The sequence below is a fragment of the Candidatus Eisenbacteria bacterium genome (assembly GCA_030017955.1).
Lineage (GTDB): Bacteria > Eisenbacteria > RBG-16-71-46 > JASEGR01 > JASEGR01 > JASEGR01.
Window position 1 is genome coordinate 1 of record JASEGR010000018.1, and the last position, 41405, is coordinate 41405.

Sequence of the window (41405 nt, forward strand, 5' to 3'; positions counted from 1 at the left end):
CGCTCAACCGTCCAAGTCCCCGATCCTCCTGTCGTCGCCTTGTAAATCCTCCCCCCATCTCCGTAGGCCCAGAGGTTTGTATCGTGAGGCGTCCCCATGACCATCCATTTGACAAGATCAACCACCACCGTCCCACTCACCTTCGCTGTTGTTGGCTGGATAGTCACCTGGCCAGGATCACCAAAGATATTGAGCTTCTCTAAGAATGAGGAAGCTCCTCTCAAGCCTTCCTTCTCAGCTTCAGAAATGCCCCCGAAAAAGCTACGTTGTCGAAGAATCTTACGCGCCATAGGATCACCGAAGCTTAGGTTGCACTCGTTGGGAAGTACCCTGGGGTTGCTCGCTTGAACCGACTGAATCGGTTGCGTGGTCTGGCCACTGATCCAGAGGTCTTGGTTGCGTGACGAATCTTGCCTAGTTCGAGCTGCTTCATAAAGAGGTCTTCATATTCCTTCTTCGCCCGCTCATCTCGCTTAGAGCTAAAGTAATGCCAGACAGCGTAGTAGACAGGGAGAATCTGGAGATCCTCGGGTAGTCCAAAGGCTTCAGCAATGGTGTAGGCTGCTCCCGTTGCCGTTGCTCCCTCGTAGACGTTCTCAAGCACGACGACAGTTGTTGAAGTGAATGAAGCAATCCGGTACCAAGTTGGCTCGGTGTTGACCTTGAAGTATCGCCCAACCATCGCGGCTGTGAAGGTTGTTCCTGTCCCAGTTACTGTCGCTGATCCATTCGTAACCAATACCGTTCCCGTCGTGTAGGCATCAATCGACATATCCTTGTCGTTGGCGGCATAGGCAATCGTAATTGTGCGATTGTTCGATGTCGGCGTCGGATAGAATCCAATTTCAGCTCCTGAAACGCCGAATCCAGGACGGATGAAGAAGCCATCGGGATACTCAGAGGTTTGACTCGTTGTGCTATTGAGGATGTCCCAGGTCTCTTGATCCTCAATCTCTGGGACAGGGTAGGCAATGCCTCCAACGGTAATCGTGACCGAGCGAAGGTAGAGATAGTCTGGTGGAAGTTGGTAGTACTGCCGAGATGCGACGGTGTTAGCAGTTCGAGTCAGTTCAATAACCGGACGGTCTAACTCGGTTAGAACGTAATGATAGCCGACGTTTCCTAATCTCTTGAAGAACGTTAAGGAACCCGACGAAGCATCATTCGTAAGGTCTTGGCAGGTTGTCTGAAAATCATCAAAGGTTAGCGTATAACCTCCTCAGTTTAGCTGGCCGATGGCAACCCACTGATAAGCATATTGGATACTCGCTTGGAGATTGGTTGCGTCACCTCTCTGAACTGTAGCAACAAATGATGTGGTTCCGATACTACTGGCTGTCGCAAAGACATTCTCAGTATACGCTGTTGCGGGAGTTGCAGTTGAGGATCGTCCACCAGTAGCACTAATAACCACGAATGGTGTGGTTGAGAATGTGATACCAAAGGTAACTGTTTCTGACATGAACACTGCGGGGCTGCCCGGAGTATCGACCCGGCCCCATCCTGTCAGAATGACTGTGTTACTCTGATAGCTCGTTGCGGTGTTCTCATCAATGAGAGCGGCAATCTTCACAAAACTACTCGCCCCTGGTGTCAACGTGATATGGCTAGTGTTTGTAATCGAGGCGATGACGGGAGCAGTGAGCGTTTTGTTCGTGAGTGTCTGTGTAGCAGCAAGGGTTACAACCGTCCCCGTCGTTGATGGGAAGGTGAAAGTTGTCCCATCCGTACCATCAAAAGTCAGAGTATTACTGACTGAGAGTGTCTTCGAGTTCGTGAGCGTGAGTGTCCCCGTTGTCGTTGTAATAGTCAGGCCATCATAGGTTTTCCCACTAATCGCCGTCGGTAGATCGGCATTGGTAATTGCTCCAAAGGCTGAGGCACCGGCACCAGTTCCTCGAAGCACAGTCCCAGAGATTGCCGTGGATGATCCAGTCCCAAGTTTTGTCTCAATCGCCTCAACGGCATCATTGAGATTCGTCATCACCGCAGCCACACCAATCCCACCAGCTGCGGTACCAAGTACGTCAGCAGCAGCTGGATCAGCGAGAGCATCGAGTGCGCCAGGGTAAAGTGTGGACAAGTTGACTCCTTTGAACTTATGATACACTATCTTTCTTTGACGATTGTCGTGACCGCAAACACGCTAGTCGCCTATACCCATCTTTTTGCGGAGATGGGTATTTGGGAGATGGGTATTTGTATGAAGAGAATCCTACTTACCAGAGATCAGTTCTCTCTTGTTGATGGTGAGGATTTTGAGTGGTTAAGCCAATGGAAGTGGCATTACAGCCAATGTGGCTATGCGGTAAGAAGTGTCTATAAGGGGAATCCAGCAACAATTCCCATGCATCGAATGATATTACAGACACCACGAGGTCACGATACTGACCATGTTAATGGCAACAAGCTCGATAATCAACGCAGGAATCTACGGGTTGCTACTCGTTCTCAGAATATGATGAACGCTAAGAAACGAGCTGACAATACCTCTGGCTATAAAGGAGTTTCTTGGTTTAGAGAAACAAGAAAGTGGTGTGCAAAGATACAGATTGATGGACGAAGTTATAATCTTGGATATGCCGATACACGAGAAGAGGCATTTTTGATCTACTCGAGAAGAGCAAAAGAGTTATTTGGAGAATTCTCTAGGCTAAATTAAAGTCCAATCAGTCGCAGATTTTGTGATTAGTGTATAGTCCGTTACATTCTTGCTAGGTACCGAATAGTCCGTTTCGTTCTTCGAATCAAAGAAATGAGTTCCAGCAGCATACCCGATCAATGTTACTGTCGTAGAATTGAGCGCAACTGTCGTCGAATTAAGCCTCGTAGCGGCATCGTAGGTGTCATTCCCAATCCAGTGGGTAGTGCTCTTGGCCACTACTTCTCCTCAGCCTGCGTAATACGAGCAGGCGATCTTACCTTGCTTATCATTCAATGATTGTCGAGCCTTTCCTAAAACCACCCGCATATCGTTGCCGTCATACCGCATTGCATAACCTGGGGTATTGGAAGTACAGAGGAAATCTCCAATCGAGATTGGCCCGCCCTCATTCGTCACAAGCACAATCCCTGAACCAAGTGAGAGCACAAGGATGTCGCCATCACGATCATGTCCGCCAAAAACACCGTAGACCGCTTTATCTTCCTTCTTCGATGAGATGGCACACTTCGGGAGATGATTAGTTACTTCATCTGGCCAGCTTGCCATTTCATCAGTGGAAACAAGAACAGTTCCAGGTTCCAAGGTACTTGTGTAGACCTTAACTGGCGTCTCAACGATGAACTCCCGATCCTCTCGTTCACCTGAGCCGTCTTCTTTGTCTACCCGTCTCGTAACAGTCTTCCGTGAGACAGTCTCAATCTGCGTTTTTTGAATGGCATCGCACTGGCTCCAGTGGGAACCCGTGAAGGTGTTGTAAGCAAGGACTCCCAGAACAGCCGTTCCCGCGATTGATCCTTCCGATCCAGTGGAACTTTGAAAGTCAATAAAGACATCAGCAGCCGTGATATTCGCTTGAGCGGTGTTGATTTTAACAATGCCAACGGTGGCGTTATCACCGGCCTGGAAATGGAATACGTTAGACGGTGAAGCCCCGACGCCGAAGTTCCCATCAAAGAAGACTGTACCGACTGATTCAAGTCGGAGGGTATCTGCTGCACTTCGATAGAGGATGAACTCATCAGCAACACTATTTGGATCAGTTGACCAGCCGATGCCAAATGAATCGTCACAACGTAGGGTCTGAGCTGGACCGAAAGCTGAGTTTGCTGCCGCCGTCCAACGCAATAATCCATCACTGGAGAAAGAACAAGTACCTGCCACAACTTGCCAAAAGCCGGTATTGGTATCACCTGCGAATGTTAGACTGGGTGTCGTCAAAGCTCCGACGGCATGAGCCAGTTGCCCAGTCATCGTGAGGACGCCAGACGAATGAGTCAGGGTGAGATTGCTATTGGCAAAATTGATCACTCCACCAGAAGCGAGGAACAGATCGGACCATTCAGCAGTTGAAGCAACACCGAGAGCAAAGCCATCATTTGTCGAAGGTGAAGCTCGCCCTGCAAAGAACACATCATCGCCAGAAGGGTCTATCGTCAAATCACCAGATGAGGATGTAGTCAAATCGGCATAGTTGACTGCACTTCCGTCACTATCGTTGTAAGTGAGCCGAAGGTTAAGGCCGGTCGCATGATTGATTTCGAGAGCACGGTCAGGGGCAGTAGTCATAATCCCTACGAGACCAGTCCCTATTACTCTCATCTGCTCAGTGATCCCAGCTCCAGAAAAATTACCAAATCTCAATGAGTAATTATTGTCAGTACCGCGAACGTTAGAAACTCTTGCAGTTGGAGTTGCTCCTGAATCGAACGAATTGAAGACGATAGCGGTCCCCGATCCGTTGGTACTACCCCCAACATTGACGAGAGAAATATCATCAATCACTGATCCGGCGGTTGTCGAGGTAATCTCCAATGGGATACTTGCATCAGCAGCCGCTCCTAAACCAAGTCTTCCGAATTGAGGAGTAGCTGCTGTGTGGATGTCCTGTGGCGTTGAGAGCACAACCGTCGAATTGGCCCCGTTGTCGGTGACGGTAACTTGATTCGCAGTACCAGTTAATGCCCGCTCAGCGGAGAGACCAGCTGTATTGCCTATTGTCACGAACGGTTCTGTCGTTGCAACGCCAGTTCCAGTCGCAGCAATGGCAATATCCTGACCGGTTTGGGTCAGAGTTATGTTGGTCCCCTCGGAAATTGTAACGTCACCAGAGAGACCGGTTGAACCGTTCTTGGCAAAAGTCTTAACTCGTTTAGGAAAAACTACACTCATACAAAGCTCCAACTTCGGCCGACCCTAATCTTACTGATCGCCGAAGGTTGAACGCCAAACCTTTTGGCTAATTCTCTTCCGGCAATTCCCGAGAATAATCCCTGACGAATTGATCTTACGTCGGATTCTCGCATTTTCGCATTGGGATGTTTCTCTCCCTTCAATGAATGTCCATGATGAACCATATCAAGGGAATTCTCTTTCGGCATTCCCCAGCGAAGATTCTCTACTCTATTATCGAATGGGTCTCCGTTGATGTGACAGACGTAGGGAAGATTCTGAGGATTCTCTATAAAGGTCATCGCTACTAAGCGATGCACTGGGATATTGTGTCTTTTCCCACTTCTCATCAAAAGGACCCTGTGGTACCTATGAGCACTCGGACGAAGTTGACGTTTCTCACTTACTATGAATGGTGCTCTACCGTTGAGAGAACGTGAAGAAAAAACCTTACCATCGGTAGTAACGAAATATCCTGGGAAATCAATTAGTGGTTTAATCTGATACATAATTGCCTCATTTGAACATGATAACGGTGGACTGTTCTGATGCTGTGGCAGCCGTAAAACTGTCCTTGACGGTTGACACCCCGAAGGCAATACCCGTCGAGAAATTCGCACCAGCTGGGCCAAAGAAGTCAGTCCCGATCACGATCTGATCCCCGCCTGAGATAAGGAAAGTATAAAGAGGCGTCGCTCCGCCTGCCGGCGTAGTTGCCGTATTGTGCAGTTGGATAAACCTGTCAGCGGTGTTTTCATTCTGGCACCACAGGGAAAAAACATTGCCGGCGGAACTTTTCACATTCGCTGTGGCATTGGCTCCGAGATCGGCAAATCTGGTGTAGGCATAGGTTGAAGCAGATGGGACAGTCTGGATCACCTTAATAGCGTCTAAGGTATCGTCCATAACGGAATCGGCATTGGAAGTTTCCAGGGCTGCGAGGATTGCCCGTTTCTCTGTCATGGCAAATGCGCCAGCATCATTATCGTCAACCGCGTCTCGGACAGTTCGATAGGTTCCAGCAGCCGGAGTAATACCGGTCGTTCCGACCGTGAAGCCGGAATCATCGGTCATGGAGGTACCACCACCTCCAACAGCGCCAGCTACTGCTTTCGTCGTTGGGCCACCCGCAATATCAGAGTGAAGACTGATGGTAGCCGTCCCACTGGTGAAAGCACTCGCCCGAACCCGAATCGACTGAATACCGCCGACATGGCCATGAAATTGACCATTTGAAGTAGTCGATTGGACCGATGTAGCGCCATTCGTCGGGAAGACATCGAGCGCCTGATAATTCGTGCCGTCAATGGTACATTCAAAGGCCAATGTTGCGACCCACGTCCCCGTCACCTGAATACCGACTGCACCATATCCACCAGTATTGAGTGTGACCGCACCATCAAGAGCAGTAATCGTGCCGCTACCAGTCAACTCAGTAACCGCTGAAATGGTGCCGGTACTACTTACAAGAAGACGACTTGTCGTCGGATCAACAACAAGATTAGTCGGAGTTAGGTTGGCGTCATTGGTGACTGCCAACAGGGTTGTAACGTAATTGCTATCGCGTCTTGCCTGGGCCACGATCTATCTCCTGTCAAAAAGGCTCACGAATAGTTCGGGAGCCTCTATGGACTTCTTACTAAGAGTATATCACTACAATAGGTTTTTTTGACGAGCCTCAGCGAATGCTTGCTTGAGGGTTTGTTCACGATCAGCGAGACGCTTCTCACGAAGATCGAGTGTGAGTTTCCGAATGTCAGTGGCCCGCCGCCTTGCCTCGACCTCCCTTTCTCGTTGACCAATCTCATGGACCAGAAGACGATGATCCTCAATGACAGAAGCACTCCGAGCTAAGAGCTTGCGACGATCATCCTTGAGCCCTGCATGTTCTTGAGTCATGGCATCAACGAGTGCTTTCCTCGTTTGTTCAAGTTCCTCAACCGATGACTTCTTCGATGAAAGAGCTGCCAACGTCGAATCGACATCCTGGAGGCGGCGGGCAAGAAGCGTTTGTTTGCCCTCAACATCCTTCGATGACTGTTCGTAGAATGCACGTTGATCCTTGAGCAGTATTTGTTCTTCTACCACTATCGTTCTCTCATCATCCACCGCTCTGGCTGCCTGATCGGCATACAGACGCTTCTCGGCTACCTGGATTTCCTGATTCCTCAGCTTCTCCCAGTCAGCCTCGATCTTGCCCCGTTCCTTGATTAGTCGGTCATAAATAACTCCAGAAGCATCTGCTCTCGTCTTTCGAGATGCCTTCTCCTTGATGCGCATCTCACGTTCGAGCTTCTTGGCAGCGACTAATCTCTGTTCTGACTCCAGCAAGAGGACAGCGTATTCCTTGCGAATCTTGAGGAGTTCTTGCGCTATAGCTTGGTCTACCCGATGATTTTTCTCCTGGTACTGCTGTCGTTGTCCGTGCGCTTCCTGCTCAATGATCTTCGCTGAGGCGAAGGCTGCCATTGCTTCTTGGTAGAGTCGTTTCGCATCACCCAAGGAACCTTGCCCACTCTGGCGGATCATCTTCGCCGAAGTCAGCGTATCAGTGACAGAGTTCTTAAGCTTGAGTACCAAAGATTGATACCGATTGTGTGCGGCAACTGCCGCTTGTTCCTTCTGTTGAGATGACGCAAAGAGGCGTTGGGCCTCAATCGAGGATGCTTCGGCTTTCGCAGTCAATTCAGCAATCGTTGATGCTTTCCTTGCCAATTCCTTCTCTATCTCCTGCAAGGACTGTTCCCGTTCCTCAATCTCATGCGACTGCTGCAGTGCATCAATGAAGGATCGTGAGACCTCATCACGCTCTGCTTCCAGGAGAGATAGTTGACTAAAGAGATTCTGGCGCTCTTCCTCCACTGACTGTTCCCGAATCATCAGGGCTTGATCTCTCTTGGATGTCACCTCTTCTGATTGAGATCGTTCTGCCCGTACTTTCTCTAATTCAGCCTGGGCAAACTGACTGAGTGATTGACGAGTCTCCTTGGACAGTTGGTGTGCGGCAGTTGCCTCTTTGAGAGCTTCCCGCTGAATCTCGACGAAGGTTTTGGCTGATCGAGAGGCCTCTCTCGTTGCCCGTTCCTGCTTAGAAAGTAGATACTGCTCATCAACAAGACGCTGATCTAACAGCGTCTTGCGTGATTCAAGGGCAGCAACCTCATCTGTCAGTGACCGCTTCCTCTGACTCAGATCAGCGATCTCCTTGCTCAGATGCTGGCGGCGGGTGAGTAACTCTTGCGTAACCGATCGAAGTGCCGCGAGTGGTATCTCAGTTGGTTTCGGGCTCTCCATCCGTAGCTACCTCTGGAGATTCTGCCGATGGTTCTTCTGTCTTCGTTTCTTCCGCTGGCTTATCGTCTACCGTCAGTTCATTCTTAGCGATGTTGTATGAAAGGTTGCTCTTCTCCATATCAATCCCAAGCCTGGGGATAACTTTTTGCACGATGTAACTTTGGATCACATCATTCAGTGCCTGTGATTGAACCGCCAGCAACTCATTCGCTGCATTGCGAATGCTGAGAAATTCCTGCTCTTCCTTAGAGAATGTAAACTTCGTCATTAGACCTCCTGGATGATGGCAGCAAGCTCTTTCTTCGTCTCGCCGCCGGTTAACTTTAGTCCTTTACCTTTCGCAATCTTGAAGAGTTCATTCCGCTTGTATCGTAACTCAAGTGGCATTGAATTCAAGTCATCTCCGCTCGGAAGCCCTGGGTTGAGCTTATTGACTGTCTGGGATGCCTTATCTGCATCAGAGCGGAGATCTTCCATAAAATGGTCTTCTACTCGTAGAAGAATCTCCCCCATCACTCGATCTCGCTCACGATCATCCCGGATCACAAAGTCATTCTTTTCTTTTATCCCTTTAATGGAAAGGATATGGTCTGTGAGGTGTTTCGCGTAGTGATTGGCAACAAACCGAGGTAGTCGCCGTGTCTCGCCAGGTTTAATCCGGTAAGGATTCTTCTCGTACCGAACCTCGAAGTAATCCTTGTGGTTGTACCCCATCTCTGGGTCTATGATCTCACAGTCCAAGTCAATGTTCGCTACGACAATGGTATCGAGCTGATGGCCATCAGATTGTTCCATTGGGCCTCCTTCGGGCCTCTCAAATACTGGTTATACATTGACCACATTACCATCACCTGAAAGAGCACGCCAGAGGCAAATGTAGTAAATCTGTCCGGCGGTAATATCTGCCGTCCCAACAGTTTCGATAATGTCTGCGCCGTTCACGATGATGAATGACCCCGGAAGGTTGGCGAGCGTATCACCGACACTCGGCGTTGCATCAAACCAGATTTCTCCGGCATCAATATCGGTTGCGGTCGTTAAAGCAATCAAGATAGCGGTGTTATTGGCAATGCCGACTGAGAGCGTCCCGGCGCCAGCCGAGACAAGATCGGTTGTGCACACGCCAAAAATACGGACCAATACCTCGCCTGTGACCGTAAAGAGCGTTAGAGGATCACTCGTTCCACCATCATCACCCCGAGCATTGGCCGTACCCCCATTGAACACAGCGGGAGTTGCCTTGGCAACACTGAAGGAATCAAGAGCGGTGTATGGATGGAAGTTTGGGTCACGAAGCATGATGGTTCCACTGTAGCTTACTCAGGTGGTAAGTGCTAGGCACCCGGTAGAAGCAAAGCTCGTTGCTCTGTGGATGCCTAGCTGCTCACATCCCGAAGTACAGATTTACGCTACAACCAGATACCGCCAGCTTGGTGTCGCCGCATACGTACCACCCCCTGCGACAGTAATAGTAAATGTCGTTGCCGATGTCGCACTGACGTAGAATGCGGTATTTGGCATGGAAGCCGCAGCATTCGTCGGCATCAGAATTACAGCTTTTGGCGCAGTCGTGTATGTCTTATTGAATGTCACATCAAGGACTGTTGCACCCGTCGAAGTACCTGTTGTCGTAATCACCCCACAAGTATCCGATCCACCCGCGGTAATAGCGGCCGCGGTAATACCGTTAGCAGTCGTAACTGCGATCGTCGGAGCAGTTGCTCCGACCGTTGAGTGAATGTGGCCATTCGCGCCGACGCCGAAAACTTCACCGGCTGCGTCATGCGCCGAGTAGTAGCGACCCGTGGTTAGAGTAGCGGCTGTTGCCCGAGCTTCATTAACAACACCGGTCACAGTTGCCAAGCCACTCGCTTGAGAGACAATGCCTGTAATCGCTCCAGAAGCTGTTGCCTTAAAGACAACTGCTCCGTCTGCAGAAGCTGAGGCAACTTCGGCAATAATACCTGTCGGTGAAGTAACACCCGTGTGATCAACCCGTAAGAGCCGACCGGCACCGGTGATAGCGGTTGCAGAAGAAGAAATAACTACCCCGATACCCGAGGTCAAACCGTTGCCATTGACTCTCAGTAACCCAGCCGCTGTTGTTGCGCTATTCGCAGTTAGGGTGAGTAGATTACCAGTCGTGGCCATAACACCAGTTCCAGAAATAAGCATACCGGTACCAGTTGTCAGAATGTTGTCGAGACGAACAAGTGTTCCAGCCGTTGAACCGCTTGATCGAAGGTCAAGGAGGACACCATTTGTGGCTCCACCAGTATCTACCGAAGACGAAGTAACCCGAACTAGAGAGCCACCATCGGCAATAACCGAGGTGGTATGCGCCATATTGAGGCCAATGCCTGTTGTCAGTCCAGCAGTCGTACCAAAGTCCAAAACCGTACCAGTCGAAAGAGCGGCAGCAGTCAGACCAAGAAGTACCGTCTCGTCGTTAGCCGAAGTCGCAAATTCATTAAGTGTCCCCGAGGTAGTAGTTAGACCAGTATGATTGCTGTATAGTAAGCGTCCTGCACCAGTTATCGCGGTTGCAGTGGAGGCAAGATGAACGCCGATACCAGTTGTAAGCGCATTCAGGTCGCTCGCATCAACAGCTTTCCCAGTCGTCAGAGCTGTTCCAACAAGGTCAAGAGCGATTGCGCCAACTGCGTTCTGGGTAATCTCGATGCCATCACCTGTCCCATCCACATCCATGACCACTTCGATACCAATCGCTGTATCGGTAAGCGTACCGGCTGTCTGCGTCGCAACATTCTCAATCCGCAGGACAGAACCCGTCGAGGTTGTTGTACCACCAGCGCCATTCTGGACCGAAGTCCGAATGAGCGAGAGCATATCGTAGTCGTGAGCTGTCGTACCGGCCACTCGAGTATCAGTTAGACTGACAGCTACTGAGGCGGCATTGCCAGTTTTGGCACCAATCGAAGAACCAGAAGCGGTGAAGTCAACGTTGAGCAGCTCACCGGAAGTAAGGGCTGTGCCGGTTCCTGAGATAGCGACCGCATTACCAGTGGTCAAACCATTCTGACCAGTTACGTCGAGCACCGTTCCAGTTGTAAGAGCCGCCGCTGTCAATTTAAGGACGACCGTCTCATCATTGGCCGATGAAGCGAACTCGTTTAGTGTGCCGGAAGTGGTTGTCAGACCCGTGTGATTCGAATAGAGGAGTCTCCCTGCTCCCGTAATAGCAGTTGCCGTCGAAGCCAGATGGACACCGATACCGCTCGTCAAAGCGTTCAGGTCTGAAAGATCAACACCTTTACCTGTGGTCGTCGCCGTTCCAACAATATCAATCGCTGTCGCACCCACAGCATTGTGGGTCAGTTCAATCCCTGCGGCAGTCCCATCAACATCCATGACGATCTCAATACCTTTGACAGTATCGGTCAGCGTCCCAGCCGTCTGGGTGGCAACATTTTCAATCTTCAGGATTGCACCAGCGGCGGTCATCGTGCCACCGGCACCAGTTGTTACATTCGTTCGTTTTAGGGAAAGCACATCGTAGTCATCAGCAGTCGTACCTGCAAGTCGAGATTCAGTCCGTGAAGAAGCGATCTCAACCAATTCTGCGCTGCGATTTCCTAAGATATTCGCACTTTCTGTGGTTGTCACTTCAAGAAGATTAGCAGAAGTAATTGCCGATGAGGTTGAGGCAAGAGAAAGACCCTTCCCGGTTGTTAGAGCATTCAGATCACTCGCATCAATCGCGGTTCCTGTCGTCATTGCCACGCCGGAAACATCGAGGACAACTCCCGCTGCCAATAAACCAGTTCCATTTACACGCAAAACGACCGTTTCATCACTCGCGTTCGAGACAAACTCGCTTAATACGCCCGATGTTGATGTAGAGCCACTATGGTTGACATAGAGCATTCTCCCAGCACCAGTAATCGCTGTTGCACCCGAAGAAAGACTGACACCAACACCGGTTGTTAAGCCATCAAAGCCAGTTGCATCCAGTCCAATCCCAGAGGTGAGAGAGGTCGCGCTCAGCTTCAGCAAAACCGTTTCATCATTCGCAGAAGTTCTAAACTCATTGAGCGTGCCAGAGGTGGTCGTTGCTCCCGTGTGATCCGAGTAGAAGATTCGACCTGCTCCAGTAATGACTGTCCCTGCCGAGTCCAAGTGAACAAGAACACCCGACGTGTGCGTGATGCCTGTGGCATCCACATGGATCGCCTTTCCGGTGGTAATGGCATCCAGATCGGACATATCAATGCCCTTACCCGTTGTCATGGCTACTGCTGAAATGTCAAGAGCAACACCGGAAGCTAACAGATCAGAAGCTGTAACCTTAAAGATCGTTGTTTCATCATTCGCCGCCGAGGCGATCTCAGCAATAATTCCAGAAGTGCTCGTTACACCAGTGTGATCGACTCGGAGTAAACGGCCCGCGCCAGTGATTGCCGTCGCTGAAGAACTAATCACCGCACCGATACCTGAAGTGAGACCATTGGCGTTGACACGAAGTAGACCAGCGGCGGTGGTGGCACTATTTCCCGTCAGAGTCAGAAGATTTCCTGTCGTGGTCATAATGCCAGTACCAATAATGCTCATAGCCGTCCCAGTCGTCAGGATGTTTCCCATCCGTACAACTGTCCCAGCTAACTGACCAGTTGAGCCAATATCCAAGATCGTTCCGTTCGTCGCACCACCCGTGTCAACCGAAGACGAAGAGAGGCGAACAAGCGATCCTGTATCAGCGATCACCGAAGTCGTGTGGGCCATCCTGAGCCCAACACCAGTCGTCAGCCCCTCAACCGCACCAAAGTCCAAAGCCGTTCCCGTCGTGAGTGAAGCCGCTGTCAGGGCGAGAAGAATACTCTCATCGTTGGCAGCTGTCTTAAATTCGTTGAGAGTTCCAGATGTCGTGGTTACGCCCGTGTGATCAGAGAGAAAGACACGACCCGCACCAGTGATGACTGTTCCAGCTGAGTCGAGGTGAACGAGAATACCACTTGTATGGGTTATCCCAGTCGCATCGACGTGAATCGCTTTCCCAGTCGTCACTGCATCAAGGTCAGATAAGTCAATGCCCTTGCCAGTGGTGAGGGCCGTACTGACAATATCGAGAGAATTACCAGTCGTCGCACCTGAAAGAATCCGCAGAGCTCCCGTCCCTTTCGGGTCGAGATCAAGACCAACATTCGTGTCATCGCCTTGAGCCGAAAGAATGACTGGATCGCCAGTCGCCGAGTTAGTCAAGCGAAGATAGTTGACCGCTGAAGCCGTCCCATCCCATTCAATGAGTTCGTTACCATTCTGATCGACCATGTCGGTCAGATCGACCACTATATCAAGACTGGCCCCTTGCTTAACGGCCGGATCGTAGTCAGAGAGTTTTAATACCATAATATCTGCCTTTCATTGATTACGACGGAATTAGGCGATGTCGAGATAGACGGGTCGGTATTCAGTATCCACACCATTGATAAGTGCTCGACCAACCCAATACTGAGTAATCGGAGCAGTTACATCGGTCTGATCCGTCACTGATCCAGCGACTGAACCAGCCATGAGCGGTGCAGCCTGTGAAGTCGTCCCCTGAGAAAGAACCGATGCGATACCTTTTGTCTGAACCCATCCAAAGTCACCAATGGCGATCGCAATGAGTGGAACACCAGCAGGTTTCACTGTAGTGCTAACACCCTCTACAACCCCGTTGTAGCTGTTGTGAACCAGAGTCGCTTCAGAGTTTGCCGTCAGTGCCGTCGCAATCGGATCAAAGAGTGTCACTGTGAAAGCCACTGAAGCGGTAATCGCTGGGTGACTCTTGATCTTGTACGTCTGACCTTCGCCATCAACATCATTGATGCAGAGATACCCTTCCGCATAGATGTTCGCCGCGCCACCAGTTGCACCTGGAGTCACGGTGACTAGAAACGTACCGGCCGTAGCCGCCGCACAGGCCATGTTGACATGGTTAGCAATCGGGACTGGAGCAGTTGACAGTTTGCCCGCTGCAAGAGCAGCTGCACCTGCCTTAACGTACCGAAACTCTCGTCCATCGGCCAGACGGACCGTTTCACCAAAATTGTGCGTCGGTTCGGCCTCAGTCCGAGTGTAGAATGCGTCACCATCCATGATGACTGCAGTTGATTCCAGTTTCATTGAAGCCTCCTAATAGGGCTAGTTAGTAAAGTAAGCAGTAGTTACACAGTGGTTACACCAGTCAACCGGCCATGTCGTCGTGGTTGACCAGAAACGATATTGCCCATGAGAATCAGATCGCCGATTCCACCAAACTGATTGGTCGGGGCTCGGAAACCACTCCATCCAAAGCCACTGAAGTTGTCCATTGGAGCCTTATCATAGACACCATCGATGGTCCCGCTTGAGAGAGAGACTGAGTTGTAGCCAAAGGTTCCCTTCACATCAACACCGTACCAGTGCAGATAGTTCTCATTGAGCATCCAAACTGTCTGAGCCGTTGACTTCTCATCTCGAACCCATGGGATACCCTTGTACGAAAGAGCCACAAAACCATGCTTCCCAACCAGACCTTCTCGGGTCGTGAGGCCACCCTTCATACCGACGAGTGGCATACCAGTCTCCTGGTAGCTGTGTCGGAGGGTTGGAGTCAGAAGCTGCTCATAAAGATCAAAGACCGTCTCATTCGAGATGATAATCGTTGGAGTCGTCCCACTCATGCTCCCGCTGGAAACTGCCGAGTAGAGCGTTGCAAGTCGAGCCAACGTCAATGTTCCACCAGAGGCAGTTCGAGTTGCATTCAGCACGGGAAAGGTTGTTCGTGAGAGACCACCATAGGTAACAACATCCGTGCCATCATCGACAGCCGCTCCAAGACCAAGCAGGTCTTTATTCGTGTTCCCCGTTCCATCGCCGTAGACCTGATCGCCGATTTCATCAATCAGCTCTTGCTGTCCTTCCTCAAAGGCTTCCTTCACCATGTCAATCACCTGAGATTCAGTGATCTTGTTCACCGCGACTTCCATACCAGAGAGAGCGATTGGTTGGCGCACACCACGCACGTCAAACGAGAGCCGCTGCTTGGTATCAAAGACCGCAGCAGTGAACGTATCCAGACCAGCGAATGAACTTGCTGTCCCAGAGTTTGAGACCTTCACCGGGATGCGAAGTGTCTCACCCTTCCATTTCTTCGCATTTCCCATCAACCGAGCCACCAGTACATTCGATCCAAGCACAGAATCCACAACCTTCGGCAAGATCACATCCTGAGTGAGTGCCGTTACCCGAGCACTGAATGTCATACTACCTCCAACTTTATGATGAATGAATAAAAAACACGAGAAGCCACAACGGACTTCTCGTGAGTCTCTGTACACATTGAGTGTAAATCAACTTTTCTGGTTGTCAAATCTACTCAGCGATAGTCTTCGATAAGCTGATCGAGATTCTTTTCATGTAACTCTGTATATGATGGACCGCTTCGACCTCGATTGCCAATCATCCCTTGGTTCACAGGAGCTGAGGCTCCTTCATGCTCGGCATCAGATTTGACCCACTTCCGACCAACGTAGTCCCAGTCGTAGCCAGCTTCTTTTGTTCGGTTGAATGAATCAGCCACAGCCACAAGATTGGATGTTTCAAGTGAGAGTGCATAGGTGAGAAGTTTTCGACGAGTAACCCGACCAGCATCATCAGCAGCATCAGAGACAACCTTGGGAATAATTCCTGATGACTCTAACTGAGAAAGTTGAGAGTCGAGATGGTCATCAACCTGCTTTTGAACCGCCTTCTGTTCTTTCTCGGACTGTTCTTTGACGGTAAACTCTTGATGACGAAGTTCCTCGTACTGCTTAGATGCCAACTTTTTTGTTCGTTCATCTAACTCTTCCCACGTCTTCGGAATATCAGTTGTGTCAACTGGCGTGTCAACTGGCGTGTCAACTGGTAATGTCTCATCCGGCTGAGAGAATTTTTCACTGAAGGTAGAGAACTGTTCGGACTGACTTTTCACTAATTCTTGCAGCTCAGATAGAGTTTTTTCCATCTTGGCATAACGATCGTCAGACTCATCCTTTGGCTGTTCATCAACAGCCGGCTGTGTTTCTGTCTGTTCCTCATCCATTGGTTTTTCCACAACCCCAAAATCTACCACCGATGGATCATCCACTGGTTGAGCACCTTTACCTTTCGCCATAAGAACTCCTCTTTGGGATTACTATTCGTGAGATCGTTCTTCCATCCGTTTTCTCATCATTGACTTCATATCTGGCCGTGGAGGAATCCGGGCTCCAGCCTTCCGAGCTTGTGATAACGAGATGGCCACCTTCTGCTTGCGAGACATTCCCGGCTTCTCTTTCTTCAAAACTCGCATCGTCTTCCCTATATTCTTAGTATACGGCAGTGGCATTCTGACCTCCTTGCTGTGGTGCACCAAGATTGATTCTCGAAGCAACATCTCTCAATCCGGCAATATACGATTGAACAGCCTGCTTCATTTCCGGCGGTTGCTGGTCAAAGGCCGGTGAATTAACGAATCGGAAGAAAGTCTGGAGATACTCTTCATCGACTCTTTTCGGTGTCGGAATCTGACCAGTCACCGTAATCGTTTGAATATCTTTCTCAGCTGTCTGTGTCCCATCAGTATCAGTCAGCTCCAATGAGGCTTCGTAAGACTGGAATTGATCGAGTTCACCCCTTTTGAAGGCAAGGAGACGACGAGCGCGTTCTTTAGGGTTATCCACACCCATTTCTTCGTAGAGAGTAAATGGATCAATGATCTGTGCATTGGCCATCTGAAGTGCGTCAGAACGTCGGGTCTGCTTGTCAGTCGAAGAAGCATCTACCGTCACTATGAGTCCATCTTCTATCATGTCTCGCTGCATCTCCACGTCAATAATTTCACCTTCTTTGCCCAGTTCACGAACGTAGTGAGCCTTCTTATAGTTGAGTTTCATCAACTGGGTCGCCCAGTTTGCCATCTCTCTGACAACTCGATCAACAACCGTGGCAGAAATATCGTCAGCCATCGTCAGATCGCCTTCACGAGTGACTTGTTTGCTAACACCACTACTCTCAGCTCGAACCTCACCACGAGTTGTCCCATGAGTCGCAAACTTTGAGTCAATTTGGCCTCGATTTCCAATTAAATCTTGAAAAAGAATCGGGTTTGGTGGTTGCCCAACAATTTGCGTGACAGCATCACCAACTTTTTCAGCAGTTTTAAGCCAAATATACTCTTTTGGATCACTAGAAAGACGAGTCACTTCAGATTTTTCAATGTAACGACCAGAGAAGATCAACCTCGGTACAGCATAGTCGGCAATTTCAGTAATCTGCATCCCACGACGATTCACAGCCTTCTGGAGTGGGATTGACTGCTCAACAGGGCTTGTGGCGTCGATTGGTCCATTCCCAAGCGTGACATGAGAGAAGAAAATGTATGGTTTTCGCGGTCTCTCAAAGTGATTTCGATAAAAAGGTTCAATGGCAGTTTGCTCTCCCATTTCATTGACCGTTGGGACATCCAGAACGCGGGTTGCCCCTTCCCAATCATAATAAGGGTTCTTCATCTTATCTAAGATGATATTTTGGTACTTCCAGGACACCCCTTCAATCAATTTCCCATCGCGGCCGTAGAAACTGAACCAAACTTCCTGGTAGCGAATCTTCGAGGCCAAATCAGTCGGATTTTGACCATTCTTCTTTGCTTGACCGAGGATTTCATTCCGTTTCCCAGGAAACTTCTTCAAAACGACTGCTAACGGTTCATCGCACCACTCAATGATGAACTCCATCTCATCGGCAGTGAAACCAGTTTCAGGAATGACGGCGGTTGGATCAACCAACATCCGGTAGGGATGAACGATCTTGAAGCCAAAGTCTCCATGCTCTCCCCGATTCTTGTCCCAGAAGGCTTTGACCGCTCCCTGGAAGTACAGATGGTTGTGGCGGAGTCCATGCTTCACCAAACGACGAATTTCATCGTTTTTGAGCTTGGTATTGAGGACTTTCTGGACTTTCCGAGCATTTTCTCGACTTTTTAATGATTCTGAGGTCGTTCCAGTCAAAATATCCGGGACTCTGCCCGATGCAATCGAAATTCTGGTCTCAGTATCCTGAAAAATAATGTTATCCACATAGGCTAATTCATGATCCTCAAGATCGCCTTCGTTGATTTGATCGCCACGCCAAAATTCTTCATTGATCTTGCGTCTCTCAACCAATTTGAGCTTCTTAATGTGACGATCGGCCTCAGCAGTCTTCCCATTAATAAGTCGAACGAGATCATCGTCCTCGATGGGAATAGCAAATGATCCCGCATCGGAGACAAGCTGCTCCTTCTGCTCTTCTTCTGCATCCATGGGCTGAGGAATGATACCAAGCGTGTCTTCCATACCGTCCTTCTATAGAGAGAGAGCTTACCTCACGTAGTAACGAGCCTGACAAATACCAATCTTGTCAATGATAGGTCGCCCAAAGTGATCCATCCCCCGTTTCTGGGTAATCACTCCCTTGCATTGGATGACAATCGGGAGTTCTGCTGAAGCTGAAATGGTGGTGTTTTCTCCAGGTAACATAACCCGGATGTCATCGTAGTATTCAAACACAGTCTTTCCACATAAGGAACAGTGGAACCGCTTCAACTGAGGCTCCTCAATTCGAGTGAGCCATATAGAGATTGGCGGTTTATGAACAGGAATTGAGGTTGTCATCATGCTCATAGCATATCACTTATTTTGAATATCACGTCTATTCCGAATAGCACGTCGGACCGAAGCATCAACAAACTGAGCAATGCTGGGAAAGAGCGGATCACCATCCTCATTGATTGACCAAGTTGGATTGAGTGGAACTCCTTGATGACGAATTGAAATACCAGTTGATCCAGACGGATCTTGCTGACCAAAGGAAACGAGGGCAAGGGTTAAAGCATCGTAGAAGTGATCTTCTCCAGAGGAATCCAAATCTTCGAGATCAGTCTCACTATATATTAAGGAAGGGATGGTACGAGCACCATTACGAATCTCTTTACTGAAGAGAAGGTACGGACTCTCGTCAGCATGATTGGCTAGGTACCGATGGAGAATGGCTTTACGCTGGTGGCGCATTCCCCGAGAGAGCGTATTACCACGGACTAAGGGCCGAATGTTAAAACGTTGGAATGTTTCAGCCACAGAATCCCAGCCTCCCTGCTTTGAGTAACAGTCATGAGGGAGAACGAAACCTTGAACGGATTCATGTTCTAAGATCCGAGCTAACTCTCTTGCCCACTCTTCAGGATCTTTCTTGGATTGGTAAAGTTCCCGGTAGACGAAAGCATGGCCGGTTGGAGCGAAAGCAACCCAAACGGCACAACCAGGATCGTTGTATCCCCAGTCGAAACCAACGACTCGACGACATTGGTCAATGGGGTAGTCGAAGCTATCAACAATGTAGCGTTCCCCCATGCCCCACTCGGGGAATGCCTGACCTTCAAAGATATTCCAGTCACCGTCAAGGAAGGCCTTGCGTTGCTGTTCGGGGAGATCCTCAAGGATTTTTACATATTCTGGGTTCGCCTGCATGATGACCGGGTTGTCGTAGACCTTGGCTGGGACAAATCGGTGGTCCTCCTTGGCTTGGTCAATGAACTCCCCCTTCACCCACATATGACCAACACCCCCAGGGTTTGCCCCTAAGAACATCTGGGTTTTCACCTTGGGGTTGATAGTTCGGATACAAGAGCGAAGAATGTCAAACTGAAACCGAGTATTTCCTGTAACGAATACGCGACCCTTGTACCGAGCGAAGAATGCGTGGTGAGGCTCAACGACAATACACCAAACCGATCCTCGGTATGGAACGTGGCGAATATCAGAACGTCGTACTTCAACAGATAGACGACTTCGGCGGCTCACGCTCAGTCGATATACTGGGTACTTACCATTGGCGAGGGCATAACCAGCAGTTGCTACGTATCCAAGATGAATGGCAATGATTTGTAGATCATCACGCAGTCCCTCATTTGCAAGACCAATAGACCAACCACCACTCCTCGTCCGATACCCATCTCCGGCCATGAACGCATCCCAGAATATCTTGAGCTGACGACGGCTGAGGCCAAATATCCATCGAGGAATACGTTTCTGGTACGTATCACCCATAGGTTTCAGTTCTTCGTAGAGTTGACGACTGTAAATAAGATACGAGCCTTCAGTTCGGTACGACCATCGCCAAGGCAATCGCTCAAAGAGCGATCTCAATGAGGGCTGATCCTTTGTTTGTCGAATCGAAATACGCCCTGACGATCCATTCGTTCGAGTAAATGCACAGCCCTCCGATAGATACCATCCCAAGAACTCAAGCCAATCATCGACTGGGATTGACTGAATGCTATTCTGATTTTCCCCGATCCCTCTCCCTGATACTGGAGAAAAATCATACGAATCGTGCTCTACCCCCTCCCAGACTCCGCTTCGGACGTGCCACGAAAACGAGGAAAGTGAATCAGCCCGACAGAACGACCACTCACCACCTTTCTGTTTTTCAATCACCATCCGGTGATTTGGTGTGACAGAAAAGGCAATCCCTTTGCGTTGGTACAGCTCAAAGAGACCACTTCGAGAAGGAAAGTCGTGAACCTCAGAGATCGGATGGTACTCAATTTGGTATGACGGTGAGAGCGTTGCAGTCTTTATACCTGATTTAAGCGTACTAATTTTCTGCCATCCGTGTTCAGTGAGAACTTCAGTATTAGGGTGAAGACAAAACTGCGTTGCTTCGTCAATGGCAATATCATCGTACTCAGTTCCAGCGTACGAGTAAGCATCAGATTCGTACTGACAGGCGCCAAGTTCTAAGACAGATCCATTCGGAAAGTTGAAGGTATTTTCCTGACGAGCAAATCGGACACCCCAAGATTTCGGGATTTCCTGAAGAAGTTTATCGATATGCGTTCTTCGTAACTCTGGGTGAGTTCGACGAAGGAGAAGTCCTCGGGACTTTGCGTGTTTCAAGCGGCGGAGAATCTGCTTCCAACGTAAGCTCCATGACTTCCCACCCCCCTTGGCCTAAGCGCCCCCGTAGAGTACGAATCTTTCCGTTGCACCGAAAAACTCAAGTTGACGTTCACTCGGCTTCAACTCAAACTTCGGGGTTTTCTTATGTATTCGATCGAGAGGACTCTGCGAGGGCATTGGGCAATCACCTACTTTCGAGGGATATGTACGAAGTTCACTTGAACATACAACACAGAATTTCGTCATGTCCACGATTCCCAAGACTTAGAATCAACACCGGCAATGTTAATCTGGATCGCATTGATGGTCTTCTCCTCATCACCCTCAACGAGTTTCCCAAGCCGGTCGATGTACTTGACGGTCTCTAAGCGAATCTTGTGGTCGGGAACGTAGTCCTCCCCCTCTAGTTTCGTTGCCGCCACCGCTTCGGCCAATACCTTCGCTCGGTGACGCAAGTCAACTCCCTCAGACTGCTCGATTTGAGCCAAGTAGGCCGTCCGTCGCTCCTGGACTTCATGGAAGTAGTCTCTCACCCATCGAGAAGCCGTTCCACGATCCTTCACGGTCGTTCCCTTGATTGCTTCCTTGAGAGACTTCCCTTCAGCGACTCGTTGCAGCACGGTCGCTCGTGTCCGAGTGTATCGCTTGGCTACTGCGCCCATGGGCCTCCTAATCCGTAGAGAATCTCGGGTTTGGCTGTAAACATCGTGAAGAGACGGTGGAACTCAGACAAGGAGTGGAACTCAAACTCATTCTTCACATCATGCTGGAACTCGATCGTACAGAGACCGCTACATCGTGGTTTCTCCTTAAGAAACCCCCTCACCTTCTTGAGAAAGGTCGTCTTCTTCATTCTCCCACCAAAGCGAACTCCCTCGATCCTGGCCTGGAAGTTCAGCGAGTAGATCTTACTTCCCCGTATCTTACCCAGTTTGGTCATGCGTCCTCGCTGCGGCTACCCGACACTTTGAAGAACAGAATCGAGCCGTCTTCCGTTGAGCAATGAAGGAAGCACTACACTCTAAGCAGGTACTCATTGGCTCCTGATCCTTAAGCTGTTCCTTCAGCTTCTCGTGTTCGACCCATACCACCCCTTTCTCCTCATCTGGCCAGAGTACCCAGGTTTCTTCCGTCTCTTTCGGAATCGTTCCAAACGTATGGTAACAGTCATTGCACTTAAAGGTACTCTTCCGAAAGTCCTCCTCATTCTGCCATAAACGAGGATGCTTACAGGACGCACACCGACTACAGATTCCCTTCTCTGCTACTACGTTCTTTGGATGGATGTAACAGACCATTGCCACAGGGACTCCTCCCACTATTGAATAGTTACTTAGCGTAACAAACTCTATCCACTACGTCCAGTGACTACGTCCAGTGACCTTAGCTTCAGCTGACGTTTAGCGTAACAACAGTGCTAAAATTAGCGTAACAGTGCCCTATAACCCCCGCCTAGTCCCCTTAGCGTAACACGATAAAATTATAGGAGAATGAACCGAGAATCGCAGTAGCTAACTTCTTCTTGGTACCCCCATCCCCACCCTTTGACTATCCCCCGTGTTACGCTAAGGATTTTACAGGTTCAAACACGCTACAATGCGTCAGGATGCATTCTACTGTTACGCTAAGGACTTTGGTACCAATTGGATATATATTCACTCCTGTTAGAAGACGTGGGACTGCCCCAAGAGCCTCCCTGGTTGCGTCTCTGACGCTTTCGACTGATGGTGTGTTTTGTTCTCTTTTGTCTTCTTTCCCTCCTTGCCTCCAAGAGGTGCACAACCGTCTACCTCTGCGGAGCTATCGGCTACGAGAAAAACAAGCTCGGAGGCGGGGGGGAATCGTCGTCTTCCAACCACTTCCGCGCCGCTCTTGCCTCAGGTGTCAGCCATTGTCGCTCGGTTCGGCTCAGTCGTCGGCGACCGACAGACTCAAGAGGCTCGGGCTTCTGTTCTGGTTCCTCTTTTTTCGTCTCTTGCGGCGGGATCGTCTGAGGTTGAGGGATGGGCGAGGTGTCCGGCCGCAAGCGGTGGAGCGCGTAGAGATAGCCCAGAGTTGTCCCCAGAAGGAATGAGAGCAAGGCAATCATGCTTCCATTCTACAGGTTGGGAGTGGGTATTGACAAGCTGTATCCCATCTGCTACAATGTATTTACCACTGAGGACGTCGTCTACGATTCGCTCGGTGGGTAATACAAATAGGAGGCTTGGCGGGAACTGTTACGGGGTGGCTCATGTACCACCGCCGGCACGCTTCACCGCCAAGCTCTCCGCCTCAAAAGGAAGGACACCATGGAATACCAAGGACTAGCGCGTATAGCCTTCGCAAATCTCACAGATTCAACACCACGACAGGTAGACTTGGAACTGATGAGAATGTGGGGAAGCTATACCGACGACAACGGCCATAACTTCGAGATATGGCAAACAGACCAATCATTCATGTTCAACCTAGGCGATAGGATCATGCCAACGAGCAATATCCGCATCGAGAGGCGGGCACAATGACCAACGACACGGCCAAAGAACAGGCACAAGTACAACTCGAAGCAATCCAGGGATTACTAGCAGCCTACGATCAGGCCAAGGAATCAGGAACGGTTGACCATGACGGGGAAACCTTGACCGTCGACCAATTCGAGGAGCGAGTCCACGAAACACCCCTATGCGTCGAAGTCCGCGGCGGGTGGCATATTCCAGGAGCAGAAAACAAGGACAGTGAGTACACGATTCTACTCTGTACCGGCGGACCGGCGGTTCGGATCATCGGAGACTTGAGCGACGAACCGGAAACTGCGAGGCTTGAGTATCAGGACTGGGGCACGGAGTGGACTGACTACCACCTGACCAAAGAGCAAGAGGAGCAGGTGATAGACTACGCTCGCTTTTTCAATTACGAGGACACGCAATGATCAAAGAGGTACAGAACGAACTCGACGACAGCGCACACGTCCAGTGTGGCACCTGTGGCAAACTCGGTCTACGCTTGGAGTGGGCAAGTATAGACGGCGTGTACTATTGCTCCGAGGATATAGTGGGAAAAATACCAGTCTAGCAAACCTGGGAGCCGTCACTATTTGACGGCTACAGAAGGAGTCACTCATGGAACAGAGAGTCATGGAGGAGGCGGAAGCGCTACGGGTACGGTTGGGGTTCGAAAATGTCGAAGTGTCGGAAAACGTAGGGACGATCACAACACCACTACAATCGACCTATGGAATGAGGACAATTCGGGTGCGTAGCACGGCTCGGCTCCTACGGGATAGCCGGCACCCCTACGCAGCAGATACCCTGGGGCGGCGAGGCAATGAACCAGCCGCCCCTTTACCAAGTCAAAATTAGGAGGTCTATGAAAAAAAAGAAACCAGCCCGCACCATGAGCCGACGGGTCCGCGTGGTCTTACGAGATGAAGTCGTGAGCGCGAGGGAATACGCAGCCATGCACGGAGTCCATAAAATCACGGTCAGAAAGTGGATCGAACGGGGCAAGCTCGAAGCGATCAAACGTGATTCGATGCTCCTACTGCAACGGAATACGCCGCCGCCGCGCAGTAGCAGCCCGATCAGCAGTCATCAGGCGTGACTGTTTGGTGAGGAGTTTTTCGACGTGCTCAGCCAAGTCACGCTTACCCGCTTTTCGTAGTTGCTCACCATTATAGTGGAGGTGTACCTTTTCAGGATACGCACTCACAAAGTCGTCATTGACTGTCAAGTGTCCGCGCCGATCCGCGACGTATGGCTGGATCAGGTCTTGGGCGTGTGTCCGGCGATCCTTGCGCCTGGCGTTGTCGAACGCCGGATACCGACCGATCGGGTGTGCGTCCAACCAGGCACGATCAGCTGCCAGACAGTCCGCGCCGCGCATCACGCCATATACTCGATCGAGCGTGGCCGGCTCCTTACGACAATTTGGACACACCACCACGCCGGCGACGATCAGGTCAGGGGATGGTGAACCCCAGGGGAACTTTTGAATTGGCATAGTATCGAAACCATGAATGTCGATCAGATATTCTCAAGGTACAGTTCAAGGGCTGCATAGTCTATTGGTGACTTGTCGATATACTGTGCTTGTAGTCGTAGCTTATCCAGACGTTCCTTTGGAACGACAGTCTGCAACCACTCGTGCGCTTCTATGGGATTCTTGTGCCACCAGAAAATATGGCAACCAGCACAGAGCAGCTTCACATTGTCCAACTCAAACTCCATACGTCGGTATTTGCCCTTTGGATAGATATGTGAGAGGTGAAGTATCTGTGTTTTGCCACATTTCTGGCATATCTCACCATCACGCCGAATCACTGCTTTTCGTAGCAGTGTGTAGAGTCTCGCCTTTTGTGTCTTTGTTGGCTTCATAGTGTCAACTTATGGTGTCAACTTACATAAAATGAAGGGGAGATGATGAGTCTCCCCCGAGATAGAGGGGTAGTCAGTGATCCAAGTCGGTCCCTTGGTAGGAATCGACGAGGATAGTTCCTCACCGGAGGAACCTTACTTTTTCTTCCGCTTGATGGGTGCTCGCTTGATCGGAGTCGGAGCGAGCCTTCGTACTCTCGCCTTACTATTCTTACGAGGCATATCACTCTCCTGCATCCTGTTGTCCTTTGAAATACAGATCGATACCGTTGATCCGCTTCTCTAGGATGGCTCTCAGGTACCCGACCACGACCTTCGCCGTCATCAGGAAGTGACAGGCATGAGCGCTGAACTGTTCAGCACGGAGCTGGCGGTCAATGTTCTCCTGGATATGATCGAGAAGCTCGATCCATCCGACGTACATCGACCGATCCCGCAGTTTGAGTTCAGCGATCTGAGGTTTCTGCTTGGGCGTTGGAGCTCGGAAGCTCATGCGTCCACGTTTGACTTCACACCCGATGACAGTCTCCTCGAACACGAGGCCACAAGCCAGACAAGCATCGTGATCGTAGATGATACCACCACTGACTACCGTATCGCCAGCGATGAGGTCGTGTGAACTGTTGCATTGAAGACAGACCTTTACGTTCCACATCGCTTCCGATGCTTTCTCCGCTTGTTATAGCGCATCAGGTGCCACCTCCTTCCGGCCGTTCGATGATTACCCTGCCATCTTTCTTGCAGAACCACGCGAAGTAGCGAAAGGTAGTGTTGACCCCGTCCACCAGCAGCTCGCTCCGTTGCATGACTCTGCCACACTGACAGTTCATACTCCGGTGAAGCCGTCTGGGGCGGATGGAGACGATGATCTTCCGTTCCTTTGCCAAGTGAGCACTCTCCTTACTCCATGGTGCTCGAATCGTACCTCGTCGCAGAGAAGCACCATCATCAGATGGCCCCTGCCCCGTTCAGCGAGCGATCCAAGAAGTTGTTGCATCCGCTCAGCGGCGTCAGGGATTTCGAGAATCCCGTCAGACCGCCAGGGCGGACCGGAGTCGTGGACGATGATCTGAACGAAGTCAGGTGTCACCGTCGCCTGTAGAAAGATCGAGCGTCGCAAGTCCATACCCAACTGAAACTCTCGAATGTTCGAAAGCGTCTCCTTCAGGACCAAGGCGATGCGTTCTGCAAGCTCATTCTCGATCTGGGCTTCCACGATGGAAAACCACTGATCAAACGACCGATAGTCATAGGCTGGCCTAGAGATGCTGAACTGCGTTGGACTCACTCCCTTCGATACCGCCAACGAATGTCGTCAAATTACTACCCCTGTTGTAAAGTAGTGCCTAGAGTACCTGTCGCTCTAAGCACGTGTCCCACCAGAGATGGGGAAAGCTCTGGGGGGACACCTACCGACGACGTTTGGATAGTTTTCTCAATGTTGTATATATTTGTCTGCACCAACTGTTTAGAAACTGTACAGTACTACCAAGGAGCATCGACAAGAATATCACTACTGGTAGGCCGCAAACCACGAATAAGATTCCCAGCCATATCTCTACCCACATCTGTCCTCCCAAAAAAATATAGCAACCCCAGAGCCATAAGGCCCAGCGGGATTGCTACTGCGATTCGTTCCATAGTGTTCCCCTACAGACACAGTATACCACGTCACTTGCACTCCCAAGCACCGTATCCGTGATTCTGTATGTACTTCATTCCAACGATGATCTGTGCAGATGGGTCCCCACGGAACGAGTCGGGGTCAATCCCGACCTCTCTGGCGGCGACTGCCCACGTACTCGAAAGGAACTGAAAGATTCCTCGGGCCGAACTGTGTTTGTTCTGTGCTCGATAGTTATAGCCGCTCTCGCAGGCAGCAATACGAAGCATTCGTGCTTCTTCGAGACCAAGTGTACGGGCTGCAAGAGAGAGGGTAACCTTGATTTCTTCTCGACTCGGGTCATCTGACAAACTGAAGAGAAGCTCAGAGTCTGGTTGAGGTTCAGTGACGGTGTGTATCGGAGGATCGTCAGAACCTGGTTGTGCGCCACCCTCTCCTCCCGCTGGACTGGGTGCGAAGAGAGTTACCGCGAGGGCTGCTACCATAGCGATGCGCCCTACCTGACGTAGCGTCATGTACTTTGATTATACTACAAATCTCCATTTCCATAGCTCAAAGTAAGTGGCGACCAGTTCCCGTGAGTCGATCCAAATGAATGGGTTCTGCCCCCACACCTATAATCCAATCATAGTTGTGTTTTACGCCTCGCTCACGGCCGTAAAGGGTGGGTCTTCAGTCGAGTCACACACCTACTGTGAACTGAGGATTGTAAACCTATTGTAAACTATCCTTCTCAATTCTCTCCCGCTCAGCAGCAATCTTTCTCTTAGCCCAATGCAATTCCTTGATTCTTGCTCCAATAGTCTTGCCATTTTCATGCTGGTTACCAGATGCCATAACTAACTTATGCTCCTTTTCTGAAATCAAACCTTCTAATCGGTCTAGCAGCTCTACCTGAGCGACTTTGACCTTGGATTCAATAAACTTCCGAATTGCTCGAAGCACCTCAGGGTTATGATCCACATTCACCGTGATGAAGTCCCAGTCTTCCTCGATCTCTTGATCTTCAAGTCGCAACGTCTCTGTCTGTGGGTTAGGTTTACTCATCCTGCTCCTTCCCCACCTTGATGGAACTAAGCAACAAACTATCAGGAGTCTTCTGAACATTCGATTGGAACGGTGACTCAATGTAGATGTCTAGACTTTCATTGTTTGGGACGTTGAGTACCTTACGAATAAGTTGATCCAACTCATACTTGGTGAACGAAACCTTCATTTGTCCTCACTTTCCTTGTTCGCTAACTGTCTAGCTAGTGCTTCAAAGCCATTCTCTTTGAGCCACTGGAGTTTCTTCTGCTCCTCACTTTGCTTGATGCCAAGGATACCCATGAGGTCGTCTACACTAGTCATACTTGTCCTTTCTCCAGCTCGGCCTCGATCAATACCCGCCAGTCATTACTGTAGGCTAGTTCGTCGGCGAATTGTTTGCGGGATCGCTCCTCTGCCTCTTTGATCCGCTCCTCTTCTCCGTGAAGCATGTAGGTGTTGGCTGCTCTCGCGTACCCTCGCTGCTCGGCGGCTTGGATCAGCTCTACAACGTCATCAACCCGTGTTCTCCAAGCTCTGCACCCACAACACTGAGCTGTTATTCTCAACACTTTACTGACTTGTTCCCGCAGCTCTTCATCGGTCATAGCTCATCCTTTGAGTGCAATCATAACTTCAAGAACTGTCCCGATTTTTCTTACCTCTTCGAGCGACAAGTCAGTTGGATAGTCCAAGACTATTGCCCTCCCATTTGCAAGTGGGATTCTCTGTCTCTCCGTGATCGGTTCTTCATAGACATCAGTCATTTGGCCTCCAAGAGGTCTGGGTTCTCGTAGATGTTCCCGATGACTTCTACTCCCATATCAACTAAATCATTAAAACAGCCACATCGGCATTCTTGATCCAAGAGACAATACCGTGCCAGCTCCTGACCCCAGATGACTTCGCTACTGTACTCTTGGTTATCCTGCCCAGCATTGTGGTTGTCTGCTCGAACTATGTCCCCTTCATAAATCTCTTTCCCGTGACGATCAACTAAACCTGTAAACTGCATTAGTTCCAATAGTTCGGGATGTCGTCCTGGAACCTCGACCTGACTCGGATAAAGCATTTCCTTTCGATCAAAAGACCAGACTCTAAACCTCAATGGTCGCATAGTGTTTCTCAATATTCTCGTAGAATAGACTTGGCAAACGTTATCTTGTCTTCTACTCGCTGAGCCGCTGGCTGAATTGTTGTCCAAAGTTCAAGGTTCTCTAACCGATTATCCTGACGATCCCCGTTCTTGGCGAGAATCTGGAAACTTTTTCGTCCAAGCAGGACGAGAGCCACAATCGCATTCGCACTCCTCCTCTTTCTGAGATGTTTCGTCGGGAACACGCTCTACTGGTTGCGTTGTTGAGGCGGTAGTAATCTGGCAGCCCACACAAGGCACTTGGCGGCCAGTTCCAATCTCGGTGTGAAAATGAACTGATCTTGTTTGTTTATTTGTAATCTGTCCGAAAAATCCTGACAGATCATTCATCGCATCGACCAACGTATTGATCTTCTGCACGATAGTCTTCTGAGAGTGACCGCACTCATCGCCTTGCAGTCTCTTGATTACTTTCATTCTTCCTCCAATATCTGGTACAACGTATTTCTTTCATCATTCCTCCTATGAAACGATTCCATGCGTTCATACCTTCAATCTCAAATCCAGTGTCCCATGAAGTGACTTCGCTAGTTCCTCAAGTATCCCTATCGAGGGATTTCGTTTTCCCCGTTCAAGATCAGATAGATAGCTTCGGCTAATCCTAGAAAGTAGCGCGAGTTCTGCCTGACTCAGACCACGAGCTTCCCGCGATGCCCTCAATTCTTGTGCAATATGTAGTGTCATCGTTCCTTCTTTAGTCGTCGTCGTACTTCTCTCTCTATCCTTCGTTCCTTGTTTTTCTTCCACCGTTCCTCCTCAAAGTACCGCTGCATCGCTGGGGAACGACTACCCTTGCCTTTGCCTGGTATCGCTGATTGCCACTTCATCGCAACCCTTTCTCTCGCGCTTTTTTACGCCACTCATTCTTCCAGCGCTTGAATGTGACATTGTCTGGCCACCCAGGACGCTTGTTTTGCCTTTCCTCTAATTGCGGTACATCGGTAGCTTTTTCAGCACTCACGAGCTTATGATCTAACGTGTGTCCATCCCGACCTCTGCGATCCAAAATTTCGTACTTTGTTCCTTCAAGTTGCTTACGAATCGCTGAGAGACGGGCTCGGAAATCGGTTCCAGCAATTGCTCTCATTTCAAGGTGAGTGTGCCAATTCCCGTCTTTGAGAAGGCCGAAGAGCTTCTGAGCGTTGGTTTTCTCTGCCATCGCTGCCATCCTTTCTTGAAATTTCTCCGCATTCGTACTTCATCCTTTCTCAAAGAAAGCCAGTTACCTACGAAAATAATTAACAATAGACAGAGCGAAACTATTAGTATCGTAAATATGGGTTCCATATCTCCTCCTAACCGAATGGGACATCATCAACGTTTATTTCGTCACTTTGTTCACTCTGCTCTTCATTCTGCTGCGCTTTCTTAGCAAATGGGTCTCCTCCATCATAGAGCGCCTCAAGATTGATTGTGGTGGATTCCAGAGCCTTCTGAACCTCTTCTGACAGCTCTTCCTTTGGGTCAGGGGTCACATTGTACTTTGTTTCCTTCCTCTCACCCTCACGGGTTACTACGAGATCGTAGCCTAATGGTGATCCCCACTTTGGGTTCCTCGCCAGAGAGGTAATCGTGTCAATGATCGTTCGTTGGGTAATCTCAAGAATCTGTACCTGCCGGTCATTGTAGTTCCAGACGATCATCGCCCAAAAATGTTTTGGCGGCTGATCCCCAATCTCAGATATGCTAATGTCTTCACCAGGACGGACTCGTACTGGTTTCCGCGTCTCTGTCCCATCCTGCCCAACGATCGTCTTCCAGTACTCCATCCCCATGATTGGCTTAGAGAGGAACCGGAAGGTATTTACTCCCTGTACGAATTTCATATAATTGCCGCCACCTTTTGGTGGTGTGTAGTTTCCAGGTAGAAAGTCACCAACTCGTTCAAGTGTCATTGTTGCTCCTTTTGCTTCCTTCTAGCTCCATATTTGTCATAGTATCCCTGCTTAGAGAAGAATTCATGGATTTCATAGGCTAGTCCTTCAGCCCACTCAACTGCCTTACCCATTCGATCCGGTGTCATGTGACAGAATGATACGTCAATTTCTATTCCATCGGTTTCTCCTTTCGTTGTATCCATTCTCCAAACCTCAGCTCTCCTGATAGGTACCCCAGCCATTTTAAGGAGGTATCCATACAGACCAATCTGATGCGTATCAATGTAGGTCGAAGCCGTTGTCTTTCCAGTCTTCCATTCAAACAGGATATCTTCATCATGGCAGTCGATCACTCCGGCCAAGGAAAGCCAGGGAAAGCGTGAGGCTTCGTAGCGTTTTTCGACCACTGGATGAGTCAAGACACGTCCAGCGAGTAAATCGCACGTTTTGGTCTTAAGCAACTGGGTAGCCCAGTGAGCATGATAGTTCTTCCCATTCTCCATTGCCTCTGAAGATGGACGATCAAAGCGAAAGTACATTTTGACTGCATCATCGCTTTTGCCAAGCTCCCAGGCCCGGAGTAGTGAGTAGCTGGCAGTCAACGTATGCGATAGGTCAGTTAGAGCCGGCATCGATCCTCCGAATCACTATCTGCTGTTCACGTTGGAGCGGAACAATACCCTTCGGGATTTTCCCGGCTGCTTCCACTGCCTGACTCATCACGTCGTACCGAACTGAGCGGCGAACATAACCCTGGTCAACCAATGGCTCTGGGTCTCCCTTGAAGGCATACTTCGATCCATAGTACCGTAGCGAAACTTTCACTCTATCTCCTGAGACTGCTGTCAGGTTCGGATGTATCTCGTGCATCTTTTCTGCAAGAACTGTTTTTACTTGTTCAAGAGCTGCATCAACCTGCTCTTTCATCGTCAGAATCGTTACCAAAATATCCTCAGCCTTCTGGTTAGAGAGAAACTGATTCGATCCCTCAATGAGGGCTGGTAGTTTTTCGGTATCAAGACTGAGCTTCATGGTCCTCCTTTCTCTTATCATCACCCATCGCCTTGAGCTGATGTCGTTTCACGATGAACTCTTTAATATCAGAGCTATCAAACTCTGCCCGGATACGCTGAAAATCAGTGGGCTGAATCGAGAAGGTATAGTGATAGAAACGATCGTTGATTACTCTCACGCTCACTGGTTCATATCCTTGCATGGCTAGAAAGGTAGCTAGATCAAGTTTGGGAGTTTCGATCATTGTATGCTGCTTTCTGACTCTTCACACCGAAGACATATCCCCTCGAAGAAATTGTGGTGACAGTACACTACTCTCATTCCTTCATCGATCATCTTTTCCTCTGCATCAACCCAGCTAATCTGGCCCGTCATATATCGTGTAGTAATTTCTTTGAGTATTTCATCGCTTCTGGTGAGCGTTTTCATCATTGACTCCTAATAGAATAAGCTCATTAACCAGTTGATAACCCCGATAGTCCAGGAACCTACAACCGGGAAGAGAACGATCAGGAGGATGAGACAGCAACAAGCATTACCAGACCCATCTGTCTTATTCTCATTTGTATCATTCTCACTCATTGGGGAACTCTTTCTGCCAATTCATCACGATAGACATCAACTGCAAGATCTATAGCATCCCCTTCAGCAGACTCAAATGCTTCATCAATCTCTTCCTGGGTGGCTAATCGACCGTGTTCCTCCCAGAACCTGTCGCTGAAGGCTTCTACCCAATTTTCGGTGTCTACTCTGCTCATTAATCCTTCTTTCGACCCATGTTTGACGGAGAAACTCTCCTCGAATCCATCTTCTGACGAGCAGCAAGCTGTACAACTCCTCTAATGTCATCATGTAACCCCCCTATAAAATTGATAATTCGATAGAGAAAATATAAGAAAACTATGTCAAAGAAGAGTAGTATCCCGATCATTATCCAAATAAAATCCACGATACCTCCATTCTTTATTTGTATTCAGTGCCGGTCTGCCCATTCATCCTGCTCTCGTTCTATCATTAATTGACTCCTATAGTAGTCACTTTTTAAAAATTCTTTGTATCCATGTCTCAAAGCTAATGCCCTCTAACTTTCCGCTAAAACACCATTCTCTATAAAGAGGGTTGGTCCCGTTTTCTAAAAAATCCTCTTTTCTTTTCTTCTTTACTTCTTTACTTCTTATAAGAGTTTGCGTGGAAGTTTGCGTCTGCGTTGCGTCAGGATTGCGTGAACCGTTGCGTTGGTCGTTGCTTGAAGCTTGGTATTCTGGCCATTTACAGATACGAATTGTGGTATATCCACGTTGCACCAACCGTTGCACCACCCGTTGCGTCTCGAGCCTTTTTACTGCTCTATATGCTGTAGTTGGCGTTGCGTAACCGAGAGAATTTGCGAGCTGGAACGTCCCACCAGACCATTCTCCTGTGGAAAAATCAACGAGTAAAAGTAGCTTTACAAATACATCGAAGGCCGTTCGATCGTGCATGAGGAAGTTATTGTCTAATATCTTGCGGTGTAGCTTAACCCAACCAGACATAATACCCTTCATACAAAAGCACCGGAGCAAGCATGTCATTCAGGGAAGAATGGACGGCTCCGGTGCAGGTACCTAGTTGTACGAAAATGACACGCACGTCCGACTTCCCTGATATATTCAATATACAAATCCCCCGACAAGTTGTCAAGGGGCATACAAAAGACCGAACCGCTTTACACAGTCCGGTCTCAGTTCTCAGTACTGATGTGGCGGTCGTCACGGCTTTTAGTGTGGAAGCAACCGAGTTGTCCCGCCTATCGCATCCCAGGCACCACACATCGTGATGCGAAACTCATTCCCCATGCATAGGGCATCAGTAGAAAGAGTATATCAAATATAAACCACAAAGGCGCCTGTAGGCGCCCTGTGGATGTATTCACCCTGGGAGCTACCCAGGAAAAGGAATGGGTGTCTCGAAAGGAGGATCAAACGAGACAAATTCACTATAGCGTAACTGGTGCTTTCGTCAAGAATCGCATGACGACATCCAGTAGTGATTTTAAGATCATCAATCCACCCAATTCTGGATTATCTGCCGGTAGAGCAACCAGCACACCGGCAACCGCTTGGAGTACTGCTACCCAAAAAGTCTTACTGGTCCAGAATACTTTGACTACTTTTGATTGTGCCATCTTAGTCTCCTCTCAACCACTTATCCACATAGCTATTGAACGCATAGATCTCGCCATCGAACCTACGGCGAGCAGCATCCCGACAGTCATTCTTCAGGCTCTCTTCGTTAGGAGTCTTTCCAGGATGGCCATGCTTCCATAGGTTCCCGGCTAATTCATAGTACGTCTGCGCGTATTGGTCTTCTGTCACTTTACCTCCTTCTATTATCAACGATAGTGGATCAATGAAATTTGCGAAATTGATGGTAGTGCCATTTCTACGAACATCCCAATGACAATGAGGTTTCGATGATTTTCCGGTATTTCCAGATTTACCAAGGGTTTCACCTTCACTGACTTTCCCACTATTCCCTGGATATTCTAAATGCATGAGACGATGGGTATATGTTCCGATCAGTTCAACGACATTGCCACCATCAGTATTCCATAAGGCACGAGCAACACCGCTCTCAGGTGCCTTTATTGTGGTACCTATCGGGCAGATGATGTCAATGCCCAGGTGTGGCTTCCCGGATAAGCCATTTTTTCTAAAGAAAGAATTGTTTGGATAAGGCTCACCGAATTTGAACCCAATAGGCTCCATTTTGTCGATCGGGAATTTCATAGCTTTTTGAAGGCGAATTGAATAATAAGCTGCATCACAAAGAATGCTACACCTAATCCACCAAGCCAGCGAGCCCGATCAATGTCTTGCTTATGGAGATGTGCGCTGAGCATTTCTAGGCCCTCTCTAAGATGGACGAGATGATTCGTCTTAATATCCTCTATGTCTTCCTTGATGTCATCAATACTGACTTCAAGGCGTGTGATTCGCTCTTTGTCTGATCCATTAGCCATAGAACCTCTAAAGAAAACGAGCTAGTGTGGAGAGTAAGCCCTTCACCAGTTGGGGGTTCGTTCCCTGAATTGGTGGTTGAGCAGCAGGAGGCAATCCCTCAGTCTGTGAACCTGAAGCCTGCGCCAGTTGTCGTCCGAAGCTCGTCACAGTGGTCGGAGAGGGGCTAAGACTCGGCGGCGCAACCTGCTGCGTCGGTGCTCCTGTCGGATTTGAACCCTGCACGGCCGAGACCTGAGCCCCCACCGGCAGGGTTGTCTGGGGTGTCAAGCCACCCGTCGCACTGGCTCGACGTTCCAATGCCTCTCGAATCAATGGGCTGATTTGTTGTACATCTGCCATGATTACTCCTCGTATGCGGTACCGATGAGTGGTTCAGGTACTTCTGTTTTTCCTCCCAGTTTTGATGACTCAATGATATTGTCAACTTCTTGATCGAAAATACTATTAATGGTAGCGAGTTTCACTTCAATCTCTCCCATTGTACTCCCAAAACCAGGGAGCAGTGCTTCGGCAGTCTTGATGTCAAACTTGGCGAGCTGCCCTGCCTCACCCATTGCCTTAATCAGTGTGATGGCGAGAGGAGTTCTCATCTCGTTATAGGCTTGAACAACCTTATTTTCACCGACCGCTCCTTGGATATTCAAACCGACACCTTTTATTCTCTGTCCGATGCCAGATTGAGCAGGATTCATTGAACTGACCAAGTTGGCAGCAGACTTCAATACTGATCGAGCAGTCTGAATCTTGGCAATATCTCTCTGTTGGTTGACAGAGAGATCAATCCCACCGGCTTTCTTTTTGTTGGCAGTCTCGTAGATCGTCTTGAGTTCATTGATGTGCTTCCCACCCGTTTCTTTTAGATCAAGAAGCATGGCAGCCGTAATTTCCTCTTGAGAGATGAGTGGCTCTTCTGTCTTCGTGCCAGCCAGACCACCCTCAAGTCCACTCCCAAAGATTTGTGATTCGAGGCCACTGACCGGCTGTGACAAACTAGGCTGTTGTCCTAGTTGTTTCATGGAAGAGAAGACCTTCGTTAGGTTTGTATCAAACTCCTTGTCACCAGTGGCACCGATGATCGGTGCGGTGGTTGTTGCAAGAGAAGAGCCGGACGGGAAGAAGAGCGCTGCTCCACCACGAACGCCTAGTTGTTCGACTAATCGGTTGAGTCCCTCCCGAGCCAGGGGTATATCCTCAAGCGTGATTTTCTCAAGTGTGCCACGGATCAGCTCACCGATTTGCTGGACTCCTCGCTTGATGGGGAGGTTAGTCCCAAGAAGGGGGATCGTTCCTGTTGCCGATGTCTCAAGTCCCTCAGCGGCATCAAATAGCAGTGACTGGAGCTTTGTTCTCTGGGCCACTTGCGGGTTAGCCTTGCCAACTGCCTCGGCGATCGTATCCCGAATAATCACCAGCGCATTCTTCTTATCTGGGATTGCTCCGCCTTTCTCAAGTGAGGTGTAAATCTTCGACATCTGTTCGCCAACCTCTTGACCGATCGGGAAAAGTGTAGCGCTGGAGATTCTGCCATTCTTGGCTGCTCTCTGAATTTTCTCTCCAACTTTATAGATCACTTCATCAACCCCCTCAGCATTGCCGGTGATATGGAGACTCTGCCCAATCCGATCAATAAAGTTGCTGATAACCCCACCTTCGCCATAGATGGGGATGTCTCGTGGGTTCCCGGCTAGTTCCTCTTTGATTTGAACACCAAGTGCTTTCATAATTCTAGCGTTCTGATCCTGACGCTGGGCTGCCGCGCCACCGACCTTGATCCCTGCCAGCCTGCCTGCTTCATCAATCCCATCAACGATCTGCTTACGATTCCAGGAGGCAAAGACGCTGGTCGGAGCCACCTTCGGATTGACCACGCCTGCCTTCATTGATTGGCTGAAACTTTGGATAAATGGCTGAGTGATCCCTGCCTTAGCTGCTGTAGCGGCCTTGAGACCACGGAAGGCACCTCCAAGCAGAGGCCCAGCCGCTCCAAAGGCAGCCTCTCCGACAACTCTCCCTGGCTCACGCTTCCTTTCGCGTTTCTGGAGAAATGCCTCAGTCGCAGCCCCACCAAGCGCTGAACCAGCAGCAGCGCCGGCAACTGTTCCTACTCCTGGGACAACTGAACCGGCTAACCCTCCAAGAGCGCCCGTCAGAGTCCCCACCGCTGCCGGAGCAATTTCACGAGCGAAGCTCCGTGGCTGCTCACGTGGTTGTTCCGGTGCTGGCTGTTCTGGAGCTAGACCCCCTTCCTGAGTGAGTGTCTGCTGTGAGGCACGCTGAATCCGAGCATCGTCCCAGCCTTGACGACGAGCCTCTTCCATCCTGCGTTTGAGTTCAGACTGCGTAATCGACATAGCTATCTCACTATTCCGAGAATCCTCGTTGCACTATCGAGCAATGATCCACCTTGCGAACTAGGAAGAAAACCAGCAAAGGCATTCCGCATGATCTCCTGTCGTCCCTTAGCCTGCGTGCTCGCTGGTCTTGAGCCAGCCACTTGTAGCTGAGCCCCTTGCGCCGGTGTTCCAGCTCCTTGGATAGTGTCCGTACTACTCTGGAGAGTTTGGAACATTGATCTCTGTCCGAGAGGAATACCCTGTAGGTTGCTGACTGAACCAAAACCAGACGGAAGAGCTTCGCCACCTACCACTGGCAAGCCTGGTTCTTCTCGACCGCCATCTTTGCCCAGGAGCTTGTTCAGCACGGAATCAAGTGCTGTGCCTCCAGTGCCACTGCCTGATCCTGGTACCTTACCTTTTGGCTCATAGCGAAGAATGTTGCCCTGCTTATCCGTAATGGCGACCCGATTCCCAAGATCAATCTTTTCGTAGCCAAGGAGTGCCTGCTTCTCTTGATGAGCGAACTGCTGTTCCAAGAGCTGCTTCTGCTGGGCAAACTCTCGCTCAGCTGCGGCTAGTTGATTGGCTTGTTGCCATTCAAGTTGAGAGAGCTGACGATCGCTCTGCATCTTGTCGAGCAAGAGGGTCAGTTGTGTTTGCTTGTCTTGGGTAAAGCCAGTCATCTCACGGCTAAAGCGGTCAGACATCCGATCAATCCTGAGGAGGACTGGTTGGAGTTCACGCTGCTGTTCAGCCGTCAGAAGCTGAAGTTGTTGAACAACATTTGATTCACCCTTTGAGATCGCTTCAAGGATTGGTTCGGCGGCCATACCAAGACGGCCCAGCGTCTTCTGGAGCGGTTCTTCCTCAGCCGCGATCTGCCTGCGCCGTTGGGCCTCATTCGTCAACGTTCCCTGCGTTCGTGTCGTGACATCTTCATCGAGACGATCCAGCAGGTTCTTAATACTGCGTGACTCACCCTTGAAAATGTTGAGCTGTTCTTCTAACTGTGGAATACGCTGCTCGCCACGGAGACGCTGCATCGCTGTTGGGAGTTTTTCTTGAGCACCAGAAAGCCGCTCGAACTCTCTAAACAATCCTTCCTCCTCAGCTCGTTGCCGACCCTGAAGTGCCTCTCGCTCTTGAGTTTGGCGGCGAGCGAAGGCTTCTTGTTGGGTAGCCTGTTCTCGTGATTGGAAACCGAGGGGATCAACGAGTCTCTCTCGAATACGCCCTACATCACCTTCTCCGGCAGCTAACGCCTCTGCTTCACCACCACGAGCTTCTCGTCCAAGAAGACTTTGAATAGATTGGCGAACATTCTGCGTATGCGCCTTCGACCAATCTTCAAAGGATTGGCTAGTCGCTCCTCGTGCGACTTCTTTCGCATATTGGTCGGTGAGTGCCATAGTCTGTACCAAACGTCAGTTGAAACTTATGAGCCCAAGACAAAATGTCTTGGGCTTCTGGGAGCCTCTTTAAGCAAATACTATCACACACTTAGTCAATGGTGTATTCAATCTGGAAAACGCCAGTCGGGACAACAACGCCACCAGCCGTCTTTGTAATCTCAAAAGATACCATTTCTCCGGCTGCGACAGCAGTAACCGAAAGCGTCCCGAGTGTTACTCCATCAAAAGCCGTCCAGTTACCGCTGCCTGTGATCTGAGTCGTCCGGGAAGCAATGGTTGTCTGAGTACCACCAGTTGTACTGCGTCGATAACACAGCAACGTCGCGTAGTTTGTGTTATCCGCAATCAAAGCTGCGCCTGGCAGGAAGAAAGTGCCAGTGATAGTGACTGCATCAACCGCCTGGAAGACTGGAATCTCGGCTGTCGCAGTACCAGCAGCAGCGTCAGCTGAGGCTTTTACATAGACTGACAGTCGTCGTTTATGTGCCGTTGGGATTTGGCTTGAAGCGATACTCCCAGAAAGATCAGAAAAGGCATGGGCACTAGCAATAGCTCCCAGAGAGCCATGTTGAGCAGCAGATAACCCACCAGTATGAGCAGCGCCAGAAAGAGTATGTGCTACAACGGCTCCTGTTGCTAGCAGGCGATCAGTCACCTGCTGCGGGATAACATCTATCTCGCTCACTCGTTGACGATTATCCGCTAAGAAGGTGGGGTCGATGGGATCAACCTCTGGGAAGTACTCATTCTTGATCTTTGGATCACGAGGCATTTAGTATCCTTACTCTGGTGGCATGTTTAGTCGAGCAAACTTACCGTGCAACTTTCGTGCTGCCTTATCATACGCTCTTGCAGCTTCAATCTCATTATCAAAGCGACCAACAAGTATGTTTTTGTAATGATAACCAATCATTGCACGCCACGTACCCTGGGTGAATGAAACACCCCGATATTTTGAAGTAGTAGGAGCACCTCTGAACGTACGCTTTTTCTGATTAAACATATTGTTTGCATGAGTAACCCTACGAAGATTTGAACGACGGTTATCTAATTCGTTTCCATTTATATGGTCAATCTCAAATCCCTTTCGAGGCTTTAGAATGACCTGGTGCATTGAAAGGGATTTGCGTTTCTTGTAACCTACTTGGATATTCCGTACTGCATAACCGTGATGGTTATACCATTTGAACGGTGCCAGTCTTTTGTAATCCTCATCGTTAACAATAGTAAATGTCTGTTGGGTAAGCATGATTTTCTTCATACAGCTACCCTAGCAGTTTATAGCCAAAATGGCTAGACTGCCCCTTCTCAGTACTCGCCTTCGCTGCCTACATTGTCTTCATAAAGAAGAGATAGCGAGGTAAGTGTCGGAGAAGTAGCACCAGTCGTTGCCAGAATCGCTTCATACTGAAGTTCATTGAAGCGTCGATCAGCGTTCGGAATTGGCAATCGAGTCGTAATCGAACCAACTGTTGCGTTGGCAGTCCCAGTTGTATAGGCCGCTGCTCGATCTATCTTGTATCCAAGCTGGACGCTTTCACCGCTCACAAGTGCCTTGTGGGTTGCCTTCAGAACAAGGGCTGTCTTGTCCATCTCTGCTCGTTGGTCATCGAAGATGAGTCCCTCAATGGTTCCATTCGCATAGGGGGAAGCGGTCTGGATCACCCGATCAACCCCGTAGGTGGTGTTGTCTCGCCAGCCGATGTAGAGCTCATCACCAATCCCTTCAAGGGCACCAATACGCAGGGTAGTCCCAGTCGTTGTTCCTGTTGAAATCGTGTACGGGTAGTTCAATGCTTCTGCGTACTTTGAGGAGACAGAACCCCACTGGTAGACACCACCCTTCACAGAGGAGCTATCGAGGTTGCCAGAAACACCAATGTGGACTAAGCCTTTCCAGTTGGTAATCGCTCCTGGGAAGATGTCGAGGTACCGGGCAAACTCGAGCTTTGGGATCTTGTGAACCTTACGGAATGGCTGGAAGCCAAGGTAGAGTTCGCCAGAAGAACCAATAGAGGAGAAGAGGCGATTCTGGGTATTCACCATGGCATTGACTGATCCGTACGGGACTTCGACAAAAAAGTTGAACGTCGTCGCTGAGCCATCCCAGAAGAAGATCAGTCCCTGCTCAGAGTCAGTCACTGAGTTGCCACGCCAGGCACCAATCGCTAGGAACTCATCAATGACTTCAAGGGTTCGGATATTGAAGCCTATTGGGAGCACAACCTTATTCTGCGTCCAGGTAGTTCCATCGTACCAGCCGAGATCATTCCCCTGACCAACGGCAATTCCTTCCTTGAAGGCTTTGATGGGCGCAAATCCAGACGCAGAGGTGTCATTCAAGCCAGTCTGGAAACTATCATCAAAAGTAGGGGAACCAGAGAGCAGGCCATATCGTCCCAGTGTAGTATTCCGAGTGTAGTAGAGGTAATCATTATGCACCTCCATCCCTTGACCCACTGAGCTGGTAACGGTGCGCTCAACCGTCCAAGTCCCCGATCCTCCTGTCGTCGCCTTGTAAATCCTCCCCC

General features: G+C 49.6%; 46 protein-coding genes. 4 read left to right on the plus strand and 42 right to left on the minus strand.

Features of this window, described 5'->3' with window-relative positions; translation table 11 throughout:
• The 3 genes from QME66_04140 to QME66_04150 form a co-directional block, all read right to left on the minus strand.
• On the minus strand, window positions 1-290 hold a 290-nt coding region (locus tag QME66_04140; GenBank protein ID MDI6808159.1), incomplete at its 3' end, for a hypothetical protein.
• 14 nt (window positions 291-304) lie between these two features.
• A complete protein-coding gene (locus QME66_04145) occupies window positions 305-772 on the minus strand; it encodes a hypothetical protein (protein MDI6808160.1) in 468 nt (155 codons plus the stop codon).
• 447 nt (window positions 773-1219) lie between these two features.
• Complete coding sequence (locus QME66_04150; protein MDI6808161.1) at window positions 1220-2083, minus strand: hypothetical protein; 864 nt, start codon at window positions 2081-2083, stop codon at window positions 1220-1222.
• A 120-nt stretch (window positions 2084-2203) separates the two neighbouring features.
• On the opposite strand from QME66_04150, the gene QME66_04155 reads away from it, so the two are divergent.
• On the plus strand, window positions 2204-2662 hold the full coding sequence (locus tag QME66_04155) for an HNH endonuclease (protein ID MDI6808162.1): 459 nt from the start codon (window positions 2204-2206) through the stop codon (window positions 2660-2662).
• Window positions 2663-2890: 228 nt separating this feature from the next.
• Here the strand turns inward: QME66_04155 and QME66_04160 are convergent, their stop codons facing one another.
• The 14 genes from QME66_04160 to QME66_04225 form a co-directional block, all read right to left on the minus strand.
• Window positions 2891-4834 carry a hypothetical protein gene (locus QME66_04160; protein ID MDI6808163.1) on the minus strand — a complete coding sequence of 648 codons (1944 nt, stop codon included), beginning with the start codon at window positions 4832-4834 and terminating at the stop codon, window positions 2891-2893.
• 516 nt (window positions 4835-5350) lie between these two features.
• Window positions 5351-6415, minus strand: coding sequence for a hypothetical protein (locus tag QME66_04165; protein ID MDI6808164.1), 1065 nt, complete (start codon window positions 6413-6415; stop codon window positions 5351-5353).
• Between the two features lie 72 nt (window positions 6416-6487).
• Entirely contained in the window at window positions 6488-8128 is a 1641-nt protein-coding gene (locus QME66_04170; GenBank protein MDI6808165.1) for a hypothetical protein, read from the minus strand.
• The gene (locus tag QME66_04175) at window positions 8106-8396 is read right to left on the minus strand and encodes a hypothetical protein (protein MDI6808166.1); all 291 of its coding nucleotides are present in this window, start codon (window positions 8394-8396) and stop codon (window positions 8106-8108) included. Before QME66_04175 ends, QME66_04170 begins: the two co-directional genes overlap by 23 nt.
• Window positions 8396-8923, minus strand: coding sequence for a hypothetical protein (locus QME66_04180; GenBank protein ID MDI6808167.1), 528 nt, complete (start codon window positions 8921-8923; stop codon window positions 8396-8398). The genes QME66_04175 and QME66_04180 overlap by 1 nt, the downstream gene beginning before the upstream one ends.
• A 30-nt stretch (window positions 8924-8953) precedes the next feature.
• Window positions 8954-9427 (minus strand): hypothetical protein, encoded by a 474-nt coding sequence (locus tag QME66_04185; protein ID MDI6808168.1) that lies wholly within the window; start codon window positions 9425-9427, stop codon window positions 8954-8956.
• A 105-nt stretch (window positions 9428-9532) separates the two neighbouring features.
• Entirely contained in the window at window positions 9533-13348 is a 3816-nt protein-coding gene (locus QME66_04190; GenBank protein ID MDI6808169.1) for a hypothetical protein, read from the minus strand.
• Between the two features lie 177 nt (window positions 13349-13525).
• Complete coding sequence (locus tag QME66_04195; GenBank protein MDI6808170.1) at window positions 13526-14254, minus strand: hypothetical protein; 729 nt, start codon at window positions 14252-14254, stop codon at window positions 13526-13528.
• Between the two features lie 41 nt (window positions 14255-14295).
• Window positions 14296-15375 carry a phage major capsid protein gene (locus tag QME66_04200; GenBank protein ID MDI6808171.1) on the minus strand — a complete coding sequence of 360 codons (1080 nt, stop codon included), beginning with the start codon at window positions 15373-15375 and terminating at the stop codon, window positions 14296-14298.
• 113 nt (window positions 15376-15488) lie between these two features.
• Window positions 15489-16268 (minus strand): hypothetical protein, encoded by a 780-nt coding sequence (locus QME66_04205; GenBank protein ID MDI6808172.1) that lies wholly within the window; start codon window positions 16266-16268, stop codon window positions 15489-15491.
• A gap of 193 nt (window positions 16269-16461) precedes the next feature.
• Window positions 16462-18468, minus strand: coding sequence for a hypothetical protein (locus tag QME66_04210; GenBank protein ID MDI6808173.1), 2007 nt, complete (start codon window positions 18466-18468; stop codon window positions 16462-16464).
• Between the two features lie 333 nt (window positions 18469-18801).
• Window positions 18802-21069: a hypothetical protein gene (locus QME66_04215; protein MDI6808174.1), complete on the minus strand. Its 2268-nt coding sequence runs from the start codon at window positions 21067-21069 to the stop codon at window positions 18802-18804.
• A 245-nt stretch (window positions 21070-21314) separates the two neighbouring features.
• Window positions 21315-21734: a hypothetical protein gene (locus QME66_04220; protein ID MDI6808175.1), complete on the minus strand. Its 420-nt coding sequence runs from the start codon at window positions 21732-21734 to the stop codon at window positions 21315-21317.
• Window positions 21722-22012: a hypothetical protein gene (locus QME66_04225; protein ID MDI6808176.1), complete on the minus strand. Its 291-nt coding sequence runs from the start codon at window positions 22010-22012 to the stop codon at window positions 21722-21724. The genes QME66_04220 and QME66_04225 overlap by 13 nt, the downstream gene beginning before the upstream one ends.
• 1563 nt (window positions 22013-23575) lie before the next feature.
• On the opposite strand from QME66_04225, the gene QME66_04230 reads away from it, so the two are divergent.
• Window positions 23576-23983, plus strand: a complete 408-nt coding sequence (locus QME66_04230; protein ID MDI6808177.1) for a hypothetical protein — start codon at window positions 23576-23578, stop codon at window positions 23981-23983.
• A 437-nt stretch (window positions 23984-24420) separates the two neighbouring features.
• A complete protein-coding gene (locus QME66_04235; GenBank protein ID MDI6808178.1) occupies window positions 24421-24654 on the plus strand; it encodes a hypothetical protein in 234 nt (77 codons plus the stop codon).
• A gap of 422 nt (window positions 24655-25076) precedes the next feature.
• Here the strand turns inward: QME66_04235 and QME66_04240 are convergent, their stop codons facing one another.
• Window positions 25077-25427, minus strand: a complete 351-nt coding sequence (locus QME66_04240; protein MDI6808179.1) for a hypothetical protein — start codon at window positions 25425-25427, stop codon at window positions 25077-25079.
• Between the two features lie 340 nt (window positions 25428-25767).
• Between QME66_04240 and QME66_04245 the strand changes: the two genes are divergently transcribed.
• Entirely contained in the window at window positions 25768-26046 is a 279-nt protein-coding gene (locus QME66_04245; GenBank protein MDI6808180.1) for a hypothetical protein, read from the plus strand.
• Between the two features lie 207 nt (window positions 26047-26253).
• Here the strand turns inward: QME66_04245 and QME66_04250 are convergent, their stop codons facing one another.
• The 24 genes from QME66_04250 to QME66_04365 form a co-directional block, all read right to left on the minus strand.
• Entirely contained in the window at window positions 26254-26733 is a 480-nt protein-coding gene (locus QME66_04250; GenBank protein ID MDI6808181.1) for an ATP-binding protein, read from the minus strand.
• Window positions 26734-27098: 365 nt separating this feature from the next.
• Complete coding sequence (locus tag QME66_04255) at window positions 27099-27536, minus strand: transglycosylase family protein (GenBank protein ID MDI6808182.1); 438 nt, start codon at window positions 27534-27536, stop codon at window positions 27099-27101.
• Window positions 27537-27765: 229 nt separating this feature from the next.
• The gene (locus QME66_04260; protein MDI6808183.1) at window positions 27766-28098 is read right to left on the minus strand and encodes a hypothetical protein; all 333 of its coding nucleotides are present in this window, start codon (window positions 28096-28098) and stop codon (window positions 27766-27768) included.
• A 165-nt stretch (window positions 28099-28263) separates the two neighbouring features.
• Window positions 28264-28401, minus strand: a complete 138-nt coding sequence (locus tag QME66_04265; protein MDI6808184.1) for a hypothetical protein — start codon at window positions 28399-28401, stop codon at window positions 28264-28266.
• Window positions 28398-28685, minus strand: a complete 288-nt coding sequence (locus QME66_04270; protein MDI6808185.1) for a hypothetical protein — start codon at window positions 28683-28685, stop codon at window positions 28398-28400. Before QME66_04270 ends, QME66_04265 begins: the two co-directional genes overlap by 4 nt.
• Window positions 28686-28688: 3 nt before the next feature.
• Window positions 28689-28844, minus strand: coding sequence for a hypothetical protein (locus QME66_04275; GenBank protein MDI6808186.1), 156 nt, complete (start codon window positions 28842-28844; stop codon window positions 28689-28691).
• Between the two features lie 458 nt (window positions 28845-29302).
• Window positions 29303-29650, minus strand: a complete 348-nt coding sequence (locus QME66_04280; protein MDI6808187.1) for a hypothetical protein — start codon at window positions 29648-29650, stop codon at window positions 29303-29305.
• A gap of 66 nt (window positions 29651-29716) precedes the next feature.
• A complete protein-coding gene (locus tag QME66_04285; GenBank protein MDI6808188.1) occupies window positions 29717-29980 on the minus strand; it encodes a helix-turn-helix transcriptional regulator in 264 nt (87 codons plus the stop codon).
• Window positions 29981-30056: 76 nt separating this feature from the next.
• Window positions 30057-30392 carry a hypothetical protein gene (locus QME66_04290; protein ID MDI6808189.1) on the minus strand — a complete coding sequence of 112 codons (336 nt, stop codon included), beginning with the start codon at window positions 30390-30392 and terminating at the stop codon, window positions 30057-30059.
• Between the two features lie 136 nt (window positions 30393-30528).
• A complete protein-coding gene (locus tag QME66_04295) occupies window positions 30529-31128 on the minus strand; it encodes a hypothetical protein (GenBank protein ID MDI6808190.1) in 600 nt (199 codons plus the stop codon).
• On the minus strand, window positions 31125-31742 hold the full coding sequence (locus QME66_04300; GenBank protein MDI6808191.1) for a hypothetical protein: 618 nt from the start codon (window positions 31740-31742) through the stop codon (window positions 31125-31127). The genes QME66_04295 and QME66_04300 overlap by 4 nt, the downstream gene beginning before the upstream one ends.
• Window positions 31726-32142 (minus strand): hypothetical protein, encoded by a 417-nt coding sequence (locus tag QME66_04305; protein MDI6808192.1) that lies wholly within the window; start codon window positions 32140-32142, stop codon window positions 31726-31728. The genes QME66_04300 and QME66_04305 overlap by 17 nt, the downstream gene beginning before the upstream one ends.
• Window positions 32126-32368 (minus strand): hypothetical protein, encoded by a 243-nt coding sequence (locus QME66_04310; GenBank protein MDI6808193.1) that lies wholly within the window; start codon window positions 32366-32368, stop codon window positions 32126-32128. The genes QME66_04305 and QME66_04310 overlap by 17 nt, the downstream gene beginning before the upstream one ends.
• Window positions 32365-32553, minus strand: coding sequence for a hypothetical protein (locus QME66_04315; protein ID MDI6808194.1), 189 nt, complete (start codon window positions 32551-32553; stop codon window positions 32365-32367). Before QME66_04315 ends, QME66_04310 begins: the two co-directional genes overlap by 4 nt.
• Before the next feature lie 149 nt (window positions 32554-32702).
• Window positions 32703-32882 carry a hypothetical protein gene (locus tag QME66_04320; protein ID MDI6808195.1) on the minus strand — a complete coding sequence of 60 codons (180 nt, stop codon included), beginning with the start codon at window positions 32880-32882 and terminating at the stop codon, window positions 32703-32705.
• A gap of 276 nt (window positions 32883-33158) precedes the next feature.
• Window positions 33159-33668: a hypothetical protein gene (locus QME66_04325; protein ID MDI6808196.1), complete on the minus strand. Its 510-nt coding sequence runs from the start codon at window positions 33666-33668 to the stop codon at window positions 33159-33161.
• Window positions 33669-34099: 431 nt separating this feature from the next.
• Window positions 34100-34288 (minus strand): hypothetical protein, encoded by a 189-nt coding sequence (locus QME66_04330; GenBank protein MDI6808197.1) that lies wholly within the window; start codon window positions 34286-34288, stop codon window positions 34100-34102.
• Window position 34289: 1 nt separating this feature from the next.
• On the minus strand, window positions 34290-34892 hold the full coding sequence (locus QME66_04335) for a M23 family metallopeptidase (GenBank protein MDI6808198.1): 603 nt from the start codon (window positions 34890-34892) through the stop codon (window positions 34290-34292).
• The gene (locus QME66_04340) at window positions 34889-35125 is read right to left on the minus strand and encodes a hypothetical protein (protein ID MDI6808199.1); all 237 of its coding nucleotides are present in this window, start codon (window positions 35123-35125) and stop codon (window positions 34889-34891) included. Before QME66_04340 ends, QME66_04335 begins: the two co-directional genes overlap by 4 nt.
• A gap of 342 nt (window positions 35126-35467) precedes the next feature.
• Entirely contained in the window at window positions 35468-37285 is a 1818-nt protein-coding gene (locus QME66_04345) for a hypothetical protein (protein MDI6808200.1), read from the minus strand.
• Between the two features lie 194 nt (window positions 37286-37479).
• Window positions 37480-38871, minus strand: a complete 1392-nt coding sequence (locus QME66_04350; GenBank protein MDI6808201.1) for a hypothetical protein — start codon at window positions 38869-38871, stop codon at window positions 37480-37482.
• Window positions 38872-38962: 91 nt separating this feature from the next.
• Window positions 38963-39646, minus strand: coding sequence for a hypothetical protein (locus QME66_04355; GenBank protein MDI6808202.1), 684 nt, complete (start codon window positions 39644-39646; stop codon window positions 38963-38965).
• 9 nt (window positions 39647-39655) lie between these two features.
• Window positions 39656-40135 carry an AP2/ERF family transcription factor gene (locus QME66_04360; protein ID MDI6808203.1) on the minus strand — a complete coding sequence of 160 codons (480 nt, stop codon included), beginning with the start codon at window positions 40133-40135 and terminating at the stop codon, window positions 39656-39658.
• Window positions 40136-40182: 47 nt separating this feature from the next.
• Window positions 40183-41405: hypothetical protein (locus QME66_04365; GenBank protein ID MDI6808204.1), on the minus strand; the 1223-nt coding region annotated here is incomplete at its 5' end.

Bases quoted from the DNA above. Each gene is read 5' to 3' on its own strand.
- QME66_04145 (MDI6808160.1), bottom strand. From the start codon at position 772: ATGTCGATTGATGCCTACACGACGGGAACGGTATTGGTTACGAATGGA.
- QME66_04155 (MDI6808162.1), top strand. From the start codon at position 2,204: ATGAAGAGAATCCTACTTACCAGAGATCAGTTCTCTCTTGTTGATGGT.
- QME66_04160 (MDI6808163.1), bottom strand. From the start codon at position 4,834: ATGAGTGTAGTTTTTCCTAAACGAGTTAAGACTTTTGCCAAGAACGGT.
- QME66_04170 (MDI6808165.1), bottom strand. From the start codon at position 8,128: ATGGAGAGCCCGAAACCAACTGAGATACCACTCGCGGCACTTCGATCG.
- QME66_04175 (MDI6808166.1), bottom strand. From the start codon at position 8,396: ATGACGAAGTTTACATTCTCTAAGGAAGAGCAGGAATTTCTCAGCATT.
- QME66_04180 (MDI6808167.1), bottom strand. From the start codon at position 8,923: ATGGAACAATCTGATGGCCATCAGCTCGATACCATTGTCGTAGCGAAC.
- QME66_04185 (MDI6808168.1), bottom strand. From the start codon at position 9,427: ATGCTTCGTGACCCAAACTTCCATCCATACACCGCTCTTGATTCCTTC.
- QME66_04195 (MDI6808170.1), bottom strand. From the start codon at position 14,254: ATGAAACTGGAATCAACTGCAGTCATCATGGATGGTGACGCATTCTAC.
- QME66_04200 (MDI6808171.1), bottom strand. From the start codon at position 15,375: ATGACATTCAGTGCTCGGGTAACGGCACTCACTCAGGATGTGATCTTG.
- QME66_04205 (MDI6808172.1), bottom strand. From the start codon at position 16,268: ATGGCGAAAGGTAAAGGTGCTCAACCAGTGGATGATCCATCGGTGGTA.
- QME66_04210 (MDI6808173.1), bottom strand. From the start codon at position 18,468: ATGGAAGACACGCTTGGTATCATTCCTCAGCCCATGGATGCAGAAGAA.
- QME66_04220 (MDI6808175.1), bottom strand. From the start codon at position 21,734: ATGGGCGCAGTAGCCAAGCGATACACTCGGACACGAGCGACCGTGCTG.
- QME66_04225 (MDI6808176.1), bottom strand. From the start codon at position 22,012: ATGACCAAACTGGGTAAGATACGGGGAAGTAAGATCTACTCGCTGAAC.
- QME66_04230 (MDI6808177.1), top strand. From the start codon at position 23,576: ATGACCAACGACACGGCCAAAGAACAGGCACAAGTACAACTCGAAGCA.
- QME66_04235 (MDI6808178.1), top strand. From the start codon at position 24,421: ATGAAAAAAAAGAAACCAGCCCGCACCATGAGCCGACGGGTCCGCGTG.
- QME66_04240 (MDI6808179.1), bottom strand. From the start codon at position 25,427: ATGAAGCCAACAAAGACACAAAAGGCGAGACTCTACACACTGCTACGA.
- QME66_04245 (MDI6808180.1), top strand. From the start codon at position 25,768: ATGAGCGCTGAACTGTTCAGCACGGAGCTGGCGGTCAATGTTCTCCTG.
- QME66_04255 (MDI6808182.1), bottom strand. From the start codon at position 27,536: ATGGTAGCAGCCCTCGCGGTAACTCTCTTCGCACCCAGTCCAGCGGGA.
- QME66_04260 (MDI6808183.1), bottom strand. From the start codon at position 28,098: ATGAGTAAACCTAACCCACAGACAGAGACGTTGCGACTTGAAGATCAA.
- QME66_04265 (MDI6808184.1), bottom strand. From the start codon at position 28,401: ATGACTAGTGTAGACGACCTCATGGGTATCCTTGGCATCAAGCAAAGT.
- QME66_04270 (MDI6808185.1), bottom strand. From the start codon at position 28,685: ATGACCGATGAAGAGCTGCGGGAACAAGTCAGTAAAGTGTTGAGAATA.
- QME66_04275 (MDI6808186.1), bottom strand. From the start codon at position 28,844: ATGACTGATGTCTATGAAGAACCGATCACGGAGAGACAGAGAATCCCA.
- QME66_04280 (MDI6808187.1), bottom strand. From the start codon at position 29,650: ATGAAAGTAATCAAGAGACTGCAAGGCGATGAGTGCGGTCACTCTCAG.
- QME66_04290 (MDI6808189.1), bottom strand. From the start codon at position 30,392: ATGGCAGAGAAAACCAACGCTCAGAAGCTCTTCGGCCTTCTCAAAGAC.
- QME66_04295 (MDI6808190.1), bottom strand. From the start codon at position 31,128: ATGACACTTGAACGAGTTGGTGACTTTCTACCTGGAAACTACACACCA.
- QME66_04300 (MDI6808191.1), bottom strand. From the start codon at position 31,742: ATGCCGGCTCTAACTGACCTATCGCATACGTTGACTGCCAGCTACTCA.
- QME66_04305 (MDI6808192.1), bottom strand. From the start codon at position 32,142: ATGAAGCTCAGTCTTGATACCGAAAAACTACCAGCCCTCATTGAGGGA.
- QME66_04310 (MDI6808193.1), bottom strand. From the start codon at position 32,368: ATGATCGAAACTCCCAAACTTGATCTAGCTACCTTTCTAGCCATGCAA.
- QME66_04315 (MDI6808194.1), bottom strand. From the start codon at position 32,553: ATGAAAACGCTCACCAGAAGCGATGAAATACTCAAAGAAATTACTACA.
- QME66_04320 (MDI6808195.1), bottom strand. From the start codon at position 32,882: ATGAGCAGAGTAGACACCGAAAATTGGGTAGAAGCCTTCAGCGACAGG.
- QME66_04325 (MDI6808196.1), bottom strand. From the start codon at position 33,668: ATGAAGGGTATTATGTCTGGTTGGGTTAAGCTACACCGCAAGATATTA.
- QME66_04330 (MDI6808197.1), bottom strand. From the start codon at position 34,288: ATGGCACAATCAAAAGTAGTCAAAGTATTCTGGACCAGTAAGACTTTT.
- QME66_04335 (MDI6808198.1), bottom strand. From the start codon at position 34,892: ATGAAATTCCCGATCGACAAAATGGAGCCTATTGGGTTCAAATTCGGT.
- QME66_04340 (MDI6808199.1), bottom strand. From the start codon at position 35,125: ATGGCTAATGGATCAGACAAAGAGCGAATCACACGCCTTGAAGTCAGT.
- QME66_04350 (MDI6808201.1), bottom strand. From the start codon at position 38,871: ATGGCACTCACCGACCAATATGCGAAAGAAGTCGCACGAGGAGCGACT.
- QME66_04355 (MDI6808202.1), bottom strand. From the start codon at position 39,646: ATGCCTCGTGATCCAAAGATCAAGAATGAGTACTTCCCAGAGGTTGAT.
- QME66_04360 (MDI6808203.1), bottom strand. From the start codon at position 40,135: ATGAAGAAAATCATGCTTACCCAACAGACATTTACTATTGTTAACGAT.